The sequence below is a fragment of the Anabaena sp. 4-3 genome, assembly GCF_001597745.1.
Lineage (GTDB): Bacteria > Cyanobacteriota > Cyanobacteriia > Cyanobacteriales > Nostocaceae > Trichormus.
In genome coordinates, this window is the sequence record NZ_LUHJ01000076.1 from 45,732 (window position 1) to 103,402 (window position 57,671).

General features: G+C 40.5%; 37 protein-coding genes and 1 pseudogene (1 of these 38 only partly in view). 5 read left to right on the forward strand and 33 right to left on the reverse strand.

The annotated features are described in order from the left end of the window. Position 1: 1 nt before the first annotated feature. Both A3775_RS22500 and A3775_RS22505 read right to left on the reverse strand, forming a co-directional pair. Positions 2-1,255 (reverse strand): murein transglycosylase A, encoded by a 1,254-nt coding sequence (locus A3775_RS22500; RefSeq protein ID WP_197480221.1) that lies wholly within the window; start codon positions 1,253-1,255, stop codon positions 2-4. Next, a complete protein-coding gene (locus A3775_RS22505; protein WP_066382165.1) occupies positions 1,256-1,510 on the reverse strand; it encodes a hypothetical protein in 255 nt (84 codons plus the stop codon). A gap of 296 nt (positions 1,511-1,806) precedes the next feature. On the opposite strand from A3775_RS22505, the gene A3775_RS22510 reads away from it, so the two are divergent. Beyond that, positions 1,807-3,192: a serine/threonine-protein kinase gene (locus A3775_RS22510; protein ID WP_066426889.1), complete on the forward strand. Its 1,386-nt coding sequence runs from the start codon at positions 1,807-1,809 to the stop codon at positions 3,190-3,192. 106 nt (positions 3,193-3,298) lie between these two features. Here A3775_RS22510 and A3775_RS22515 read toward each other — a convergent pair whose 3' ends face one another. Beyond that, a complete protein-coding gene (locus tag A3775_RS22515) occupies positions 3,299-4,201 on the reverse strand; it encodes a DUF3365 domain-containing protein (RefSeq protein WP_066426891.1) in 903 nt (300 codons plus the stop codon). Between the two features lie 285 nt (positions 4,202-4,486). Between A3775_RS22515 and A3775_RS22520 the strand changes: the two genes are divergently transcribed. Beyond that, complete coding sequence (locus A3775_RS22520) at positions 4,487-5,353, forward strand: phosphate/phosphite/phosphonate ABC transporter substrate-binding protein (RefSeq protein WP_066426893.1); 867 nt, start codon at positions 4,487-4,489, stop codon at positions 5,351-5,353. Positions 5,354-5,433: 80 nt separating this feature from the next. Here A3775_RS22520 and A3775_RS22525 read toward each other — a convergent pair whose 3' ends face one another. The 23 genes from A3775_RS22525 to A3775_RS22635 form a co-directional block, all read right to left on the reverse strand. Beyond that, positions 5,434-7,215: an ABC transporter ATP-binding protein/permease gene (locus A3775_RS22525; RefSeq protein ID WP_066426895.1), complete on the reverse strand. Its 1,782-nt coding sequence runs from the start codon at positions 7,213-7,215 to the stop codon at positions 5,434-5,436. A 185-nt stretch (positions 7,216-7,400) separates the two neighbouring features. Beyond that, positions 7,401-8,786 carry an MFS transporter gene (locus A3775_RS22530; protein ID WP_231867064.1) on the reverse strand — a complete coding sequence of 462 codons (1,386 nt, stop codon included), beginning with the start codon at positions 8,784-8,786 and terminating at the stop codon, positions 7,401-7,403. Between the two features lie 2 nt (positions 8,787-8,788). Beyond that, the gene (locus A3775_RS22535) at positions 8,789-10,060 is read right to left on the reverse strand and encodes a glycosyltransferase family 4 protein (protein WP_066426897.1); all 1,272 of its coding nucleotides are present in this window, start codon (positions 10,058-10,060) and stop codon (positions 8,789-8,791) included. A gap of 254 nt (positions 10,061-10,314) precedes the next feature. Continuing rightward, entirely contained in the window at positions 10,315-11,829 is a 1,515-nt protein-coding gene (locus A3775_RS22540; protein WP_066426900.1) for an MBOAT family protein, read from the reverse strand. 13 nt (positions 11,830-11,842) lie between these two features. Continuing rightward, positions 11,843-12,109 (reverse strand): acyl carrier protein, encoded by a 267-nt coding sequence (locus tag A3775_RS22545; protein WP_066382151.1) that lies wholly within the window; start codon positions 12,107-12,109, stop codon positions 11,843-11,845. Between the two features lie 5 nt (positions 12,110-12,114). Continuing rightward, positions 12,115-13,746 (reverse strand): amino acid adenylation domain-containing protein, encoded by a 1,632-nt coding sequence (locus A3775_RS22550; protein ID WP_066382149.1) that lies wholly within the window; start codon positions 13,744-13,746, stop codon positions 12,115-12,117. 70 nt (positions 13,747-13,816) lie between these two features. After that, the gene (locus A3775_RS22555) at positions 13,817-14,461 is read right to left on the reverse strand and encodes a hypothetical protein (protein ID WP_066382147.1); all 645 of its coding nucleotides are present in this window, start codon (positions 14,459-14,461) and stop codon (positions 13,817-13,819) included. Positions 14,462-14,518: 57 nt separating this feature from the next. After that, the gene (locus A3775_RS22560; RefSeq protein WP_066426902.1) at positions 14,519-15,631 is read right to left on the reverse strand and encodes a hypothetical protein; all 1,113 of its coding nucleotides are present in this window, start codon (positions 15,629-15,631) and stop codon (positions 14,519-14,521) included. Positions 15,632-15,670: 39 nt separating this feature from the next. Further along, entirely contained in the window at positions 15,671-17,473 is a 1,803-nt protein-coding gene (locus A3775_RS22565; RefSeq protein WP_066426904.1) for an ABC transporter substrate-binding protein, read from the reverse strand. A gap of 161 nt (positions 17,474-17,634) precedes the next feature. Further along, a complete protein-coding gene (locus A3775_RS22570) occupies positions 17,635-18,411 on the reverse strand; it encodes an SDR family NAD(P)-dependent oxidoreductase (protein WP_066382142.1) in 777 nt (258 codons plus the stop codon). Positions 18,412-18,542: 131 nt separating this feature from the next. Further along, the gene (locus tag A3775_RS22575) at positions 18,543-23,459 is read right to left on the reverse strand and encodes a non-ribosomal peptide synthetase (RefSeq protein WP_066426911.1); all 4,917 of its coding nucleotides are present in this window, start codon (positions 23,457-23,459) and stop codon (positions 18,543-18,545) included. A gap of 50 nt (positions 23,460-23,509) precedes the next feature. Next, the gene (locus A3775_RS22580) at positions 23,510-24,304 is read right to left on the reverse strand and encodes an SDR family oxidoreductase (RefSeq protein ID WP_066426912.1); all 795 of its coding nucleotides are present in this window, start codon (positions 24,302-24,304) and stop codon (positions 23,510-23,512) included. A 13-nt stretch (positions 24,305-24,317) separates the two neighbouring features. Beyond that, positions 24,318-25,025: a cupin domain-containing protein gene (locus A3775_RS22585; protein ID WP_082803830.1), complete on the reverse strand. Its 708-nt coding sequence runs from the start codon at positions 25,023-25,025 to the stop codon at positions 24,318-24,320. Then, positions 25,025-25,627, reverse strand: a complete 603-nt coding sequence (locus tag A3775_RS22590) for a LysR family transcriptional regulator (RefSeq protein WP_156481712.1) — start codon at positions 25,625-25,627, stop codon at positions 25,025-25,027. Before A3775_RS22590 ends, A3775_RS22585 begins: the two co-directional genes overlap by 1 nt. 52 nt (positions 25,628-25,679) lie before the next feature. After that, positions 25,680-26,585, reverse strand: coding sequence for a DMT family transporter (locus A3775_RS22595; RefSeq protein ID WP_066426913.1), 906 nt, complete (start codon positions 26,583-26,585; stop codon positions 25,680-25,682). Positions 26,586-26,701: 116 nt separating this feature from the next. Then, on the reverse strand, positions 26,702-27,763 hold the full coding sequence (gene fni, locus A3775_RS22600; protein WP_066426915.1) for a type 2 isopentenyl-diphosphate Delta-isomerase: 1,062 nt from the start codon (positions 27,761-27,763) through the stop codon (positions 26,702-26,704). Further along, the gene (locus tag A3775_RS22605) at positions 27,760-29,922 is read right to left on the reverse strand and encodes a Rieske 2Fe-2S domain-containing protein (protein WP_066426917.1); all 2,163 of its coding nucleotides are present in this window, start codon (positions 29,920-29,922) and stop codon (positions 27,760-27,762) included. The genes fni and A3775_RS22605 overlap by 4 nt, the downstream gene beginning before the upstream one ends. A gap of 174 nt (positions 29,923-30,096) precedes the next feature. Next, on the reverse strand, positions 30,097-30,672 hold the full coding sequence (cysC, locus tag A3775_RS22610) for an adenylyl-sulfate kinase (protein WP_066382383.1): 576 nt from the start codon (positions 30,670-30,672) through the stop codon (positions 30,097-30,099). A gap of 21 nt (positions 30,673-30,693) precedes the next feature. Continuing rightward, positions 30,694-31,074 carry a nuclear transport factor 2 family protein gene (locus A3775_RS22615; protein ID WP_066382135.1) on the reverse strand — a complete coding sequence of 127 codons (381 nt, stop codon included), beginning with the start codon at positions 31,072-31,074 and terminating at the stop codon, positions 30,694-30,696. A gap of 114 nt (positions 31,075-31,188) precedes the next feature. Next, positions 31,189-31,851 (reverse strand): hypothetical protein, encoded by a 663-nt coding sequence (locus tag A3775_RS22620; RefSeq protein ID WP_066382133.1) that lies wholly within the window; start codon positions 31,849-31,851, stop codon positions 31,189-31,191. 252 nt (positions 31,852-32,103) lie between these two features. Beyond that, the gene (locus A3775_RS22625; protein ID WP_066426919.1) at positions 32,104-40,728 is read right to left on the reverse strand and encodes a non-ribosomal peptide synthetase; all 8,625 of its coding nucleotides are present in this window, start codon (positions 40,726-40,728) and stop codon (positions 32,104-32,106) included. A 1,455-nt stretch (positions 40,729-42,183) separates the two neighbouring features. Continuing rightward, positions 42,184-44,943, reverse strand: a complete 2,760-nt coding sequence (locus A3775_RS22630; RefSeq protein ID WP_066426920.1) for a GAF domain-containing protein — start codon at positions 44,941-44,943, stop codon at positions 42,184-42,186. A gap of 1,091 nt (positions 44,944-46,034) precedes the next feature. Next, on the reverse strand, positions 46,035-46,526 hold the full coding sequence (locus tag A3775_RS22635; protein ID WP_066426923.1) for an NADAR family protein: 492 nt from the start codon (positions 46,524-46,526) through the stop codon (positions 46,035-46,037). 173 nt (positions 46,527-46,699) lie between these two features. On the opposite strand from A3775_RS22635, the pseudogene A3775_RS25445 reads away from it, so the two are divergent. Then, a pseudogene (locus A3775_RS25445) lies at positions 46,700-46,831 on the forward strand (DUF2243 domain-containing protein); the annotation flags it as partial. 70 nt (positions 46,832-46,901) lie between these two features. On the opposite strand, the gene A3775_RS22640 reads toward A3775_RS25445, so the two are convergent. The 7 genes from A3775_RS22640 to A3775_RS22670 all read right to left on the reverse strand — a co-directional run bounded on the left by A3775_RS22640 (position 46,902) and on the right by A3775_RS22670 (position 55,514). Further along, positions 46,902-47,690 carry an ADP-ribosylglycohydrolase family protein gene (locus tag A3775_RS22640; RefSeq protein WP_066426925.1) on the reverse strand — a complete coding sequence of 263 codons (789 nt, stop codon included), beginning with the start codon at positions 47,688-47,690 and terminating at the stop codon, positions 46,902-46,904. A gap of 366 nt (positions 47,691-48,056) precedes the next feature. Then, positions 48,057-49,412, reverse strand: coding sequence for a (Fe-S)-binding protein (locus A3775_RS22645; protein ID WP_066426928.1), 1,356 nt, complete (start codon positions 49,410-49,412; stop codon positions 48,057-48,059). A 39-nt stretch (positions 49,413-49,451) separates the two neighbouring features. After that, positions 49,452-50,717 carry an FAD-binding oxidoreductase gene (locus tag A3775_RS22650; protein ID WP_066426930.1) on the reverse strand — a complete coding sequence of 422 codons (1,266 nt, stop codon included), beginning with the start codon at positions 50,715-50,717 and terminating at the stop codon, positions 49,452-49,454. A 202-nt stretch (positions 50,718-50,919) separates the two neighbouring features. After that, entirely contained in the window at positions 50,920-51,600 is a 681-nt protein-coding gene (locus A3775_RS22655; RefSeq protein ID WP_197480222.1) for a hypothetical protein, read from the reverse strand. A gap of 29 nt (positions 51,601-51,629) precedes the next feature. Continuing rightward, positions 51,630-52,136, reverse strand: coding sequence for a hypothetical protein (locus A3775_RS22660; protein WP_066426932.1), 507 nt, complete (start codon positions 52,134-52,136; stop codon positions 51,630-51,632). 302 nt (positions 52,137-52,438) lie between these two features. Further along, positions 52,439-53,806 carry an NAD(P)/FAD-dependent oxidoreductase gene (locus tag A3775_RS22665; protein ID WP_066382113.1) on the reverse strand — a complete coding sequence of 456 codons (1,368 nt, stop codon included), beginning with the start codon at positions 53,804-53,806 and terminating at the stop codon, positions 52,439-52,441. A gap of 346 nt (positions 53,807-54,152) precedes the next feature. Next, positions 54,153-55,514, reverse strand: a complete 1,362-nt coding sequence (locus A3775_RS22670; RefSeq protein ID WP_066426934.1) for an NAD(P)/FAD-dependent oxidoreductase — start codon at positions 55,512-55,514, stop codon at positions 54,153-54,155. Between the two features lie 470 nt (positions 55,515-55,984). Here A3775_RS22670 and A3775_RS22675 point away from each other — a divergent pair, with 470 nt between their 5' ends. Beyond that, positions 55,985-56,569, forward strand: a complete 585-nt coding sequence (locus A3775_RS22675; RefSeq protein ID WP_066426936.1) for a TetR/AcrR family transcriptional regulator — start codon at positions 55,985-55,987, stop codon at positions 56,567-56,569. Between the two features lie 123 nt (positions 56,570-56,692). After that, positions 56,693-57,671: the 5' portion of an ABC exporter membrane fusion protein gene (locus tag A3775_RS22680; RefSeq protein WP_066426939.1), read on the forward strand. 314 nt of this gene lie beyond the right edge of the window; only the first 979 of its 1,293 coding nucleotides appear in the window; it begins with the start codon at positions 56,693-56,695; the stop codon falls past the right edge of the window.

Consider the following 57,671-nt stretch of genomic DNA (forward strand, 5'->3'; position numbering starts at 1 on the left):
TTTATTCTTTGAGCAGCAAATAATATAGTGAACCATTGCCGCCTGTAACGCCTGCGCGATCGCCTGCTAGTTTACCAGTTCCCATGAAATAATCAACTCTACCAGGGCCTTTGATCGCACTACCTGTATCTTGATCTAGCACAAACCGATTAACTCGCCGATACTCTAGCCTACCACCGCCTGCCGGATAAGGTAATGAAGTCTCAACTAATGCTAGTGCGCCGGGAGGCATCAGTGACTTGTCTGTGGCAATGGAACGCTCGGCGGTAACTGGTACATTGATACTACCAATAGGTTGTTTATTCTCTCTTTCTTGGAAGAAAATAAACCGTTCCCAACGTGGCAGATAATTATTTAACTCGTGGGGTTGTTGACGGAAAAAACTGATCATCTTGGGCATGGTTAAGCCTGGTAATGGCAGTTTGCCGTCTTTGGCTAATTCTCGCCCGATACTTGTCCAAGGATAATCAGTTGCACCTGCAAAACCAATGGCGGTTCTAGTACCATTAGGTAACTGAATTTGGGCTGAACCTTGAATATGAATCAAGTAAGCATCCAGGCGATCGCGGAACCAGAGCAATTCTAAACCGCGCAGTTTGCTTTTATTCCCCAATAAACCATTTTTGCCCTCTAATTGTAGGCGTGTGGGGTGGGGTTTAGGCCATTTGTCAAAATTAGGCGGTCTTCGGTACACTGGATACTTATATACTGAAGTCCTGACTCGGCTAGCCTGATAAACAGGCTGGTAGTAAGAGGTAAACTTCACAGTACCCTTGCCGTCATTACCTACAGACTGGTAAAAAGCAAACTCTCGCTGTACAGCCGCTTGCAGTTGGGCTGCTGATCTAGAATTGACAACCAATTGCCGAAACCGCAACAAACTGCGACGTACACGATTCAGGGTAATTCCCTGAACAGGATAATTTTGATATATCCGTTTGGCGGTATTTGTTTCTAGATAACGCAGACTGTTATCAATTGATGATAACAACGCCTGGCGATCGCCTCGTTGACTCCCACTACCAAAAATCTGCTCATCCCAACCCAAGCAAGTATTTTGGGCGGTACAATTACCGATATTGACTAATCTCAGTGGTGCTTCAATCTCAGGATTGCTGGGCTTAACTGGCGGCTGTAACTCAGGGCTGGCCGCATTGGGTGGCGGAACATTAATGATTACCTGAGCCGCAGCGATTTGGTTGACAAACGCAATTCCCAGACTCAAGGAAAGCGAAGCAAGGGTTTTTTTCATCATTTAGTTGAATCTTTCAACGCTAGAACTAAACACTGGTTCTACCCGGATAGCAATAATCCGAGATGGACGCACCACCATATACTCCCCTTGAATATTCTTGATCGGTACGCTGATAAAGTCATGAGAAGTAGACTTGGGTACAAGTTCCCCGCTATACCATTTTTGAAAATCTTGAATAGTGGGAAACCTCACTTCTTCACGATGACCACTGTCTAATAATAGGTAGACTGCGTATTCATTCGGAGTTCTAGGCATAAGATTGAATCTGAAAAAAAAACTTCAACCAATTGTTACCCAGGATACCCCAGAATGAAAAGGGTAAGCATACGGGAGCAAGAAAAGCTGTTCGGGAAAGTTCTATATTAATCACTCATGACAGTTGACTCTTAACTGTGGATTTTTACTTTCCCCTTAGACGGTTAATGGCTGCATCAGTTCCCCAGAATTTTTGTAGCACTACACTGGCACTAGATAAATTTTCTTGCTAATTTGTTTTTACCTATCTTGGTGATCATGTCAAGATGAAGATGAGGACTTAGACAAGTCAGACAATGTTAGGAAACTTACTTGCTCGACGTTATCAAATTCTGCAAATCTTAGGAGGAGGAGGATTTGGTCAAACATACATTGCCCTGGACACCCAACGCCCAGGACATCCCAAATGTGTTGTTAAGCAGTTTCGCCCTGTAACTCATAACCCTGGGTTTTTGGAAACTGCCAGAAGGTTATTTACCAGTGAAGCAGAAACTCTCGAAAAACTCGGTCATCACGAGCAAATTCCTCGACTGTTGGCATACTTTGAAGAAAACCAAGATTTCTTTTTGGTGCAAGAGTATATTGAGGGGCATGCTCTCAAGGCGGAAATTTTACCTGATCACAAATGGACAGAAAATCAAGTTATATTCCTATTGCAGCAGATATTAAATATACTCAAATTTATTCACAGTCACAACGTTATTCATCGAGATATTAAGCCTGACAATATTATTCGCCGCATAATTGACAATAAGTTAGTCATGATTGACTTTGGCGCAGTTAAACAAGTCCGCACCCAAATGAATACAAATCCTGAGCAAATAGAGATAACTGTGGCTATTGGTACACCAGGATATACATCTATAGAACAGGGACAGGGTAAACCGCAGGCTAACAGTGATATTTATTCTTTAGGTGTTATTTGTATTCAAGCACTGACAGGAATACATCCCAGGGAATTTGAAGAACATCCTCACACCAGAGAAATTCTTTGGCAACATCGGGCTATGGTGAGTCCGCCGTTGGCATCTATCATCTCGAAAATGGTGCTAATTAATTTCAAGCAGCGTTATCAGTCAGCTAAAGAGGTTTTAGAAGAATTACAGCAAAATTTTCCGTTTATAGTTGAAACTCCATTAACTCAAACACCATCCGTATGGACATCACAGCCGCCAATTTCAGTATCCCCGCAACAGGCAATTGCTGATCAAAGCGGTTCTATTTTGTCGCCAGAAAAGCGCGATCGCCTGGAGAAGATTCTGGTAGAATTAGTTGGCCCTGTAGCCAAGACATTATTACGACGGGCAGCATCAGCACCCAATTACCAACAACTCATCGATAATTTGTGCCTACATCTACCAGAACATCAACGAATTGAGTTTCAAGAAAAAACAATCTTCTTGTTAGAAGAAGAATCTCATACCCAGCGACAGACTTCCTCCCAGGCGGTGCCAAGCAGAACTCCTCCCATAAACAACAACTCAACCATCAGCGACAGTTTTCTCCGTGAATGCGAGCAAGAATTAGTTAATTTAATCGGCCCTATCGCTGTTTTTCTGATTCAAAAAGCTATCAAATCTACTAATGGACAAATTTCTCGTACAGAATTTGTCAAAAGTTTAGCTGCTAGCATTCCAGATACACAAAAATCTTTACAATTTCAACAGCGATTTCTGTCTTGAAAAAGGGACTGGGAACTCTGAAGAAGCAGGGGAGGCAGGGGTAGAAAAATCCAATTCCCAATGACTAATGACTAATGACTAATAACTAATAACTAATAACTAATAACTAATATCCTTGTTGATTGAGCATATCCATCGCTATTTTTAAGCTAGCTTTCATGCGATTGAATGCTGCTGCTAAACCACCAATTTCATCTTTAGAAGTTTCATCAAAATCAGCACTCATATCACCAGTGCTAACTTTTTGAGCAATTTTTTCTATCTTTTTAATTCTCTGAATTACCGTTTTTTTGATTAAAAAGTTAATTAAAAATAAAACAACTGTAAAAATAGCAATTAACAACCCCATAATCAACGACCAACTACTCTGGGCATAATTAAAAATCCGTTGGGAAGGAACAGAAATAATTTGAGCCGCAACAATTTCATTGAGTTGCCATCCAAAACCGTTTTTTGTACCATAGGTGATCAACTGGCTCTTAGGTGCTAATTCTGGTGTAGAATGGCATCGCAGACAAGTCTTTTGCGTAATTGCTAGCGGTCTCGCTATATAAAATACTTCACCTTCAGGTAGTGTACGAAAGCCGACAATTTCTTTAGTCTGCGTTTCTCTGCGAAATCGCTCGACAATTTGAGCCTCGAAGTCATCAGCTTTATCTCTGAGATTAGTAGGATTGAGTGTGGCTTCTTTATAGAGAAAATTTTCATTTCCTTCAGTTTTCCGAAAATTCTCAAATACTTCTGTTGCAGAAAAAGCTGGTACTGTTTCGGGAATAAAGGCTGTTCCTGTTTCTAGTTGTGGTGCTAATAAAGGATTGATTCTGTCTTGCGTATAACTTCTCACGGCATTCATGGTTTTCATCAAAATTAGTGCTTGCGAACTAACTTCATTTTGCGCTCTTTGTTGTAACAAGCTTGATAATATAGCACCACTTAGACAAATACTGATGATGAAAACTAATATTAAAAGCAAGTTGAATTTACTACCAATTTTTAAGTTATTTAACATATTTCCCCGCTTAGTCAGCGTCAATATTGACAATTGTAATTAGTCAAAACCTAGGTATTTTAAAATTTTTAGCTTAGTTGATTTGAGTTACTTAGCGATTTTTTTTAATAAAAACTTAACTTCTTTCAGTTAAAATTAATAAGATATCGTATCATATTTAAGGTGATGAAAACAGGAATAAAAGTAAATAAATATTAATTTATGTTGTCAAAGATTTAAGTATAATTTGAATCAAGCTAAATTTATAAGCAGATATAGAAACAAGTTATTGAACTATAAATAGTGATGGTGTGGCGATTTTCACGGCGGTTATTGCTGTTAAATTTACTGGGGTTAACAGTTGCTAGATGCTCATCAGCACCAACTTATCGAGGTAAATTAACGATTGGTGTGATTAATTATGATGGAGACGCAGAAATCATTAACAAATATGCAAAATTCAATCGTTACTTGGGAGAAAAAACTAAAGCCAGTATTCAATTAGAGCCAACGTTTAATGAGAATAAAGCGATTGAGCGTTTGCAAGCTCAAGCTTGGTCTTTGGTGTTTGCCCCACCAGGGTTAGCAGCGATCGCGATCGCACGCTCTCAATATATTCCGATTTTTCCGTTGGTGGGTGTGAGTAATTTACGCTCAATCATTGTGGTTCGTAAAGATAACCCTATCCGCGAGTTAAAGCAGCTACAAGGTAAAACGGTGGCTTTAGGTCAACCAGGGTCAGCTACAGGATATTATCTACCCTTGTATAATCTTTACGGATTGACACTAGGAGAAATTATGTTTGCTCCCACTCCAAAAACGTTGCTAGAGTGGGTAGCAGATGGAAAAGCTACGGCTGGTGCTGTTTCCCTGGCAGAATTTAATCTCTACAGTTCCCAATTGAGCCAAACCCAGTTCCACATCCTGCACACAGATCCTCACTATGTCCCGCCTGGGGTAGTTTTAATTAGTCCCACTATCAAGAGCGATCGCGTAGAATCGATCCGTAAAGCAATGAGTGAGTTTGCAGGTGTTTCGGCTCAAGAAGTCGGATATGTCCCGAATGGGAAAGTCCCAGATTATCAATACATGATTTCTGTAGTAGAACGTGTGAAATTAATTGCTGATCAACTGCAAAATCAGCCGGTGCAATTATTCAAAAAAACAACATGAACTACCCCACTCCTAAAAAACACAGGGAGTGGGGAATAGGGAGTAGGGAGTGGGGTGTAGGGGTGCTGTTGACAAATCCTCTAGTTGTTAGCTTTTTGATGGTGATAATCTTGCACGCTTAACAGTTGCCAACTAGAATCCGGCGTAAGTTCCAAAACCCATTGATGATAATCAAATAAGCTTTCTCTATGCCCTACACTAATAAATGTTGTGTTTGTCTCTTGTAACTGCTGATATAAATTGCCTTCATTTTGCAAATCTAAAGCACTTGTGGCTTCATCTAAGATGGTAAATCTGGGATGGCTGATTAATAGTCGTGCGAAGGCCAGACGTTGTTGTTCTCCCAACGATAATATATTTTCCCAAGGAACTTCAGTATCAAAGCCATCGACTCGATTTAGCAAGTTTTGCAAGTTAACTTGTTGCAACACTTCTTGAAGTTGTGCATCGGTTATCTGACGATTTGTATAAGGGTAAAGTAACTGCTCGCGCAAAGTTCCTAAAATGATGTAAGGACGTTGGGGAAGAAATAACACTTCTTCTAGAGGAGGTCGCACCAGACGGCCAGTTCCCGAATTCCACAAACCTGCGATCGCTCTCAGTAAAGAACTTTTCCCTCTACCACTCGGCCCAACAATTAATAAACCTTCTCCTGGTTTCACAGAAAGTGATAAATTTTCAACGATTACTTGTTCATAGTTAGGTGTTTGTAAGGTAATATCCTCAAAAGCCAGACGCTTGTCTTCTATGGTTTTAATTGTATTGACATTCTCTGGTTGTTTTGTGACATCTTCTAACACATCTGCAAAATCAGATAACCGCTTAACGTAACTCGAAAATTGCCCAGAAATCCCAAATTCATTAATTAATTCGCCTAAAGCAGTCGCAAACAACGCACAAGCAATAGCAGCTTGACTAATTTCACTAAATTCCATTTTGCCTTGAATGTCTAAAGGCCCAAAGACAATAAATGGAAATATTTGGATTGCTGCTTGATATCCTCTATTGAAAATATCATTATTGCGTTCCCAATTAATTTTACTTTTAGCACTTTTAATCAAATGCAAAAATCTGCGCTTAAGAATATTAAACTCTTGGTTTTCTCCCTGAAAGAAAGCGATAGATTCAGCGTGATTCCGCACATGAGTTAGTGCATAACTGTAGTCTGCTTTTGATTCAAGTTCTTCTTGATTTATCTGATTTAATTCTTGATTTAAGTAGACAGCAATCAAATTACCTATGATTGTATAAGTCACTAGAATGATTGCAGCTTGCTGAGAAATTGACCAAAGAATAATTAAAAAAGCTATCATTTCCAGAACTTTTTCTAACAAAGTAGCTGAAAACTTCAGAGAACTACTGGCAATAGGTTCAAGTTCTTGAGATAGCCGTTGATCTGGATTCTCAATCTCAGAGCTAAAATTGATTTTATAATAAGCTCGACCACTTAAATATTTTGACAAGATATCATTATTAAGCCATTGATACCAATCAAGAGCAATCTGTTTTCTGACGAATTTAGAAAGCCCTACTAAGATTGTTACTAATACAAGTCCAAAGCCATAAAGCCATAAAACATTAAAAAACTTAGATAAATCCTTATCTTTAATGATGGTATCGAGTAAATAACGATTAATAAAACTATTAAAAACGCTGGTTCCTACCATTCCAAAGATTAATAAGACCAACAAAACGAGCATTGCCCAAGACCGAATCACATCTGAAAATGCTCTTTCACCTGGCTTTGTAGGATACCAATAAGGAACTGCAATCACTTGCACATCTTTCCAAAATTGAAAAAAAGATGACAACGGAGAATTACTATCTTTTACAGCTTGATTGTTAATAACTTGAGCTTGCATATTTTATAGTAAACAGGTGGAAAATTTTTTATTACTGTATCATTTAAACAGAGGCAAATATAGTTAAATAAGATGACTAAATAGGCTGTTTATAAACTATAAATTTATCCGCGTACCCTGGGGGTAGGCTTACGCCATCGTAAGAGAAGCAAGCTATATCTGCGTTCATCTGCGTGCATCTGCGTTTAATTCTGACTTCCCACTGTGGGTCTAGCAGAAATACTTACGTCTCGTGTTGCTAAAGTCACATCATGAGGAATATCAGGTAGTTCATCTTCTACAAGTCTCAGACGAGGATAGAAGTAAGCAATACAGGTTGTCGAAATAGTTAAAATTCCCGTGATGACTAACAAAAGTCCCATACCGCGACCTGTACCGACACCAATAACTTGTCCGATACTACCTGCTAACAAACCGTCACTAGACATCAAGGGTTCAAAAACCTTTTCTGCTAGGGGGCCAATGGTAATGTAGCCCAGAGGTAAACCTACAGCTTCGATCGCACCTTTGATCGAAAATACTCTACCCTGTACTAATGGTTCTACCTTCGACTGAAAAATCGCTTGAGTTGAACTAGCAATTATTGGTCGAATCAAAAAGAATAAAAAGATACCCGCAATAAAAACCACAATAGAAGCTTGAAAACCAGCTATCATCAATAACGCACCCGTGAGCAGCATACAGGTGTATATCACATTCATGTTATTTTCCATACCTCCCCAAATACCCATGAGCAAGCCTCCTGCTAAAATGGCTACGCCAAAGAGGGAAATAATAGTTCCCAACACTGTTACAGGCGCAAAAGATAATACTAGGGGTGTAGTGATCACCTGAACAGTTCCGACTAGAAAAAGGCTATAAGCTGAGATGATTAACAATCCTAGTAGTCCTGGTCTAGCTAATAAATAGCTGAAGCCATAAGTTGTTTCTTTAAAAAAAGAACTTTCTTCACTGGCAACAGCAGCGTTGGATTTTGGGAACTGAACCCACAACAGGAAACCAAGACTCAACAAGACAGTGGTGATATGCAGTATAATAATTCCTTGCAGAGAAATCAGACCTAACAGCACACCGCCTAAAGGTGGAGCGATAACCCGCGCTGTACCGTTCATAAAACTGAGCATTCCATTAGCCCTACCGAGGTGTTGTTTTGGAACTAGGAGGGTGATGGAAGCAATGAAAGCTGGCATCTGAAAAGCCATGAACACAGCACTTAACGTATTGGCTAAGTAAATTTGCCACATTTCCAACCGACCGAGGAGCAATAAAACTGCGATCGCCACAGTTGGTAAAATTGCCAGTAAGTCACTGATAATCATTGTCCATTTACGATCCCACCGATCCACAAATAACCCAGCTACGGGCGCAAGTAAAATCAGAGGTAAAGTATTAGCCAGGGAAATCAAAGCAAATTGAGTCACAGAACCAGTTTGTTCATAAACCCAAACATCCAAAGCAAATGCGCTCACGGTGCTACCAATGGATGCTATCAGTTGTCCCACCCAAACAATGATAAACAGTTTCATCTCACGGAAAATAGTCAGTGGCGTTTTTTCCAAACTTGCCAACATGATCAACCCCTCAGTGATGTAGTTACATTTTTCATCATTGTCTGATAGTGGTGTAACAGTTGTTGCGCCTGATCATCCCAATCAAACTTTTCTACTGCTTGCTGCCTTCCTGCTTCACCCATTGCTTGACGCAGATTATCATCTAAAAGCAGTCGCAGCATAGCCTCAGCTAAATCATCTACATCCCCACGTTCCACTAATAACCCTGTTTTTCCATCCTTCACCAGTTCGGGAAAAGCACCCCCACGGGTAGCAATCACAGGTAATCCCATTGACATCGCTTCCACAACAGGCATCCCAAACGGCTCATTCCAGACAGAGGGAAAAACGAATATATCAGCTTGTTGATAATATTCCAATAGTTGGAAATGGGGAATTTTACCCAAGAAATCAACTGAACTAGCGGCGTTATCAGCAATTCGCTTTTGCAATTGCAATTTATAGCTACCTTGATAATAAGGACGCAGATTTTGAGTGTGTGGGTCTTGTTTATCAAGCATATACCACGGTACTAATGCGTTTTCTGCACCAACAAGTTTTAGTTGTACTTGGGGATAACGAGATACTAATTTATTAAAGGCATCAATTAAAATATGTACACCCTTTTCTGGGGAAATTCTGCCGACAAATAGAATTTGTTTAATATCTTTTTTATCTGGTTTTCTATTGTAATTATTTGGGATAGTAAAGTGACGAGTATCTACGCCGTTGTAAAGAGTTTGGCTATTAACTTGAGGTAAGTATTTACGAACTTGATTTATTACGTAATTGCTGCATCCAACTACCAAATCAACTGACTTAAGGTGCTGTTCTACCATGACTGGATCTAGCAACGGCAGAAAATCACTATGTATATGTAAGACTATTTTGGCGTGGGGATTATAAGCACGCATCAGAGGAACAAATTGAGAAACAATGTTGATATGGATAACATCACATTGTTGTGCTTGGATATCCTGAGCAACTTGGCGGTAAAATTCAGGAAAAAACAATTTAGAAGCATAAAAAGGTCGTTGAGAATTGGAGATATTCCAACTATCAACAACACTTAATAAGTCTAAGATTTTATCAAGCCGTGATTCCGGGATGCGGCGATAAATGATGCCATCTTCTTGATATTCCAATTCTTGATAGTGACCTTTTGAACCATAGAATAAAACCTGATGCCCAGCACGAGCTAAACGCAGTGCCAAGGCATAGGATACGAGTCTTACTCCCCCAGTTTTCGGGGGTTCAGCTAGGGTAATTGGATAATCAAAGAAGGCGATTTTCATAATTTTGATGACTTGCTTGAGAATTGGTAAATTCCCTATTTGCTCTCATTGAGAACAGTTAAATTATTTTTTACCAAATCTGCAATTTTCTGCTTGTAATATTCCTTGGTAATAATTAGTTTTCTTGATTAAACGCAGAGGAGCGCATTCGCGTAGCGTCTCGCAGAAAAGTTAGCGCGGAGGTACGCTGAGTTAGGCTAAATTTCATCGGTTACTTAGGAGAAAGACTAATTCTTTAATCCCTGTTTGGCTCACTAAAACTGAAAGTAGACAAAGGGTTGAGGACTGATAGCTATCAGCCTCAGTATGGTTGAAACTAACACCCCATAGAAAACCGCAAAACTCCATTGAGGAATTTTTTCCCACCAATCTTTGAACCAATTTTTATAGGCTGCCCAGTGTATGATAATTAAGGGGATAAAAATTAATCCCATTTGCAGGTCTAGATTTTGCGAGCCTGGAGAATTGAGCAAAACAAAAGATTTGGTAATTTGCAAACCACTGGCTAAATCGTTACTTCGCAAGAAGATTGTTGAGGCACAAACCCAGTAAAATGTTAAAGGGATACCGAGAATTTTTCTTAATGGTAAAAGTTGTTTGTAGGGAGCAATCCACATTGACCATTGCTTGTGAAAAATTAAAGCTATGCCATTCAATCCTCCCCATATTACAAAATGCCAAGCTGCTCCATGCCATAAGCCTGATAGGAGCATTGTAATTAAAATATTGGCGTATGCTAGCAGTTCTATGTGTTGACTTTTGCGGAATTTAATCATCAACGGGAAGTAAACATAGTCTCGCAGCCAACTGTAGAGGGTGATGTGCCAACGTTGCCAAAAATCTGTGATATTGCTGGAAAAGTAGGGAAAATTAAAGTTTAGCGGTAGCTTGTATCCCAGTAACCCTGCACAGGCGATCGCCATATCTGAATAGCCAGAAAAGTCGCAGTATACTTGTATAGCAAAAGCAATCACTGCTAACCAACAACTCAAGGCTGTATAAATTTCTGGATGAGCAAAATACTGATCTGCTAAGGGAGAAAGATTGTCTGCAATACAAGCTTTTTTAAAATATCCCACGAAAAACAGTATTAAATATCCCCTGATATCAACCTCATCTAAGGTTTTTGGTGTTAGCAGTTGCGGTAAAAAGCTCGATGCACGCACAATTGGCCCTGCAACAAGTTGCGGGAAAAAAGATACAAACAGAGCGAAATCAGCAAAATTTCGGGTAGTTTTGAGTTTACCTAAATAGACATCAAAGCAATAACTCAGAATTTGAAAAGTGTAAAAACTAATCCCTACTGGCAAAATGATTTCCAGAGTTTTTACGCTAACAGGTATCCCCAAAAAAGTTAATAAATTTGCGGCTGAGTCAGCAAAAAAATTATAGTATTTAAAAAATCCTAATATTCCCAGATTCCATACTAAACAGAATGCTAACCATGCTTGGCGTTGCTGTTGGTTCAGTGGTTTAGCCAGCAGTGCATCCCAATTCAGAGAAACTAGGTTTATCCATCTATTCTGAGTTTTTCCATTCTCTCCTAATTGGCTCTCTTGCTCCTGTGGTTTAGACAGAATTAAACCGACAAAGTAGCCAATGGCTGTTGAGAGAAATAGTAAAGAAAGAAAACGCCAGTCCCAAGCACCGTAGAAAATATAGCTACAGACTAGCAACCAAAATTTTCGATGATTGTGTTTTTGCAAAGCCCAATAGATGCAAAACACAATCAAAAAGCACAATAAAAACCGAAATTCTGTAAATACCATGTTTATTTAGGGCTTACATTTTTTTGACAACTAAAGACTTGACAGCATTAACTGTTGCAAAGTTATCTGTCACAAATTCGTCAGGATTTAATGTAAATCCAAACTTTTCTTCCAGAAAACCAGCCAGTTTAAAAAGACTCATTGAGTCAATGATTCCTTCGGCAATTAAGGGTAAATCATTGTCCAAGTTAACATGAGGTTGATTGTACATAAACTTTTGTACAATATGGTCTTTAATTATTTGCTCTATTTGTGAATCGGTGTAATTGTTGATTGCCATAATTCTTACTTTCCTTGTCCAACTGTGTTCAACACTTTTGTAGGTTTTTCAATTGCTTCTGTACGCAGTAAATTTCTATCAATTTTACCTGTGATGGTTTTCGGCAAAGAGTTAAGCCGAAATTCAATTTTCTCAGGAATCATGTATTTTGGCAGACGCTCTGCACAAAAATATTGTAAATCATGTTCTTGGAGATTGCTTCCTTGTTTGGTAACAACTACAGCCTCAATGCGATTGTTGATTTGCTCATCAGGAATAGCAATCACTACTGCTTCTTCAATATCGGGATGACTGTAAAGGGTAGTTTCAATTTCTCCTAATTCAATCCGATATCCACGACTCTTGATTTGATGGTCACGACGACCTATATAAATATAGTTGCCATTTGTATCTTGTTGGACAATATCGCCAGTACGAAAGACAATTTCTGCACCTAGATGGGGATTGATGACATAAGGAATTAAAACTTCTTTGGTTTTTTCTGGGTTTTTCCAGTATCCTTTCATCAGTGATGAACCTCGCATACAAAGTTCTCCACTTTCTCCAGGCTGAACAATTTGATTGTTGTCATTCATGACGAATAAATCAATATTAGGAAAGGCTTTCCCAATCGGAATTTTCGTCATGTCTGGGGAAATATTTTCAATGAGATAGCAGGTACGCGGGAATGCCTCGGTTGAACCGTAAAGTTGATAATATTTAGCTTGAGGAATTGACTGCATCAGTTGATGAAGATATTTTTGGGGGAAGGGTTCACCACCAAATATAATGATTCTCAAATCGGGAAATTGATATTGGTCTATATTTCCTCGGAGTACAAGTTGGGTGAGCAATGATGATACTGAAGACCAAATAGTAATTTGCTGATTGACAGTAAATTTGCTTAATTCTACTGGCAAAACGGCGAGTTCTGGGGGAACTAAAACTAGGGTAGCACCTGCCTTAATTGGCAGAAAAATATCAAAAACTGAGCCGATGAAATAGATAGAAAATAACCCGGCTATCCGATCAGTAGGCTGGATATCAAAACCTTGATATAGACAGTTAACAGAAGTCAGCAAAGCTCGATGACTAATCATCACGCCTTTAGGTTGACCTGTTGAGCCGGAAGTGTAGATAATAGTGGCTAAATCTTGGTCTATTAGACCAGTTGGTGATAGGGGAGTGTCAGGCGATCGCAACATTTCCTCCCATGTCACTACTTTGGCTGGGGAAAACTCGCTTGCTATCTTACCTCCATCTTCCAGGATGACGCATTTTAGATGTTGAGACACATCATCTGCTGCATCTTTATAGAGGTTGGTAAGCTTGGTGCTGGTAGTTACTAGAGCTTTTAGCTCACAATCTGTAATCAAAAATTTCAGCCGCTTGACTGGAGCTAATGGATCTATGGGAACATAAGCAGCACCAGATTTTAGTATGCCGTAAATAGTGGCTACTGCTGCAATGGATTTGTTGAGACAAACCCCTACGCGATCGCCTTTACCTATTCCCGCATCATTAAGTACACGCGCTAACTGATTAGAAACTTTATCTAGATTCTGATAAGTAATGCTTTGATTTTTATAAATTACAGCTTCCTTATCTGGATAATGATTTGCACTGATTTCTAAAATCTGTTGCAGTAAATATGCCATGCTTATCTTCCTAAAAGGTAGTTGTTATATGCAGGATTTATTACCAATTTCTCCTTCATACTCTGTAGATTTATCTTGCATAGGTTTGATATTCTAATCTTCTGTATTCACTGTAATTACTAGAGATACCAAATTTTTTCCCTAAATTCAGCATTAAGCAGCGATTAGATGTGACAGCAGAGTGAAACACACCTTGAGGAATCACCAGAATGGGAATATTATTAACATCCAATTCTTGGGGCGCGGCTAATTCAATGATTCTAGTAAATCCAGCTTCTTTAAGTTCTTGGTAACTCTGATAGTTAGTCGCTTGAAGGCTAGCAAGGTTAATAGGCTTGTCTTGGGATTTTAAATACATCACATCTTGGTAGACAGATTTTAAATCAATTTTTGGTAATTCAATTACTTCAACCTTGTGTGTGCCTTGCAATAAAGCTAACCAGTCTTCCTGCAATCCATGCCAATCAAAATCAGCGTTATCTCCTCCAGATATTTGCACCCAATTTTGAATATTTCCGGGATGATTGGCACAAAAAAGCTCCAGTAACAATTCTCCTTTTTCAATTTTAAAATTAGTGCAGTATTCCGCAGGAGTAGTTACGTAAGCTTTCGGAGATACAATTTCTTTCAATAAATACTCATTGAGAATAACTTCACAATCTACTCGGTTTTTATCTTGGTTATATATGCTATTGTTTTTTTCTTCGGTTTTCATAGTTTTTCACTCAAATTACAGAACTACATTTTCAGAATTTGTAAACATCAATTAAAGCTATTGCAGGTGTTGAGCAAACTTTTCAGCCAAAGTCAGCGTAAATTCTTGCGCCCCTTTGTGATTTAGATGTCTACCATCACTGCGGTTATCAAGATTATAGAAATTAGGGAAAGTATTAGGATTATTGAAAGCCAACAGGGTGGGAATATACCCTAAATCGTAAGCTTTCATAATAGCAGCATGATCTACATCGGCCTCTAAAATTGGAGGAATAAAGAAAATAGCCTCAACTTGATTGTTGCTAATCTTCTCAAAGTTCTCAATTCTGTCAACAATATTCTTTATTATTTTGATTCCATAAGAGTCAGGTGTTAATGTATTATTTTGTTCATAATCTCCTAATTTCGCTTGTTCTAATCTCTTTAGATATCCGTCTAAATACTTGGTTTGAAAAGTTTTTTGCCATTTTTCACTATTTTCCATCCAATCCATTGCATAATATCCCTCTTCCTGGAGCATTTTGTCAGTGGATGCTATTTTTTGCAGCCCCTCTGGTAAGTTTTCTTCTTGATGATGTTGCCAAAAGTTATAAAAATAACCAATGCCTAAACATCGATAAATAAAGCTTTTTGAGTTGGCATAAATGCCGCTTATTTTTTCTTTTAAAGAATAGTTAGAACTGAGAATAACTTGAAAATTTTCTATCGTTTGTAAAGGTGTATGCCAATAAACATTTCTAGCGGAAGTGGGAGCAATTAAAATAAAATCATTAACTAAACAGTCTAAAAATATCCATTTTAATTTTGCTGGTTTTAAATCTAAAACTTTTTGCAAATAGAAATCTAATTCGGCTACATTGGCAGCCATGATCCCAAAATTGAATGATTTGATATTCTTACCATTCGCTGTCATTGCTTCATCAAATATTTTGGGGATAACTTCCTGATATGTGGTACTTGCTCCAAAAAAAACGGCATCATAATCATCTTTGTGTTCAGTAAAGTATTGCCATTTAATAGCGATATCTTCAAGATTATGCGGATTGTTATAAGCTTGTGAAACTATATTGATAAATCCAGAAGTAAACATCAAAGTTAGCATAAAGATTATGCTATAAAAAAACATGATGACTGGTTTCGGCAAGACTTTTTTCAAAATATATACATTCATGGTGAATTATCTAAATATTATTAAAGAATCTTATTCTGATTAAGAAGATGCTTTTAAAGAATTGATTTTCAACTCATAAACATTCCAAAATGTTCCTTGTAAAGACGAGTGTTTCACCCCCTGAATGCGATTTTTAACAGACACCATTGATAAAGAGTTCACGAGATAAATAAACGGTAGATATTCCTGACTGAGCTTTTGAGTTTCTGCATAAATTTGTTTTCTTTCTGCTTCATTTGCTGCTGCACCTTGAATATAAAGGTCAGAAATTTTTTGTTCCCAATCTGCTACTTGCTGTCCAGTAATCGGTATTTGTCCCGCTTGGGGTTGACGATTAAAAAAGTGCCAATTTCCTTGAGTAGACCAAAAATTGATGGTTTCGTGGGGTTCTATTGTCATCGGAAAACCATCAAGAAGATGACAATCCCAATTTAAACGATTTGTTAATTTGTCTACAATCAATCCCACTGGAATTAAATTTACATCTACTTGTATCCCTATCTGACGCAAATCTTCTTCAATCAAAAGAGCAATGTTCTGCATAACTTTATTAGCAACATTGGCGGTGAGTGTAAACCGGACGCGATGTCCATCGCTATCGAATAATTCACCTTGATTGTTGTATCGAAAACCTGCTTTGATTAGTAATGCTTTGGCTTTTTGTGGGTTATATTCGTAGACTGGTAAACCTGCTTGTGGAGCAAGATAGTAAGGGCTTTGTGCTGCTATCGGCGAGTTTTGCATGGCTCCCACCCCCGCAAATATGTTGTTAATCATCCGGGGGCGATTGATGCTATATGCAACAGCTTGGCGGAATTCTACTGTATTGAACCAGCGTGATTTAATTGGATCAACTAAAGGCTGACCGTTTCTCACGCCTGTATTCAAATTAAACATCATTGCTGTAGTTCCTAGTTGAGAACCACCGTTATAAATTGTGAATTTACCCCTTTTTTCTTCTCGTTTTAATAAGGAAAAATATCTGGAATTTACATCTATATAATCCAGTCCACCAGAACGAAATTGAATTAATGAAGTATCATTATTATTGACGGTACTGATAATAATGCGTTCAATATAGGGCTGAGATTGATTGTGAATATCTTTACGCCAGTAATAAGGATTTTTACGTACAATTATCCGCTCACCGGGAATATAAGAATCTAATTTATAAGCACCGTTGCTGACAATTTGGTTGGGTGGTGTATTTGTACCCCAAGTTGAGAGAAATAACGGTCTACCTGCGGAGTCTTTTTTGATGATACTATCTCGTAGAATATGAGCAGGTAAAATTTCTAGTTTTGTTGTTCGCAGAAAGGGCGCAAAAGGTTCTGGAAGGTTAAACTCAACGCGCCAATTATCCAGTTTTTTGACGGTGGGAAAACTGCGATTTTTGCCTATTTGTAAAAAATCTTTGGCATAGGAAGGAATAGCAGGGTTAGTGTAAATATCTTTATAAGTAAAGACCACATCATCAGCAGTTAGGGGTTGACCGTCTGACCATTTTAGCCCTTTTCTGAGTGTGAAAGTAATGCGCTTTTGGTCTGCGGAAATGTCCCAAGATTCGGCTAAGGCTGGTTTAATTTCTCCTTGTCCATTTTCCCTAATTAACCCTTCATAGAGTAAATTTAAAATACCAACTCCCTGTTCCATGAGTTGGGGATTAAAAGTGTTAGGTTCAACGGGACTACTGAGAATGATTTGAGAGTCGTTGACTGGTTTGGCTAACAGTTGAGTAGGCACACAACTATTTACTGCGATCGCCACAATTCCCAGGATGAATCCTAGTATAATTGGCAATCGCCAACGGCGATTAGAAGTAAATTTCCTCAATCTTGCCATAGTTGTGTTCCCAAAAATTTCAGTTATGCCAATTTGAGAAAAGAATGCAACAGATACACAGCCCTAACTCCTTGTGATGTTTCGATTTTTTAGAGTAAGTTTTCAGCCATCCTCTTAATTTTGAATTTTGAATTTTGAATTTTGAATTTGTATTACCTGCCCTACATGGCACTGTATCCCCCATCCACCATCAAAATTTCTCCTGTGACATAAGAAGCTGCTTCTGAGGCGAGAAATATGACAGGGCCGATCAGTTCCTCTGGTTTACCTCGTCGCCGCATGGGAATTACCGCATTTAGATGTTGCTGATCTTCTGCTGGTGGACGGCGAAATACTTCTGTACCTTCCATAATGTTGTCGATATAACCGGGAGCAAAAGCATTAACGCGAATATGATGATCTGCCCATTCTAGTGCTAGCGATCGCACTAATAAATTTACACCTCCTTTTGATGCTGTATAAGCCGCCGAGCCACTAATACCCACTACACCACCAATGGAGGAGTTCATAATAATTGAGCCGCCTGTTCCTTGTTCAATCATTTGTTTAGCGGCTAATTGAGCGCAGTGAAAATACCCTTTAAGATTGATGTTAATGATGTTATCCCACTCCAATTCTTCTAACAAAGCTGCGGATTTGATGATATCAATTCCGGCATTACACACCATAATGTCAAGTTGATGATAATTGGCGATAGTTTGCTCAATTAGGTGTACACAATCTTGACGATTTCTGACATCGGTGGGGATAGCGATCGCTTCGCCTCCAGCCTCCTGTATCATTTGGGCTGTTTGTTCGGCTTCTGCTGCTTTAATATCAGCAACTACCACCTTTGTACCTACAGATGCTAATCCTTGTGCGATCGCTCTGCCGATACCTCGTGCAGATCCGGTGATAATGGCTACTTTACCTGTTAGGTCAAAAAGGGAGGGTTTCACGGTTTTTTAGTTTGAATAAGGGTGATTTAAAGATTATTTATCACGCAGAGACGCGGAGGCGCAGAGAGAGTATTAATATTGTGTCAATTCTCAGTTTTCCACTCTTTTTCTTCCCCTCTTGAAATAAATATTTATCCCAAAGGTTCACTATTTAGTAAATGGCTGATGGTTTCTGCTTGTTGAACAATGGTAGGTTTTTCAAATGGGAAAGTTAAGGGTAACTCTATTTGCAAAGCTTGCTGTAATTTATAGATGACTTGTAAAACTAGGGCTGAATGTCCTCCAATTTCAAAAAAGTTATCTTCGGTGCTGATGTGTTCTAATCCTAAAACTTCTTGCCAAATAGTTAATATGACTTCTTCAATTGAGTTACTTGGTTGAGTAAATTCTTTGACAGTTTTGTTGTTAGCTAGTGGTAATTGATGATTTTGAATTGGTAATTTATTACCTTCATTTAAAAAGGGCAGTTCCCCAAGTCGTTGGTTAGGATTAGTAACTATATGTTCTAGCAATTTTTGAAATACTTCTACCATTCTGGTAATAGTAGTATCTGCAAATAAATCGGTTTTGTAGACTAACGCGCCTTCAATTCCCGCAGATGTTTCTTGCAGGGTTAAATTTAAGTCAAATTCGGCTGTGTCTTTGGTATCTGTGGCTATAAACTCCTCTTTTAAAGTTAAATTTGCTAGTTTTAAATCATCTTCTGGAGTGTTTTGGAAGACAAACATCACTTGAGCTAGTAGTGTGTGACTAGCATCTCTGACTGGTTGCATTTCTTCTACTAGCTTGATGAAGGGCATTTCTTGATGTGCATACACTCCTAAAGCTACTTCTCGCACTCGCCGCAGTAGTTCTCTGAAGGTGGGATTTCCTGCTAAATTCGTGCAGAATGGTAGTAAGTGGACAAAGAAACCAATCAATCCTTCTGTTTCTGGGCGGGTACGATTAGCAACTGTGCTACTAACAATGATGTCTGGTTGTCCTGTGTAGCAGAAAAGCAATGTCTTGAGTGCTGCTAATAAGGTCATAAATAGGGTTACGCCTTCCTCCTGACTCACGTTTTTTAATGCTTTGGTTAAGTCGGGAGAAATTACCAAGGGATGACGCGCACCTGTGAAGGTTCTCTGTTGTGGGCGTGGATAGTCTGTTGGTAGCTGTAAGATGGGAGGGGTAACACCTAGATGTTGTCGCCAAAATTGCATTTGTGATTGTAAAATTTCCCCCTGTAATAATTGCCGTTGCCAATGGGCAAAGTCTGCATATTGTATGGGTAACTCTGTAAGTGGGGAAGGTTTACCTTGAGCAAATGCTTCATAAAGGGTTGCCAATTCTTGAGTCAATACACTAAAAGACCAACCATCAGCAACAATATGGTGGGTAGTGACAATCAATAAATGCTCGGTTTCACTTAATCGCCACAGTTTACTCCGCAATAATGACCCTTGTGCTAAATCGAAAGGCTGTTTAATCTCTTTTTCTGCTTGTCGTTTTACTTCGGTTTCGGAAATGGTTTGTGCATCTATAACTGCAAAGTCAAATACAGGTTGAGGGGAAATTGCATAAACCACTTGTCCGTTTGCAACTTTAAAGGTGGTTCGTAATGTTGCGTGTCTTCTGACAATTTCCTTTAAACTCTGCTCTAAAGCTTGCACATCCAGCCTACCTGTGACACGATAAACTAGGGGCAAGTTGTATACAGGATTACCGGGGTAGAATTGCTCGAAAAACCAAAACTCTAACTGAGTTAAGGAAATTGGTAGGATTGTGTCTTCTGTGCGCTCGACTTGCACAGGTACAATTTCCGGCAAAGATTCTTGCTGAATAGCTGTTTCGACGGTTTTGGCTAAGGTGGCGATCGCCGGATATTCAAATAAACTCCTCAGAGGTAATTCTATCTTAAAGGCTTTGCGTGTCAGTGAAATTACTTGAGTAGCTAGTAAAGAATGTCCACCTAAGTTAAAAAAGTTGTCGTAAATACCAACTTGTTCTAACCCTAAAACATCCCGCCAAATACCCGCTAAAATTTCTTCTGTGGGAGTACGGGGTGCAACAAAGGTTTGCGCTAATTCTGGTCTGCTAGCGGTTGGTTCTTTTAAAGCGCGACGATTAACTTTACCATTAGCAGTTAAGGGAAATGACTCTACCTGCACAAAAGCCGATGGAATCATGTAATCTGGTAACTGGTCTTGCAGAAAATCACGCAACTGTTCAACAGTAATTGTCTGTCCTTGAATGGGGACAAAGTAAGCGACTAAATATTTTTCTCTGGCACTTTGTCCGAATACCTTAGCAACGGCTTGGTTGATTTGGGGATGTTTGCTCAATACCGCTTCTACTTCCCCAAGTTCCACCCGAAAACCCCGGACTTTGACTAAATCATCTATCCGTCCCAAAAATTCGATGTTGCCATCTGGTAAATATTTAGCTAAGTCGCCTGTTTTGTATAGTCTTTTGCCTTGGAGGGTGTAGGGGGAAAAACCTTCTGCCTCCTGCCTCCTGCCTTCTGCCTTCTCAAAGGGATTGGGAATAAACTTCTGTTGTGTCAAATCTGGGCGGTTGAGGTAGCCACGGGCTAAACCTTCACCGCTAACGTAGATTTCCCCAGGGACACCAATTGGTAAGGGTTGCAGATTGCGGTCTAATAGATAAACTTGCACGTTAACGGCAGGTTTACCAATGGGGGGATAAATTGGCCATGTTTCTGGTTGCTGGCTGAAGGTATAGGCTGTAACTAAGTCTGCTTCTGTAGGGCCATAGAAGTTGTAGAGTCTACAATCTTCTAAACGTTGAAACAGCTTAATCATGGGTTGGGTGATTTGCAACTGTTCCCCACAGGCGATCGCTTCTCTGATGTGTTTAAATAGATGCTCTTCTTCTCCGTATATTTCCGCTAATTGTTGCCAGAGGGTGACGGGAAGAAACACTTTTGCAATTGGTTCTGTTGCGAGTAAGTTAATTAGTTTATCTAAGTCTTTGCGATCGCTTTCGGGAATCATGTACAGTGTACCGCCCAAACCCCACGCCGCAAACATTTCATGATAGCTAACATCAAAGCTGAGGGAGGCAAACTGAAGCACACCTACGCCTGTTGCCATCTGCGCTTGATGGTGTTCTACTAAATTGGTGAGTGAGCGATGGGGGACAAGAGTACCTTTTGGTGTGCCTGTAGACCCGGAAGTATAGATGATGTAGGCTAAATTATCTGCTTGTGTTTGGGTTTGGGGATTGATATCAGATTCTTTGGCTATCTCCTGCCATTGTTCATCTAACAGAATTAGATGGTGGTGAAAATCCTGCTCCAGCAATGGCTTTAAACTAGCCTGAGTTAAGACAACACTGGCGCGACTATCTGCCAGCATAAATGCTAAACGCTCTGACGGATAGGTAGGGTCAAGGGGAAGGCAAGCACCGCCAGCTTTCAAGGTTGCTAAGATGGCAATTGCGGCTTCTAGAGAACGTTCTAAACAAATCCCTACAGGTGCATCAGGTTTGATACCCAAACTTTTTAGATGGTGGGCGAGTTGGTTGGCGCGTTGGTTTAACTCTTGGTAGGTGAAGCTGTGATTCTCATATACCACCGCTACATCTGCGGGTGTTTTTGCAACTTGCTGCTCAAATACTTGATGAATGCAATCTGTGATCGGATGGGTGGCTGGGGTAGCGTTCCATTCTACTAACAGTAAATTTTGTTCTGCTGGTGTGAGTAGGGGTAGTTCGGCTGCACGACGATGAGGGTTAGTGACAATTCCCTGTAACAGTGTGAGCAAATGACCAATCATCCGATCAATGGTATCTGCATCAAAGCGATTGCAATCATAATTGATTTTGATGGCTAGTTCTTCACCGGGAATTGCAACCACAGTTATAGGATAATTCGTTTCGCCCAAGGCTTGGCGATCGCCTATTCGCAAATTATCAGGAAGTGCTTGCAGTGTGGCGTTAACAGGATAATTTTCAAACACCACAATGCTTTCAAATAAAGGTTGATGGCGAGGAATTGCACTCACACCTTGAATATCTACCAGTGAGGTGTAGGAATACTGCTCCCGTTCTATATGTTCTTGTTGCAACTGCACTAGCCAAGGTAACAAATCATCTGTTTCTGGGATTTTTACCCGCACAGGTAAGGTATTAATAAACAACCCTACCATTGATTCCACACCAGATAAATGATGCGGACGACCGGACACTGTAGCCCCAAATACTACATCAGATTCATCACTGTAGCGACTCAATAACAAAGCCCAAGCAGCCTGTACTAAAGTAGAAACAGTAAGATGATGTTGTTGAGCAAAAGATTTAATTTTTGCAGTTGCTGCTGCTGATAAATTTTGATGTCGAATATAACTATTTTGTGGCTGAGAAACCTGCCCTACAGTTTGTTCCACCACCAAAGGTGTAGGTGTCGTAAAACCTTCCAGAGTCCGCCGCCAAAATTCCTTAGCAATAGACAAGTCTTGTTGCTGCAACCAATTAATATAATCTCGGTAAGGACGAGATGGAGTTAAATATAATTTTTGATGATTAGTGATGCCATCGTAAACAGCAAATATTTCTTTAAACAGAATCGGCCAACTCCAACCATCAAGTAATATATGATGAAAGCTCCAAACAAAATGATAAGTGTCGTCTGCCAACCGAAATAATACAAACCGCATCAAGGGAGCTTTATCAAGTTGAAACCCTTGCTGTTTATCGTTGGTTAAAAAAGCATTAATTTCTGTTTGCTGTTCCTCGTTTGACAGAAAACGTAAATCTTGATTAATCCAAGGTAAACTAACTTGTTTACGTACTATTTGTAATGGCTGTTTACGGTTATTCCAAACAAACAAAGTCCGTAAAGCCGAGTGTCTTTGTACCACCTGTTGCCAAGCTTGCTCAAATGCACCTGGATTTAAATCACCATGCAGCGTAAAGCGAAACTGTTCAAAGTAGATTTTTGATTCTGGCTGATAGAGGGTATGAAATAGCATCCCCTCCTGCATTGGCGAAAGTGGGTAGATGGCTTCAATATCTTTATTTTTATTTTGTTGTTGTATAGCTACCATTGTTATTGGTTTATATTAAATAAATTTACTAAAAATTGTTATTAAACTAATTAAAAAGCTGCCGTTGATAATCCACCATCAACGGGAATAGTTACACCTGTGATATAACTAGCGCGTTCTGAACTGAGAAAAGCCACTAAATCAGCCACCTCCCTAGAAAGTCCACGACGACCTAGAGGAATGCTGTTATCTATTCCCTCTATAATCCTCTCAATATTTCGGTCTTCTTTTTGGGCAAATACTTCTAAATATTCTCGATGTCTGGGTGTATCAATAATACCGGGGTTAACAGCGTTAACTAATACATTCCACTTGGCGACTTGGGTAGCTACAGATTTAGTAAAGTTAATTAATGCTGCATTCGCTACTCCTGATTTAATTAAACGTGGTGAAGGTTCTTTCCCGGATGTACCAATAATGTTGATTATCCGTCCCCATTGTTGATTTTTCATGGTAGATAAAACCAAATTGGTCATACGGATATAGCCCATTAATTTCCCTTCAAATACAGTTGACCAATCCTGCTCAGATATATTTTCAACTGCAACGCTGGCAAATTTAGCTCCATCAGAATTATTGACCAAGATATCGATTTTACCAAATTGATTCAGGGCTAACTCAACTAATTTTTCTGAGTCGGTGGCGTGGTGAACATCAGCACAGCAAGTAATAATTTTGCCGGGAGAATTTACCAATTTTTGATAAGCTTGTTCTAAGCGTTCGGTATTTCTCCCGCAAATTACTAAATGACAGCCTTCTGCTGCTAGTTTTTCAGATATGGCATAACCAATACCAGCACTAGCACCTGTCACTAAAGCTACTTTCCCTGTTAGTCCTAAATCCATGCTTAATAGTCCTCTAGGTTGCAGTTAGCGATCGCGCAGTTATTTTTTTCAAATCAGCTTCTTGTTCCGATAAATCAGCACAAGGTAAAATTGAAATTTTCACCAAGGTTACTGTTTCCTCAGAAGTATTATATCCTCCACAAATCACATTAGCTGGAGCATAATAAATACTACCATATTCTATTAATTCCTGTTCCTCTCCCACAGTCATCATCAATTGACCATTTAGGATAATTCCCATTTCTTCCTTATCAGATTGATGGATGGGTATTTTTCCTGCTGGTGGAATTTTGATGATAACAATTTCAAACCAAGAAGCTACAACATATTCAGAGGGTAAGCCAGTAATTTCATCTTCTTTAGGCGATACCTTCAGAAATACTTCGTCGTTGTTGGCTGATGGCAAAGTATTTATAGTACGTTTGACATCAAACACCAAGGCTGTTTCTGGAAAAATATTCACAGAACCATGAGGTACAAAAGCATTAGCAATGTAAGCTTGTTGTAGTGGTTCAATAATTTCTGTAATGCCATTGACGTTCATTTCTAAACGTCCAGAAATTATCATTCCCATCTGACTTTCAAGATGTTGATGTAGTGGGAAAGTTGCTCCAGGTGCAAGATACACGAGTTGTACAAGGGTATCTTGACAATCGAAGGCGATTAATTCTACATCCGCATTCAGTTGTGTAACTTTGGGTGTGGGAAAAAATTGACTCATTAGTTTATGCTATTTTTTTTATAGAAAATTGACCAACTCATAGGAATTTTGCCATAAGTAGAAATAAACTCTAAATCATAGGCTTCAACCGCATTTTTATTAGTAATCGCTAGAGTCGCTAAACCCTTTTGTACTTGAATAGCTGCATCGCTAGTTGAAGTAGACAAATCAACTTGAATTTCTGATTGATCTTCCGATTCTGGTAAAAGTTGCGATAACAAAGGTAAAGGTGCAGGATGGGTAACAATTCTCGCCCCTTTAAAAGTTACATCTGTATTTTTCTTTTTAGCTAATCCATACACTGGAGTTGGATAGATAAAAATGAAGCCTAAATCAAAACTTGGCTCCATATAAAATTCATTAATCGAGTCGTAAGCATGAGGAACTACAGCCAAATCAATTTGGTTTTGTAGCAAGGCTGTTTTCACATCTGGAAAGCTATCAAATAACTGAATTTCTCCAGTCAAGTTTTCTGCTTCTAATTGTTTGACTATATAACTAGAAGCATAGTCACTACTCGTACCACTAGGGCCTAATGTACCGATAACTAAAGTTTTTTCAGCAGGAGTAGGAGGTCTAAATTCAATGGAAAATTTCAGCATAGTTTTAACCAAAATCTGATATTTGAAGTAAAAAAGTTAAAAATATTAATGTTTAAACATCATCTGCACCCAAGATTAATTTTCGGTCTATATATTCAGACTTACTCTGACTTAAAATCAATGCAGTTAGTACGAGAGCCGTGCCAATTAAACCACGTACTCCAAACTTCTCACCGAGTAGCCAAAAGGAAAAAACAGAGGTAAGTACCGGATCAAGGGTACACATTAGCGCAGCTTCAGAAGCGGAAATCCATTGCTGGCCTATAGTTTCTAACCAGATACAGGCGGCAGTTCCGACTAAAGCCAGGTAAAGAATAATACCATAGTTATGGGTCAGAGTCTCAAATTGTCCAACTATCTCCGGTGCAGCCCAGACTGCACTTAATACTGCTATGAGCCAAAGTTGGATGGCAGTGAGAGATAGGGTTGAGTGCCGTTGTACGCTTCCCTGAAGTACCAGCATATACACCCCGTAAACGAAGGTATCGCCAAATAACAGTAAATCCCCTATGCCTAGTGAACCATTTTCCCAACACATAATGCCGATACCTGTGAGGGCAATACCGGCGGCGAGTAGGGTTTTCAGCAGCAATGACTGACCAAAGAAAGCACCTAGTAAGGGTACGATGATCACATTCAAGCTGAAAATAAATCCTCCTCGGTTAGCATTGGCAGTTTCCAGCCCCAACGCTTGGCAGGTGAAGCAAATAAACAGCAGCAGTCCTAAAACTAGGCCATCGCGTAAGATTTGCGGATTGAGTCCGCGTAGGTATGGGGTAAATATTGCTGCTGCAACGGTGAAACGGCTAGCTGTGAGTACAGCTGGTGAAAAGCTAGTGACTGCATTTTTAGTTAGTGGAAAAGTTGTTGCCCAGATGAGACTAACGAGCGCGATCGCTATTAGTCCCTGAATATGCAGGGCGTTTGGCGTGGGTTGGTTGCAGTCATCTACTTTCATGTTACATTTATCACTCGTTGACAGCAGAAGGCAGGGGAGGAATTAATTCAAAATACTCCTAGGTCGAAGCAAGCTACAAAATTCAAAATTCAAAATTAAGAATTTCTCAGGACTCCTCACTTTTGGACAGGTTGCAATACGCCAGAACTTCTCAGTTCTGACAAGGTGGTATTGCCAGTACAAAATAGTGCTGTTTCCAGTTCAGCAATGAGGATTTCGACCAATTCCTCAACGGCAACTTCTGATTCCACGGCGGCGGCTAAAAAAGGTCGGGCTAATCCGGCTAAGTCTGCTCCTAATGCGATCGCTTTGGCAACATCCAAGCCGTTGCTTAGTCCACCAGACGCAATCAAGGGAATTGTCAGGTTACTAGCCCGGATAGAAGTTATACACTCTGCGGTTGGTAAACCCCAATCGCCAAAAGTTTGTCCTAAACGGCGTTGTTTGTTGTCTTGAGCGCGTTGGCTTTCTACCTTCGCCCAGGAAGTTCCACCAGCCCCAGCCACATCAATCGCTGCTACTCCCGCATCAATTAACTTTTGTGCCATCACCGCAGAAATGCCATTGCCCACTTCTTTGGCAATCACCGGCACGGGTAACTTTTCACAAAGCTGGGCAATTTTACTTAATAAGCCCCGAAAATTTGTATCTCCTTTTGACTGGACACACTCTTGCAAGGGGTTAAGATGTAAAATCAGGGCATCAGCCTCTAGGGAGTTTACCAGATGCAAACACTCATCCAGCCCACAGCCATAATTTAGTTGCACCGCCCCCAAGTTAGCTAACAATAAAATGTCCGGCGCAAAGGAACGCACGGCAAAGGTAGGGGCTAAATGAGGTTGTTCAATCGCAATTCTTTGTGAGCCAACCCCCATTGCTAATCGGTAGCGTTGAGCCACTGTAGCTAAACGAGTGTTAACTAACTTCGCTAACTCTGTCCCCCCAGTCATGGAAGAAATCAACAAAGGCGCACCGAGATGCTTACCTAAAAAGGTTGTTTGCAGGTTAATGTCACTGCGGTTGATTTCCGGCAGACAATGATGAGTAAAGCGATAGCTTTCAAATCCGCTAGTTACTTGCTGAAACTGGACATCTTCTTCTAAGCAGACACGGAGGTGGTCAGCTTTGCGAGTCTCAATTTCTGTTGCAGCATTGACTGATGGTACAGTAGTAGTCATAAGGGTTTCTGGTGATGACTGGTTAATGGCAGCTTCAGGCGGATAGCCTCCTGAAACTTAGCAACATCATACTCGGCAATACTGAATACACCTGTTTTCTCAAACAGCCGTGAGGAAACGCTGTCTTGACAGATATAGTTAACGCGAATGTCCTCATGTAGCGATTCCACCAGTAATTGAATATTCGCTAGTCGCGCTTTTTCAATGGCTTGACTGTGAGGATCGTTAGGGTCAAGGACATGGCCATAACTACGCACGTGAAAACGGCATTCTCTCGGCCCGGCTGGCACTAAGGAAAAAGTTTGTACGTGTTCAGGAAATACGCTCAAGGAAAAAGGCATGGGTATTTCTTCTTGAGCCGACATGGAACAGAAGGCTGAAAAACACAGGGTTTCGGGTAAAGCCTGGTTTTCCGCCGCAAATTCTTGTAATTCCTGCTCACGTTCCCAAGAATGACGAGCGATCGCCTTAGCAGCATCATAATATTGTCGCTCGATGGGGGTTAAACTGGGTGAAGCCGGGTCACGCATGGGAATAATCATACCGTTGATGCCTTCACAATCACTCGACACTCCAAAGCGACGAGTTAAACCTTTGTGCATCATCGGAAAGTGGTAATCTTCTAGGAAGTTCTCCCACAGTAATTTATAATCCACCTCCACATTAATGCAATAGTGACCGATGCTACCAATCGGTTGCATCTTTTCCAGTTGGTAGGGTTCTAATAAGCCGGGTTGATACCAACTTTCGGCTAATCTTGAACCTTCCCAAGTAAAACGAATGAAAATAAAGCCATAAAAAATGTCAATGTCGATGGGTTCTAAACCGTAATTGGGTAAACCAAATTGCGGATAGTTCGCCCGTTGGGTAACATCAGGAAGTTTACCCGCGAAAATTTCACCGCTTGCGGTGCGAATGACGTAGGCACGTTCACCTACAATATCCAACCAAGTAAAGTTACCTGGTTGGGGAATTTCGTTAATATGACAAACAAATTGCCAAGTTGGTTTAATTAAATGCTCCACTTCCAGCGCGAATAACGCTGCATCGCCATAAATCCAAATTGGTAATGCTTGTCTTCTTTCTTCTGCTGCAAAATCTTCTCGATGCTCAGGCTCAACTTTCGGATATTCTCTAGGCTGGCCAATTAACTGCTGTTGCTCATCCAGGCTGTAGATTCGTTGCAGCACTGCATCCAATTCTGTAGTTAAGCCATCACTATCAACGGTGAGGATAGCTTGTTTTAGTTCCCCAATTAATGAATCTAAAATTAATTGCTGGCTAAGGTTGGTTTCTCCTTGGTTGATGTCTGCAATTAGCTGCTGTAATTGTGCTTCTAAATAACCAATTCTCAACCACAGGCGAATTGTTTCTGGAAGTGTGGCTATTTCCCCATCTGCATAACCAGGACTCACAGAATTGAGCAGATTTGTAATTTCTACGCCGATGTTTTGAGGGCTTGGTGGCGGTGTTTCTGCCTGATGCTGATGATTTTGAGCAATTCTGGCAAAAACACGTTGATTGTCAGCAATTTTTGTTTCAAAAACTTGTAAACTATAATTTTTTAGGTCAAAATCTGCTCCAAACTCTCCCCTATTTGCCCCTGGTGCATTCTTGCAATGACCATCTGCGCCAAATGCCCATCCATGATAAGGACAAAGCACTGATTTATCTGCACCTATACAACCTTTACCCTCAAATACTGGTGATTGGCGATGAGTGCAAACGTTGAGGAAAACGCGAATCGTTCCGTCTGATTGACGTACAGCTACCAAAGGTTCTTGAAAAATCTGCACAGTCACAAAATCCCCAGGTTGGGGAATTTCTGTGGTGTGACAAATAAAATACCAGTCTTTTTCTAATTCCGATGGTTCAACAAATATGGAACGCAGAATTTTAGCGACAAAATAATTATAAACAATTTTGATATTGACCTCTGGCTGATGATGTTGATTATATTCATCAACCGCATTTGTTAGATATTTATAGGCTGTTTCCACAGCAGTATCGTGCTTTGCTGCTAGTAGATTAGTAATAAAATTATTCCAGGCTAGTTCATCATTTTTAGCGAAATTATTACCCATAGCAGCAAGGTTATATTGCTGCCTTCCCACTTCCACAAAAAGTTTACATAGTTCCTTTTCTTTCACTAAAACCATCTCATTTATTCCCTGATTTTCATTTTATAACAAACTGGTTTTTTAAAGATGCTTAAAAAGTTTTTTTGTGTTACTTCGCCTACCGCAAGCGGTTCAGCTTGAGTGGATGAGAAAGCTTCAAATTATTTTGTTTGTTAATCACCTAGTGGTAAGGAATAGTGAGAAACTATCGTCTTACACTCGCAATGAGTTGTTATTTAATTGTGGCACTACTAAAGAATCAATGTAACCTAATTGTTCTAACTTGTTTAAAATTTTATTAGCACTTTCGGCAACACTTTCTTGATTAGTTTTGCATTCAATATCTGGTGTGAGAGGTATTTCGTATAAATCATCAATTCCGGTGAAGTTTTTGATTTCCCCGGCTCTAGCTTTTTTATACAAACCTTTCACATCTCGCTGTTCGCAAACTTCTAAGGGTGCATTGACGTATACTTCAATAAAATCACCGATTTTTGCTTTCACTTCTTGGCGAACTGCTCGATATGGTGAGATGGCTGAAACCAGGACAATGACGTTATTTCTAGTTAACAGGTGAGCGACAAAACCAATGCGCCGAATATTTTCGTCCCTATCCTCCTTGCTGAAAGTTAAACCTTTACTTAAGTTTTGTCGGACTACATCGCCATCTAGCACTTCCAGTTTATAACCGTGCGATCGCAGTTCTGTTTCTAAATACTGACTGATGGTAGTTTTACCAGCACCACTCAAACCAGTTAACCAAATTGTCACACCACGTTGTTGTTTCACCACCCCACCTCTACAATTTTCCTAAACGGCTGGTCTAAAAAAGTGTGTTTTGCGAGTTTTAATCTTACCTTTCTCAAAAGAGTAGACATCAGCAAAAAGTTCATCTATTTGACAAGCTTCTTTGCTAACGCCCACAAATCTCCCCCAACAAGCTCCATAACTGCCATCAATTGTAACACGCTCGATGTAATGTTTACCTGATGCAATTACTCTTTCCATTTTATAAAACTTCAGCAAGCGTTCAATGCCAACAAAAGCATTGTAACCCGGACGCTCATAGATGATATTTTTATCAAAAATATTTGTGAGATTTTCCCATTGACAGGCATCAACAGCATGAAATAAATCAATTACTAATTCACTGTAATCTGTGAGGATTTGCGAGTTACCATTGAAATACATAATTACACTCCTGTTATGTATTTTGTTTCGCTGCTTCAATCAGTTGCTAATAACCAATACCGGATATTAATCAATACCTAGCAATTGGCTATTAGCCATAAGCAATATTTGATATTATTCTTCCAGAATTGGTTCAGGAATCACGGGTACTGGATGGTCAAGTCGATAGGCATTCCAAGGTTTGAGAAAAGCTTCTCGTCTCATTCCCGAAAACCTACTGATTTGTTTATGATATAGACTTTCGTAAAAATCTAACTCTTTCTTTAAGTAATAGGGAGCTTTTTCCCCATAAATTTTGACAAACATTCTATAAGTATTATAATGTTTAGCGGCCACATCCTCTGTATAAGACATCAAATCATCCTCGATGTCATTTAAAACTTCTAAAGGCCACATCAGTCTTAGTTCTTCATTTAACTCATCTTCTTGGTAATTTAAACCTAACATTTTCAGCAAAGTACAGTGCAGAATTCGATAGTCAGAAGAACGCAATTCTGCCGCCTGTTTAATCATGCCATGAGTCACATGAGAACTAGATAATAACTTTGTTTCTAATTCAAAATACTCGCCTAGCTTCTCCATATAAAATTCAACTTGGCAATGTTTGAGATTATATTCTTCCAAAACAGCTAGAATCATTTCCTGTTTTGCTTGCCAAGGGGAATTTTGCAGTTTTTCACAACCATCATGTTGGATTCTTTCTACTTCGTCATCAGTTTGATAAACCAGAGCTTCGATAAAACCTAAGATGGGATAAAACCGAAAGAAGTCATTCATTGAGAGATTATAAATTGGAAAATAATAAAGGATAAATTCTCTCAATACTCTGCTAGACCGCCGCATACTTTGATAAGAAATGCAGGAGATTTTGGAAGCGAGTTTATTAACTAAAACTCCTGAATCCCGCGTGGTTGTGAGTGTTGCTTTCGAGATTGTCATAAACAATGAATATTATTGGTATGGAAGAAGGAAAACAAGGGACAAAGTGATGACAAATCTTCTCTTAATAGAGATGAGTTGTGAACTACTTTATTCAATTTCTGCTAGCAGTTCATCCAAGGCTTCTTGACTCAAATTAACTTCGGGAAAATCTGAAGGTGTATAACCTCCTGCTTCTGTTGATAAACAGTGGTCAATAATTGCTTCTAGGGTTTTCACATAGTTGTTAGCCAAGTTTTCTACTGTAGACTGGTGATGGAAAGCCGAGCTATATTTCCACTCCAGTTGCAATCTGCCCTCAATCACTAATCCATTCACATTCAACAAATGGCGGCGTTGTCCTTTGGGAGAGTGAATAGAACCGCTAGATTCTTGAGCATATTTCCAACCCAGAGACGCTAGGTGTGTTTGGTCGAATTGACCTAAGTAGTTGAAGCTGACCTGAGCTTGGGGAAGTAGCCCAAGTTGCTGATTGATGGCTGCATCCCGGCTGAGATACCGCAGGATACCGTAGCCAATACCTCGGTTGGGGATGTGTCGCAGTTGCTCCTTGACTGACTTAAGAGCTTCTCCAGGGTGGTGAAGACCTGCTTTTAAGCAAACGGGAAAGATACTGGTAAACCAGCCGACTGTCCGGGACAAGTCTACATCTGTAAATAAGTCCTCCCGTCCGTGTCCTTCTAATTCAATCAGTAGAGAATCGTAGCCTGTCCATTGGGCAAAACTTTCTACTAATGCGGTCAATAGTACATCGTTAATTTGGGTGTTGTACGCGACCGGGACATCCTGTAGCAGAGCGCGAGTCTGTTCTATACTCAGGGATACAGAAACAGTGCGACTTGAGCCGACAGTGTTGGCTGATGCAGTAGCGGGAAAGTCTAAGGGTAAAGGAGCAACTGCGAACTGCATGGAGTCGAGCCAATAGTCTATTTCCCGGTGCAGTTCTGGATCTGCTGCATAATTCTGCAATCGAATTGCCCAATCTTTAAAGGATGTGGTTTTTGCAGGGAGTTGGATGTGATTTCCACTATCTAATTGTTTGTAGGCTTGAGATAAATCTTCTAGCAATATCCGCCAGGAAATCCCATCTACCGCTAGGTGATGGATGACAATTAGCAGCCGACTAGGAGAAGATTCGCCTAAGTTAAACAGCAGGACTCGCATGAGCGGCCCGTCTGCTAAATTTAGCGATCGCTGGATTTCCTCTGCCTGACTCTCAATAGCTTTTGTTTGTGCTGCTGGAGCAAGATGGGATAAATCAGCGATCGCTAAGGATAGGTCATCGCACACATCACTGTTGTACTGCTGCCATTGCGTTGCTTGCTGCACATACCGCAGTCTTAAAGCATCGTGATGGTATAACAGCTTTTGTAATGCCTGTTCTAATAATTCCGGCTTGATATGGGGCGGAACTTCTAGCAGGACGGATTGGTTAAAGTGATGGGGTTCGGCTAAATTCCGCTCAAAGAACCAATGCTGAATCGGTGTTAAGGGAACATTGCCTGTAACTAAGCCTTGTTCTGCCTTTTGGGTGGTATTTGTCACCGCTACGGCAGCTAACTCAGCGATGGTTTGATGCTGAAATAGCTGTTTTGGAGTTAATTTTAATCCAGCTTGATTGGCTCTGGCGATAATTTGGATACCGATAATGGAATCGCCACCCAACTCAAAGAAGTTGTCATGAATGCAAACTTGTTTCAATAGTAAAACATCTTGCCAAATTTGCAACAGTATTTTTTCGTTATCGGTGCGGGGAGCAACCAAGCTATTGGAGTCATTCAACTCAAACTCTGGTACTGGTAAGGCACGACGGTCTACTTTACCATTGGGGGTAATTGGTAAAGCTGCCATCACTGTGAAGGATGCCGGCACCATATAATCAGGTAGCTTTTGCTTGAGGAAGGCTCGCAACTCGCTACTGGTGGGCTGTGTTCCTTCGGGGATCAAGTATGCTGCTAAACTCTTGCTCCCCGGTTTGTCTTCTCTGGCAATCACCACAGCATCCCGTACTTGGGGATGTTGAGTTAAAACCACCTCAATTTCCGCCAGTTCTATGCGGAAGCCCCGGATTTTTACTTGGTTGTCAATGCGACTGAAAAATTCTATATTCCCGTCGGGTAAATAACGTACTAAATCCCCAGTTTTATACAGGCGATCGCTCTCTGGATGTCCAAAGGGATTAGGTATAAATTTTTGCTGATTAAGTCCGGGACGATTCCAGTAACCCCTAGCTAAACCAGCACCACCCACACACATTTCACCCCAAACCCCGACGGGTACAGGTTGGAGATTCGAGTCTAAAATATATACCTGGGTATTACCAATCACACGCCCAATGGGAATTGACTTCTCAAGTTGAGTATCCGGCGTGACCGGGAAGCAAGTAGTAAATACTGTGTTTTCCGTAGGGCCGTAACCGTTGAGGAATTTACAATTTTTCAGTTCTTGCACAACTTTTTGAACGTGAGCTACAGATAATACATCACCACCGCTCATCAGTTGACGTACAGGTTGTAAATCTGACAACCTTTCATCTACCATCAGATGGAATAAGCTGGCTGTGAGCCATAAAATACTCACCTGATAGCGTTGAATAATTTCCCCTAACTCTTCTAAAGATGGCTTTTGACTTGGCATCAAGACAAGCTTTGCACCATTCAAAAGACAAGGCCAAATTTCTAAGGTGGAAGCATCAAAGGACAGGGGGCCAAGTTGCAAAAAGACTTCTTGGGGTGTTAATGACGCATAGTTTGTTCCCTTAGCCAAGCGGACAACATTTCTATGGATAATGCAAACACCTTTGGGGATGCCTGTAGAACCAGAGGTATACATGATGTGAGTCAGGTTGTCTGGTGTCACATCTGTTTTTAGGTTCTCTGGGCTGTATTGGCTGAAGATTTCCTGATCTGTGTCTAAACAAATCACCTTAGCTGAGTTGGGGGGTAATAATCCTCTCAACTGCTGTTGGATCAGTAGCACTGATACCCCTGTATCTTGGAACATATAAGCCAAGCGTTCTTGGGGATAGGCAGGATCAAAGGGAACATAAGCACCCCCGGCTTTGTTGATGGCTAGGATACCGATGATCATTTCTAGCGATCGCTCAACGCAAATCCCCACCAATACTTCTTTCTCAACTCCCAAGGTTTGTAAATAGTGCGCCAGTTGATTGGCGCGATCGTTCAATTCCCGATATGTTAAACACTCATCTTCATACACCACCGCTACAGCGTCGGGTGTTTGTTCTACCTGTTCCTCAAATAGCTCATGAATACACTTGCTATCAGGATAAGGTATGTGAGTATCATTCCATTCCACCAACAACTGATGAAGTTCACCCTCAGTTAGCAATGGTAAAGTACCTATCGATTGCTGTGGGTTGGCGACAATTCCCGCTAATAATGTTTGGAAATGACCGCTCATTCGAGCAATTCTGTCTTCGTCAAACAAATCGGTGTTGTATTGCCAAAACCCTTGTAAGCAGTTGCCTTGTTCCCACATTTGTAATGTCAGGTCAACCTTGGCATTAACATTATCTAGATGTAGAGGATTAACAGCTAACTCAGGCGTGTCTAACTGTTCCATTGGCGCATTCTGCAATGCAAACATCACCTGGAATAAGGGACTGTGGCTGAGACTGCGCTCTATTTGTAAAGCTTCGACAATCTGCTCAAAGGGTACGTCTTGGTTAGCGTAGGCATCCATAGAGGTAGAACGTACTTGAGTCAGTAGTTCTGAGAAACTGGGATTGCCTTCTAGGCGAGTTCGCATCACCAAGGTATTGACAAAAAAGCCAATTAACCCTTCTATATCTTGTTGATTGCGGCTAGCGATGGGTGTCCCTAACAGTATGTCTGTCTGTCCACTGTAACGGCACAACAGGGTAGCATAAGCCGCCATCAAGGTCATAAATAGGGTAGTTCCTGACTTTTGGCTGAGTTCTTTTAGGGATGCTGTTAGTGTTGCATCTATCTGGAAGGAAAAACACCAACCCCGGAAAGTCTGCACGGAGGGACGCGGCCTGTCTGTCGGTAGTTCTAAAAGTGGTGGTGCGTCGGCTAACTGTTGCTTCCAGTAATTGATTTGGGTTTGTAATGCTTCACCTTGCAACCATTGACGCTGCCAAATCGTAAAGTCGGCGTATTGAATCGGTAACTCTGGCAGGGGAGAAGCATCACCTACTAAGAAACTGCGATACAAACTTGATAGTTCTTTGATGAATACTCCCATTGACCAACCATCACCGATGATGTGGTGCATGGTCAATAATAAAGCATAGGATTCTGGCTCTAGTTGGACTAAGGTAACTCGCAGTAAAAGTCCTTTGGTGAGGTCAAAGGGTTGTAGTTGATCTTGGGTGGCTACCAGTTGCAGTTGTTCTAACTGTGCTTGTCCTGAGAATTTCTGCAAGTCCACTACCGCAAGTTTTATAGTTGCCTGGGGAGCAATTACTTGTGCAGGTGTACCTGCTACAGAACTAAAGGTAGTGCGTAAAATTTCGTGACGGCGGATAATCTCGTTGAGGCTACTTTCTAAAACTGCTATATTTAAGCGTCCATTCAAACGAACCGCTTTAAACATATTGTAGAAAGGGTTGTCAGGCTCTAATTGAGCTAAAACCCATAACCTCTGTTGGGCGAAGGAAAGAGGAAATTCTTGATATTCTGTGGTACTTCCCCGACTGACTGGCGGAATCACAAGGTTATTTCTTTGATTATCTGTTCCCTCTTCCCTTTGATATCCCAAAGACTCTGCTACTTGCCAAGCTATATTACTTAAAAAGTCTGTCTTGTAATACTGCTTCCAACTCTCGGCGGTGTCGGGATTAATGCTTTGATGTTGGTGAAATTTCACATCTCCCACCATTCTCGACTGGGCGTAAATACCATCAGTCATGCGCTGCTTTTTCTCTTTGTATGGTTGCAGCATCTCAGGATGGAAGTCTACCCCTAAAAATTGGCAGAGTCTTTCTACAGTAGTCTGTGGTTGATTAACTATGTCTTCAAATTTGAGTTGATACTGTCTTTCTGGTGGAATTTCTTGCAGGAATTGCAGAATATTTTGATGGCTAATTAACCATACTAATTCAGCGAGTTGTCGTCTATTGAAAGGATGTTGATAGGGAAATGTTTGTTCTACTCTGGCTTCTTCATAAGAGCGCATCGTTGCTAATGGATGGCGCACTAAATGAATGTAGAGTGGGTTTTGGAAGTTGATTTCTGCTCGTTTAAGGGTTTCTAAATCTATGGAATAGGAGGGGGTTTTGTCTACTAAGATTTTCTTGCCTAGCCATTGCTGGATCAGGTGGTAAAATTGCTTGGTGGTGAGATTTTGGGCTTCCAATTCCTCCATTAGTGCGATCGCTTCTTCTGGACTACACCCTTTAATTTGCATGATGGTGCGAATTGTCCCTTCTGCCCAAAAGCTATAACGTCCAGAAAATGCGGCTTTTCTGTCTGCAAGGGTATTAAATGTCAGCAGTTCCAATTCTGGCGGTGCAAACAGTTGCGGATTTCCCCCCAGGATGACGCGCAGTAAGGTTGAGCCGCTACGATGAGGCGAAAGGATAAAGATGGCGGGTGGGTTTTTCTCTGTGTCTTTGTCTATTGGGGGAGCAATGGCGGGTATCAAGGAACGCATTTGTAAAACTTTTGTTTCATCGATGCGTTCTTGTGGTATGTCAATAATTGCTGTGGTTTGTTTACCTAAGAGTTTGGCTGCTGTCTGTGGGTAGTTTTCTTCTATGTATGCTGCTAGATTTGCTACTGTTTTAGTATCAAATAGAACAACGAAGTGAATGATTTCGTTTAATTGGGCTTGCAGTTTATTAATCAGAATCGCTCCCCGAATGGAATCGCCGCCTAGCTCAAAGAAGTTATCATTGATACCTACTTTGTCAAGTTTGAGGATTTCTGCAAAGAGGTTGGCGATCGCTTTTTCTATGGGTGTGCGAGGTGCAATAAATTCTATCTCTAGCTGGGGACGTTGGCGTTGTTGTCGGGATGCTATCTCTTTTTGGATGAGTTCGGGGGTGTAGAGATTTCGGGCTATGCGTTGATAGAAGTCGGAGGGGGGATTTATTTCACGCAGAGGCGCAGAGGCGAGCCAGTGCGTTGGGCGGCTCCGCCGACTTAAAGCAACTGGCGTGCGGAGAGTTTGAGAAGAGTTTGCTGGTTGTTTAACTGGGGTGTTGGTTGTGGGGGTGAAGTTGATTTGAGATGCTGTCTCAGATGGAAACTGGAATAACCAACTATGCTCTTGTTTTTGTTGGAATTCTCTACCAACGCTAGTCAGAAAGTCCCAGGCTGGTTGATTCTTTTGTGTGGGTGTGTATGAAACTTTGAGTTGGCTTAGTCTTTTTTGTTGTGCGAGGTTTCCTAGATAAGCCAGCATTTGATGTTCTACACCACGCCCCAATACTCGACAACTTAGTAAAAATGTGTCTACGACTAGGCTCGTTTCTGCTGTTGCAAATAACATTAAACCTACTAAGCCATAATCACCGAAGCGGTCTTTAACTTTGACTACTCGACAGTCTAAGCTTCCTGATGTCAGTAGTTGTTGAATTTCTGTCTCAGACCGTCTGATTGTTGTCAGGTTAAACTGATTGGTGCGTTGAGTTAGTTGAGCAACCCTTGTCAGTTGCTCGTTTTGCATGGGGGAAATTTCAATTTCTAAGTTGAGTTGGGCAAGGAAATCAGCAAAGGAAAGCGAATCTTGTTGTAAGCGTTGGCGTTGGATGTTTTGTTGATAGAGGTTAGTTCTTTGTTGGTCTTCTTGAGTGGTTTGCAGTTGGTCGAAAGCCCATGTATGTTGTAAGAATTGGGGGATGCGATCGCTTTGTTGGGGAAGTTGTAGAGTCAAGATTTCTGGACAGTTGGCTCTCACTTCTGCACATTCAACTGGGTTGTCATCTATGAAAATGAAGCTGTCTAAACTCAGTTGCAATTCGTTAGCTAAATGTTTCAGATTCTCTGATTTCGATTGCCAATTAATCCGCCAATTCACGAGATGATGGCGTTGCAGTACCATATCTGGATGTTGCTCGAAGACTGCAAAGACATCTTCTTCTTGGTTCTTACTGCACAAACAAATTAGTTTGCCGGTTGCTTGCTGCTCTAGGATAAATTGTTGTAGGTTTCTAAATGGTGGCTCGATTTTTACTCCTGCAACTCCATCTTCTCCACAAACACCACTCCATAAGGTATTGTCACAGTCAAGGGCAATTACTTTGTAGGGACTGCTGTTCAATGCCAATATCTTCCGCGCTAGCATTGTCCCCAAGGCGCAGAAAAAGGTTGGTGTGTAGGGGATGTGTCCGAGTTCGTCGCCGTAGGGATCGTAGTAATTCTCTACTGGGTAAATACTGCTCAATTCTTGACTCTTGATCAGATACATCCCATTCACATCTTTGAGTTCTGCTGCTAACAGTTCTTGCATTCTCTCATATATACTGTTAGTTGCTGCATCATTATTTGCAGATGGAGGACATATACAAATCAAATGGGGAATTGGCGATCGCGTGGCGGCTGTTTTTAATGCGCTACTAAAATCCTCAACGGTTTTCTCTAATTGGGCTGTGTTTTTGGCAACTTGTTGTAATTCTGAGTGCTGGTTTTGGTGGTGGCGTGTCGCATAAATATTAAAGAGTCCCGAACCGTGTAGGAGAGACTCTTCATCAACAACATATTTAAAGCCTTTTTCGGTCAGCAAGTGCAGAACTTGCCGAATGGTGCTACCTTCTTGATCATGCACCTCCATCACAATCTGCTTAATCAAAGGCCAGTGATGCTCTTTTATCCCTTGCAGAATGGCTAACTCGCTTTTCTCTGCATCGAGTTTGAGTAAATCAATCTTGGTAATTTGATACTCTTCAATGATTTCGGAAAGACTCCGCAGTTGAGCCTGATAGGTTTCTCGCTCTAGTCTATCTTGGAGGAATTGATCAGCTAGACGTTCTAATGAGTCTGCATCCAGAGAGTTATCCCGTTGCAGCATATTGATAATGACTGAACGAATAGCTTTTTCATCTTGCTCTGCATCAGCCGCGAAACTGGAGAAGACTGAGGAACGAGGGTAAAATGTGAAGGTTTCTTGTCTAGATTCACCACCTAAGCCGCAGTTAAATAGATGGGCATTTTGACAGTAAAGCTGGGCGTTTGTCTGTAATTTATCAAAAGCGTGGGGTGCAGGTTCAAAGGCGTAAATACTGCCTTTGGGTGCTTTTTGCTGGGCAAATAAGGTAAATAAACCAATGTTTGCACCCACATCAATAATACAGTCGTCTTCATTAAAGACTATGCCATGCTTGAGATAGACGCGATCTACGAAGATTTCTTGGTATAAATATTCGGTTTCGTATTGGTTGAGGTGCGCGATTTCTATGTGATTTGGTAGGGTGTGACGTAGGCGATCGCCCAAAATTTCTGCTTTGAGAGTATCATCAACTACCAGATGTAGACGATATTTATTTGCTTCCCAATCCTCAAACCTCACCAGAACTACATTAATGCCATCATGATTACTAGCCAAGCGACTGGCTGGATTCAGCAGTTCTTGAAATACCTGGTTGTAAGGAGAAAACTCTATGGCATAAGGTAAACCGATTTCTTGGAACCAATAAGCCAAGGAATCTTCAACTAATTCGCTTGTAAATGTCGCTGTGATAACAATTTTCTGGTGATAAATTTGGTTGAATAAATCTAATCCAGACATAAAACTGATTGTTAAAATTTTGTTATGTGCGTATTAAATTCTGCAAGAATCAGCAGACAGAAAATTCAGAAAAGTTGAAATTTAAAGTCGAATAAAGCAATCTATGTCTTGTGATATATGACAGTTTATTTATCCATCTGGTTTGATAGGTAAATACAATAGACAACATCAGGTATTTTCAGGCATTGCCGAAAATACTCGCAGCAGCTTTGGGCTTGACTTTCAACCAAAGTAAGCTGACCAATCACAAAAGTTAATGAAGAAAATTGTGATTCCACAATTTCCAGCTTGCTGGCAGTCTTCACCTCTCAGGTATCAATAGTATCAGATTAGGTTAGTTTTACAGATTTGATTTACTTAATTAAACATTAAATTTTTATACATACTACTATTTGACGCTTATTGAACAAATACATAATCTCAGCTTTGTCAATAAAACGCAATAGCACTTAACTGTACTTTAGCTTCAAGAACAGCGAGAATTAAGGGGCTTGTATCCTTTTTTCGCAGGCTCATTCTTCTCCCTGTACCCTGCCGTTGGCGCAGCCTTTGCTACGCAACGCTACCGCGAACCCGTAGGGTAGGGGTTTAGGGAACACCACATAATAAATTATCCCAATCGACTGTTAGTAGTTAGTAGTAGTTAGTAAGGTGCGTCAGGATAAATATTGTCTTGGTATGGCTAGGGTTTCTCCCACTGACGCACCCTAGTCTTAGTAGTTAGTAGGGTGCGTCAGGATGAATATTGTCTTGGTATGGCTAGGGTTTCTCCTACTGACGCACCCTACATTTTAGATATTTTTTGATCTGGAAGTCCCTGAGAAAACTTCAGGTTGAACCCTGGATTTAAACCTTTGTAACAGGTTATCAAGCGCAAAATAGCTTTATATTATAGTCTAAACGTTGGCTTATGCAAAGTAATTGTAAAGTTTTTAACCTCTAGCGCACCAGACTAATGTCGCAGTTGCCTAAGTTTGAGTAGAACACATAACACAACAACACCCAACATCTACTCGTTGTTTTGATTTCCTCTCCTTGTTCATGTTACTCAGGGATATAATCAGTTTCATTATCTGAAATCAGAATGAAAAACAGTTACATTGCCCTCATTTTTGGCTACTTGAGGAAATATCAACTTTCGCGTTGGGTGTTGTCGGTTGTTGACGAGACAGACATCAAATTAAACAGCGTTTTTTACCTCTTTTACTAACTACACTCTAGCTGTTACATCTGCCAGGGAAGCCTTGTGGCTTCAATTAATAGATTAGCACTTCTAGATTAGTATGGTAGTGTTTGCAAATAAACTTTACTTTGTCATAATGGCAATTTATCTCAAAGCCTGAATATAGCTAAGTTTAAGCCAGAAAAAATATTTCAAACTTAGATAATCAGTTGCAAGTAAACGCTCATATATTTTGAAGTTTTGAAAATTATAGCTATGTGTTGCCTATGGTCTCACGATTTCAGAGCAGGTTTGTTGGCTATGCTGCTGTTATGGGCGTTATCTAGGGGTTTAACAGGGATTTCAATCCAAAATTCTGTACCCTTACCGATTTCTGAGACACACTCTAAAACTCCGCCGTGTTTTTCTACCACAATTTGGTAGCTGATTGCTAAACCTAATCCTGTCCCTTTTCCTACTGACTTAGTAGTGAAAAATGGGTCAAATATGCGCTTTTTCACTTCCGGCGACATTCCTGGGCCATTGTCAGCAATGCGGATCAAAATCCGAGATTGATTTGGATCAAATTGGGTAGTAATGTTAATTTGCGATTTAATAGACTGGTTTTGTGTTGAATGCTCCTCTAGGGCATCAATGGCATTAGCCAGTACATTCATAAATACTTGATTCATCTGTCCGGCATAGCATTCTATCAATGGTAATTCGCCATAATTTTTCATAATTTCAATGCCAGCAAAATGAGCATTTGCTTTGAGTCGATGTTGCAAAATCAATAAAGTGTTATTGATACCTTCATGGATGTCAACATACTTATTTTCTGCTTCATCTAGACGGGAGAAATTGCGTAATGACAAAACTAAAGAACGGATGCGATCTGCACCTACCTGCATAGAAGAGATAATTTTGGGTAAGTCTTCGATGACAAAATCTAAGTCTAATTCTTCTAAGGCTTGGGAAATTTCACGGTGGGGCTGAGGATGGTATTTTTGATAAAGTGTTAAAATTTGCAATAATTCTTGAGTATATTCGCTGGCGTGGCTGAGATTACCATAGATAAAGTTGACAGGGTTGTTAATTTCGTGGGCTATCCCTGCTACTAACTGTCCCAAGCTGGACATTTTTTCATTTTGAATCAATTTGGTTTGGGTGTCTTGCAGTTGTAGCAAAGCTTGTTCTAATTGGGTGGCTTTGGCGGTGGCTTCTGCTTCTGCGCGACAACTGTGTTCATATAGTTGTGCTTGATAAATGGCGATCGCTGCTTGATCTGCTAGTTGTTGTAACAAATCTATCTCCGCATCTTGCCAATGTCTCGGTGCATCGCACTGGTGAGCAATCAGTAAACCCCAGAGTTGCTGACTCATCTTAATGGGTACAATCAAGTTAGCTTGTACTTGTAAGCTCTGTAAAAATTCTTGATGACAAGCACTGATAGAATCAGTAGCTACATTGTCTATGGCTCTGACTCTACCTCGAAAGTAAAGACTGGTGTATTCATCAGGAAAGCATCCCAAAGGCAATTTTAAGCCTAAAACTGACACCCAATTCCCATTTAGCTCTTCGACAACTACCTCACCCTCAGACTCGCTCAAGAGTTGGTAAATCACTACTCTGTCGGAATTTAATAAAGAGCGCACTTCCCTGACAATGGTTTGTAGAGTAGTTGCCAAATCCAAGCTACTACGCATCTGCTCGGTGACTTGCTTGAGTACCTTGGTAATCAGGTAGGATTTTTCTAACTCGGTGGTTTGTTCTTTTACCTGACGTTCTAAGTCAGCGTTGAGTGCTTGGATTTGTTGGTTAGTTTGTCGCTGTTGAATGGCGATCGCAAAATCATATCCTAAAGCTTGCGCTAAAGAAACATCTTCCTGAGTCCATTGGGGTGCTTGTCCTTTTTTCTGTTCGCGCCACACTTCAAAGGAAAGTCGCGGTAGCTGTTGTCGTTGATTTTCCTCACATTTTCCCGCCCAGAGAATTTCTGTGTCAAATTCCGGGCGTAAAATCGTGATCACTCCGATCAACTCTTGGCGATAATGTAGGGGCATCACCAACATTCCCCGAATCCGAGTAGACTGAAACGCAAAAGCTAACACCCGCAACCGAGGTTCTTTGTAAATATCAGCAATTGCCCAAACTTCACCCGGTTTCGATTCAGCCATCCAGTTACGCCATACGGGATGTTCTTCCATCACACTACTTGCTGATGCTTCTGTTATCTGTGGCTGCTCACCCCATGTATACATTTCTTGACTTTTATGCAGATACAGTCTGCCACTGATACCATTTAAAGCTTTAATCGTGACTTCTAAAGCTGGTAGTAATTTGATGTGAGATTGCTTATGCAGCAGGGTTGTGACTTGGTTAATAATCACTTCGCGTTGTTGCTGGGCGCGAGTTGCTGTGAGGAGATTGTTGTGAGTGATTGCGATCGCTAGTTGCTCACTGACTTGTTGAACGATTTTCAGTTCCCGTTTTAAAATCGTGCGTGGTTGACTGTGGTGTGACACCAACAATCCCCATAATTCCGACTGACTTGATGCTTCTGGCAAATCACACAAGACAATCGGCACTACCAACGAAGACTTCACACCCATTGCTTGTAAATATTGCAGATGACAAGCGTCTACTTGTCTATAGTAGATATTGTTATTTAATGAAGGTTGTGCTGTGGTAGGTGATTGTACTGAGGATAGCCCAATTTGTCCACTCGCCACATCCACAATTGAGCGTTGACGCGCCAAGAGAAACATTTCTCTGGCTTCGGCGGGGATATCATCGACGGGAAACCGTAAACCCAATAGCGATGGTAGACGCTGTTGATGAATCGATTCTGCAATTACTTCACCACTACCATCCGTATCAAACCGATACACCATTACTCGGTCTGTGGCTAAAAAGCTGCGGATTTCCGCAACTGTAGCTGTTAAAATATCTGGAAGTTCGAGCGATCGCCTCATCCGATTAGTGATTCGATGCCATAAACTGTCTTGCTCGAAAGCTGGTGGCAAACTACCTGAGTTATCCGTAAATGTCATTACCTAGCACACCTAAACAAGTTTAAATTTTTTCTTTGACCTGATTACTACACAGATAATTTTAAAATTTATTAAGAATTCTTTTAATTTTATCTGCTGCATTATTTATATGAATTCCGTGAAATTATCTAAATTAGATACTTGAAAATATTTCAGCATGAAAGAAAAATCAAGTTATAAGGCTCGCCATTATACCAATTTTCTCAAATCAAGCAACTGATCCAAATCACAACAGCTAAATTACATCTGACTGCCTGAATTGTGAATTTTGAATTGCTATGACTTATCAGTTCTAAAAAATTGACCAATCTTTGATGTAATCTCCTCTAGGCTAGTTCCCAGCTTGAACAAATTTGTATTTTGTCTCAGTATTGATCAAGCTGAAATCAATCTTGAGATAGATTTCATCAAATTAAAAAATGCTGTGAATAGTTGTGGTTAACTATGTACACTAAGCAGATAAAAAAGTTATGCAGGTGAGATGTTAGGGAACTCCAAAAAAATAAATTATCCTGCTGAAAGTTGCTGACAGTTCACTGTTAACTGTTAAATGATGGGAGATTTTTGACTTGGAAGTACCTGGAAATATTTCATACTCCCTATCAAAACATAGTGGGAGTGTGAAAACCCCTACTCTTTAGAGAGGGGATGTAGCTTGCTTCCCCGCAGGGGTAACACGACTCAACAGGTTAAAACCTGTTGTTTTAAGACGAGACTTCTGGTAAATTTTTACTGATGATGTTGGTGAAAAACCCATAACAAAAAGCATCATAAGTTGACCAAAAGTAACCGTACAGCCAAGCAATTGGTCGAGGCGGGTAGGACTGTTTGAGCCAGTCAAAGCCCCTTTGGGGCAGAACAAACATTGCGTAGTCTGCTTATAGCAGGCGTAGCAATATCAGTTCAGAATCCTGGTTTTTCAAAGCCAGGAGAGTTCAATCCCACTGCATCAGCAATCAAACTTATCAGCCTTCAGGTAGGGAACAGGGAACAGGTAACAAATTTACTGTTGTCTGTTAGCTGTTTTGGTGATTAACCAATTGATATGAGTCATCTATATCCAGGGACAATTAGAAAATTAACAACTAACCTTAGCCTTTATTTTCCTGACACTCACAGGAAAATACTGTCAGTTCCTGTAACTTGCGGATATCTTCACGTACACCCATGAGGATTTTACCGAGATGGTTTTGTCCGGTTTGCTCTGCACCACAACCCCAAAAATAATCAGTAGGTGAATTCTCTACTAAAACCTCATCCCCGGTACTCAAAAGAATTTCTTTGATATCAGGATGAGTCATAAACTTTTGCCATACAGCAGTTTGCATAACTGGAATTTTGACTAAATCCCAATCTGCGCGCAGTCGGCGACTGCTACAACGTCCCAAAGCCGCAGCTTCTTCTGGGGTTTTAGCTGCCCGGATTAGGGGTATGATCATAGCATCTGCGCTACCGACAAACTTTTGTGCTTGATAGTAATGCTCTACCGTTGACCAGTAAGTACCCTGAATTTCAATGTGATGGGGGGAAAAATTAGAAAAACAACCGTAAGGCTGCCAAACCTTATAAAAGTAAATGGTCATGTGAAATTTCTCTGTTATATTATATCTCAATTTCCATAATGCCTGTAAATGTCAGTAGTCAGCGATCCACTGAGGATTGAGAACTACTACTGATCTTCAGACAGAAGATATTACTAACAGAATAATTTTATCTTGATGAGGAAACTGTCTGTAGGGTTAATCAACGGTGGAAAATGACAGCTAGTAGTTCGGTTTTGCGTGAACGTCTACCATTGATTACTGGTGGGATTTTTTGAGGTTTAGAGTTGGGTGGCTTTGTAGATGGTATCCTGCTGCATCAAATTCTCCAATGGCATCAGCAGATATTGCCTAGTGTAGCTTTAGCTCACGTAGCAATATCAGTTGGGAATCCTGGTTTTTCAAAGCCAGGAGAGTTCAAGCACAATACCTATACATAAACTTTTCGGTGATTGTGCATAGATGCTCATCCAGATGAGATAAAGTATGATCAGCGATCGCCTTGGGGACACTGCCATAATATGCTTGAGCTATACCCCCAGCAATACAAGCAATAGTGTCACTATCACCACCCAGAGAGACAGCATTACGAATGGCATCCTCAAAGTTAGTTGATTCTAAAAAAGCGATAATTGCTTGAGGAACAGAACCCTGACAGGTAGCATTATATTGATATGTTGGTCGAATGTCGTCTAGAGAGCGTTCCAGGTCATAACCAAAGGTATTCTGAATGTAGGACTGAATTTTTGCCTTATCATAACCTGTACGTGCCAGAAAAATGGCGGTAGCGGTAGCTTGCGCGCCTTTTATCCCTTCAGGATGATTATGAGTCACTTCTGCACTGCGTTGGGCTAATGTTAACACAGTCTCTAAATCATCGAAAGCAAAACCGATGGGACTAACACGCATAGCTGCACCATTGCCAAAACTATTGTATGGTTGACGACTGTGAGATTTAGCCCAATTGCTAAAGTTGCGCCCATACCCAGCATACAAATAGCAACTATAGTACCACTTAAATTGGTCAATGAACTTACCACTTGCGGGCAATGGCTCTGTGTGCAGAATCACATCTGCTACCGCTACTGTTAACACTGTGTCATCAGTAAAACGGCTTTGCCTATCAAACAGGGGGAAATTTTTCGATTTGAGACTTTTACCTTCATAGACTGAACCAATGATGTCACCTGCGATCGCACCCAGCATAATCTTTAATTGTGTTATAATACAAAGTGAGTTTTTCCCAACGGACTACAGCGTTATAGCCTGATACACTGCCAGCGATCGCTTGCTCTTGTCTAGAAGCAAACTACCCGCCTGAATCTGTGTACTATAGATTCCTCCTGGCAACTCACCCAGTTGATAATCAGAATTACTTTATCATCATCTTTTCAGCCTAAAATCGCCCCATCTAGAAGATTTACCTAGGCTTAACAGAAAGCATCCCAATTTTAAACACCAAACACAAAACAAACCTTCAACCTCTGCGAACCTCCGCGTGAACTCTGCGAACCTCTGCGTTAAAAAATCAAACCCCCAAGCTTTCCAACCAGGGGGCTAATATCAACCTATTTACCTCTTCAACCGCAAACCCCGAATCGAATAATCCAACAACTCCATCGGGTGCATTACAGAAACTACCTTACCTTGCAATTGTAAATGCTTAGTAATTTGCAAAGCACAACCAGGATTAGGAGAAGCAATCAACTCAGCACCAGTATTCAGCAAATTCTGTACCTTTTGCCGACCTAATTCTTCAGCCACCTCTGGCTGTAGCATATTATAAACCCCCGCACTACCACAACACAAAGCAGCATCTAAAGGTTCTTTCAAACTCACCCCAGGAATTTGTCTTAATAACTGTCGTGGTTGCACACTAATCTTCTGACCATGCAACAAATGACAAGCATCTTGATAAACTAAATTCACAGGTTTATCAGTCAAAGGTGAAAGTTTAGCCGTTAACCCAACAGTAGCTAAAAACTCCTGAGCATCTTTAACTTTAGCTGCAAAAGCTTCAGCCTTCTCTCGATATTCTGAATCATCTGCTAAGATGTGACCGTATTCTTTCAACGTATGACCACAACCAGCCGCATTGATAACTACATAATCTACACCAGTATCAGCAAAGCTGTCAATCATCTGTCTAGCTAAAGCTTTTGCCTGTTCTGTTTGTCCTTGGTGTTCAGGTAATGCTGCACAACAACCTTGAGATTTAGGGATAACAACTTCACAACCATTCGCCGTGAGAACTCTCACCGTAGCTTCATTGACAGGGGAGAAAAACAAGCGTTGCACACAACCCAAAATTACCCCGACACGATAGCGTTTTTTACCCTGTGCGGGGATGACAGTAGGTAAATTATCTTGAAAAGATTTGATGGTAATTTCTGGGAGAATTGACTCCATTGCTGCCAAACGTGGCGAGATTTTTTTAATTAAACCTGTAGCACGTACAAGTTTAGAAACCCCCGACTTTTGATAAACAAACAACGGAATTAGTAAGATGCGTAAAATATCCGGGTTGGGGAATAAAGAAAATATCAGTTGACGGATTAATTTATCAGAAAAACTGCGGTTATAATTTCGTTCAACTTGGTGACGAGTAGCTGAAATAAGTTTATCATACTGCACACCTGAAGGGCAAGTTGATACACAAGCTAAACAGCCTAAACAAGAGTCAAAATGTTGAACTGTTGCGGTATTTAAAGCAATTTCCCCTTCATTAATTGCATCCATTAAATAGATACGTCCTCTAGGGGAATCCATTTCTTTACCTATTACCCGATAACTGGGACAAGTGGAAAGACAAAACCCACAATGTACACAACTATCAATTAATTTCGGATCTGGGGGATGATTTGGATCAAACCCGGTTAAATTTTTCAAACTGGCAGTATTATTAGTAGAATTATTGGAAACTTGCATTTTTATTCTTCCCCTCTCTGTGTCTTTGTGGTTACTTGTTTAAATCCCACCAACAAACCGACCAGGACTTAAAATATTTTTGCTATCAAACTGTTGTTTAAGGCGACGCATTAATGTTAAAGCATTGCCTGTGTATCCCCACACATCTATTTGTTGTTTCACCGCCACAGGTGCTGTCATTACCGTTAAGAAACCGTGATGAGATTGACAAAGCGATCGCACTTTTAAAACCTGATTTTGATCATCAACCTGCACAACACCCAAACCACTGCTGAGATGCACCAGTCCAATTTCCACTACTTTCAACACCTCCACAGCAGCAGTTGGTAATATTCCTATTTTGCAGGTAATCGCCGACTCTGTGACAGGATGATGTATTTGTTCTGGCAATCTCTGCCATAGATAATCTTCATCTGCACCAGAATAGACTGCTGTTGTTAATCCTAACGTTTCTCCTAATTCTAAAACTCGATGAGATTGTTCTTTAACACTTTCGTTAATACTTTGGAAACGTGCAATTAATCCCAAACCTGCACCCAAACCTAAGCTAGATACTAATTGTCTAGATAATAAATCAGCTTGAGTGGGTGTCAAAGCCGAACCGCGTAAAGTATTAGCTGCTTGAGATATCGTCTCAGCGTCACCAGTTAACACCACAGTTCCCGATGCTTCCTGTTGGGGATACACCCGAAAAGTGACTTGGCTAATCATGCCTAATGTACCATAAGACCCGGTAAACAACTTCATCAAATCATAGCCAGCCACGTTTTTAACTACCCTGCCGCCAGCTTTGGCAATTTCACCATCAGCACGGATAAAGGTGATACCTAAAAGTTGATCGCGCACACTACCATAACGTTGTCGGAGGGAATTAGTATCAGCAGTGGCGACAATACCGCCAATGGTGGCTAAATCTGGTTTTGAGGGGTCTAGAGCCAGAAATTGCCGTGATTGTGCCAAAATCTGTTGAAGATGGGAAAATTTCATACCCGCTTCCACAGTGATAGTCAAATCACCTACAGCGTGTTCAATTAATTGATTGATGCGTTCTGTACTGACGACTACATCAATATCTTGAGGTAAACCACCCCAATTAAGTTTACTGCCACTACCGCAGGGAAGCACACGCCAGTTATGACTATAAGCAGTAGCGATGACTGCGGCTAATTCTGCTTGTGTTTGGGGATAGACAAGACAACTGGGGGGTTTTGTGCCAGTCGCCTGTAGAATATAAGGATTGTCTTGTGGGTGTACGGTATTTTCTGCGCCAACGATAGATGCAAGAGTAGAAGCAATGGCTGTCATCAGTTTATCTTTGAGTCCCTACATCTCATTTTCTGTGATGATGACACAAAATCGCTGCTTAAATATAGTTCTTGTGGTGTGGGCTTCTAGCCCGCACCGGACGGGCTAGAAGCCCATCCCACAAGAGAGCTTTAATGCAACATTTTAGTCTAGACAGTCCACTACCCTATTTTCTTTTTCGGAGATGCTTATTATATAGCTATTAGTGCGGAGACCATGACCAACGATGTTTGCATTTAGGACAACTCAGATTTAATTCTCCCAAATGTTTGGGAACACGTAATTTTTGCGAACAATTCGGACATAAGGTAATTATCTTTTCGGGTTCAGATATTTGGCTATCAGATAAAATTTGTCCCACCAGTTTGTAAGCTTCGCTCAAAGGTATTTGAGAGTTTTCTACAGCTTGCATCAAATGTTGAGCTTCATCAGGACTAATTAAATTATGTTTTAGAGGTTCTTTTAAAAATAAGTGAAATTTTGTTTTGTCATGCTCGTCAAGCTGCGATTGCCTTTCTTTAAGTTCAATTTCTCTTAATCTTTCTCTATATTCTGCCAAAAGTTGTTTTTGTTTACCTTCATGAAACCCACCATCTTTGATCAATCGTGATACCCCATACAAAGCAGCTCCACCAGCTACAGCAGCACCAGCTACAAGAAATGCTGGTGCTGCTACAACCATGCCAATACCTGTTACTGCTGTAATGATTGGTATAGATGCTGTCGTTGTTCCTAATAATGCTGCGGCTGCTCCTGCTCCAGCAGCACCGAACGCAGTAATCCCAATATCAGCAAAAATACCAACTTTGTCATTTGGATTCTTCTCTAATTGGTCAATTACTTTGAGAAGTTCTTCTTTTGTAAGATTTTTTTTGTTAGACATTTTTAACCTCTAGAATTTTCAGCTAGATATCAATGAGTTGCAACGTTGGGAACAATAGTGTTAAATACACTACTGAGGAGTGCAAAAAACTGTTGAGCAATTTCAAAAATATCTTCACCCACACCCTGAAACTGCTTGTCTAGCCTATGTCCAACTACTGCACCAACTCCAGTAATAGTGACTCCCAGCAATGCTGCTATTGGTGCTAGAAGTTGCCCGATAAATGGTATTGAGGTTATTAAACTTGCAATAGCAGCACCTACAACAGCACCTATACCAGCACCCGCTACCAGAAAAGGATGAGCTTTAACAAACTCCAAAATTTTGATAAGTATAATCTTTCCTACAGCAAAGACTTTACCTGCAATTTTCTTTGTAAAAGAAAGCATCTCATGTAAGCGGCTGATAACTTCTGGCGGTAGTCTAAGCTGTTGAAGTTGCGCGTATATTTCACTGCTTTTGATTGATTCAGCTGCCGCATTCCAAAGTGCCAATTTTAGGTTTGCTTGCCCTGCCGAAAATTCCTGATTAACCATAATTGATTAGTGTTTGCTGACATAACTGTTGCTGTTTCAGGTTCAACACACACACCAGGATATAACCTGTAGTAACTGGTTAAAACTGACACAAACTTTAAAAATTAGCTTAATATATGTTTAATTTCCATAAACACAGCAATTATACGTAAAACTAAAATATCTGGTTCAGATTCCTCTATAAACATCTCTGAAGTTGAGTTTAATAATAAAGTTTTACCTATTCATAAACAAGCCAAACAAACACAAAGAAGAAAGGGTGTACGACTGTACACCCCAACAAGGAAATTATGAGCAGAAAACTAAGCATTAACTGTCTGTCTATTGTTGGCTGTTGTATACTGACTTTTACCATTAGTATTTTCAACTTGTGCCAACGCCAAAGATTCTTTACCAGTAATCAATCTCGCGCCACGTTTGCGGGTGACGTAGTTCCACGCCCATTGAATCATTACTAGGAGTTTTTGGTTAAACTCAATCAGGAAGTAGATGTGAATGAATAGCCAGAATAACCAAGCAATGAAGCCTTGCAACTTGACCAAGCCTAAGTCTACAACGGCTAAATTTCGTCCAATCATGGCTAGGTTGCCATAATCAGTATATTTAAATTCGGGCAAAGTTTTACCACGCAGACGTTGTTTCACTAATGCGGCAACGTATTCACCTTCTTGTTTGGCGACTGGTGCAACACCAGGAAGGGGTTTACCGTTTTGGTGGGAGAAGTGAGCTAAATCCCCAACTACGAAAATATTGTTATGTCCCTTAATACTTAAGTCTGGTTCTACAATAACTCTGCCGGAGCGATCGCACTCTACACCAGTACGTTCTGCTAATACTTTACCCATTGGGGAAGCTTGCACACCTGCTGCCCACAATATAGTTTTTGAAGCAATTTCTTTGAATTGATCGTTTTGTTTGAGGGTAACGATATCGTTGTCAATATTGGTTACTCTGGTGTTAGTTTGGATAATTACACCTAATTTTTCCAGAGATGCTGCTGCTGCTTGCGATAACTCTGGTGCTAAAGCTGGGAGGACGCGATCGCCCCCTTGCAATAGTAAAATTCTAGTCTCGGAAGTGTCGATGTCGCGGAAGTCTTCTTTGAGAGTTTTGTATGCTAACTCGGCGATCGCACCCGCTAATTCTACCCCGGTAGGGCCACCGCCCACCACTACAAAAGTTAACAAAGCACGGCGTTTTTCAGGATCAGTTTCTTTTTCTGCTGCTTCAAATGCGCTAAATATCCGCCGACGTATTTCTATCGCATCTTCTACAGTTTTCAAACCCGGAGCAAAATCTTTCCAGCTATCTTTACCAAAATAGGAATGCTTCGCGCCTGTGGCAACGATTAATGTATCATAAGGTACTACTCTATCACCTAAAATAACTTGTTGGGTAGTTGGATCAATATCTTTTACTTCTCCCAACAACACTTTTGTATTCTTGCTTTTGCTGAGTATGGAACGCAATGGTGCGGAAATATCAGCAGGGGATAGCATACCTGTAGCAACTTGATATAAAAGCGGCTGAAATAAATGAAAGTTACGTTTATCAATGAGAGTAACATTCACATTCGCTTGAGCAAGTGCCTTTGCTGCATACAATCCACCAAAGCCACCACCAACGATGACAACCTGATGTGGTGGATTCTTCTTAAGTGAAGCTACCATAACTAATATTTCCTTGTGTTAAGAGGAGTGTAACTATTCTTAATAAATGTGTAACAAACTCGTGATACAAGTTGCCGTTTATGATGAACACTTGACAAAATTCACAATTGTCATTTGAGATACTATTTAGTTATTAGTTATTAGTCATTAGTCATTAGTCATTAGTCATTAGTTATTAGTTTTTCTCCCCTGCTCCCCCTGCTCCCCCTGCTCCTCTGCTCCCTCTGCTCCGAAAGCTGCCCACAAAAAAAATAGTGGAATCAGCATTTTACCTCGATGAAGCAAAATACCTATTCCACAAATTTTCAGCAAATTTTCAGCTAATACTAGCTACATAGCCAAAATTCTAGACGTTGACTGTCAGCCTATTTTCTTTGGGCTGGTAATGACTGCTATTGTTAACATTTTTGACTCCCGCAGCAGCTTCTTGCCCTGTAATTAATCTCGCTCCACGATTACGAGTCAAATAATTCCATGCCCACTGAATCGTAACTACTAACTTATTGTCAAACTCAATGAGGAAGTAGATATGAATTACTAGCCAGAATAACCACGCAAAGAAGCCTTTCAACTTGATAAAGCCTAAGTCTACAACGGCTGCATTCTGCCCAATCATTGCTAAACTACCGTAATCGGTGTATTTGAATGCTGGCAAAGTTTGACCTTGTTGGCGTTTTTGAATTAATGTGGCGACATATTCACCTTCTTGTTTGGCGACTGGTGCAACGCCAGGAAGGGGTTTACCGTTTTGGTGCGAGAAGTGAGCTAAATCCCCAACTACGAAAATATTGTTATGTCCCTTAATACTTAAGTCTGGTTCTACAATAACTCGTCCGGCGCGATCGCATTCTGCACCTGTGCGTTGTGCTAATACTTTACCCATTGGGGAAGCTTGCACACCCGCAGCCCATAATACAGTCTTAGAGGCAATTTCTTTAACTTCATCGCCTTGTTTAAAGGTAACAATATCATTTTCAATATTCGTTACCAAAGTTTTGGTCTTGACATCCACACCTAAATCTTGTAAGGATGCTTGCGCTACTTGTGATAATTCTGGCGCGAAAGGTGGCAGAACTCGATCTAATCCTTCTAGGAGAATAACTTGCGCTTCTTTGGTGTCGATGTTGCGGAAATCTTGTTTCAGGGTTTGGTATGCTAATTCAGCGATCGCACCCGCTAATTCTACCCCGGTAGGGCCACCACCCACAATCAAGAAAGTCAACCAAGCTCGCCGTTTGGCTGGATCTTTTTCCTTCTCTGCCGCTTCAAAGGCTGTAAAAATTCGCCGACGCATTTCAATCGCATCTTCTACAGTCTTCAACCCCGGCGCGTATTCTTCCCAATTATCTTTACCAAAATACGAATGCTTCGCACCAGTGGCCACAATTAAAGTATCGTAAGGAATTTTCTCATCTCCCATGACCACTTGTTGCGCTTCTGGGTCGATATCGTTCACTTCTCCTAACAATACTTTTGTATTCTTGCTCTTGCTCAATACGGCACGCAAAGGCGAGGAAATATCGGCTGGTGATAGCGTTCCGGTGGCGACTTGGTAAAGAAGTGGCTGAAATAGGTGAAAGTTACGTTTGTCAATTAGGGTAACTTCTACCTTCGCTTTAGCAAGTGCTTTTGCCGCATAAAGTCCACCAAAACCACCTCCAACAATCACGACTTGGTGCGGTGGGTTGTTGTCAAGTGCATCTACCATAAGAAAATTTCCTTGTGTTACGGGTGCTGTAACTATTCTTAACAAATTTGTATCAAAATTGTCACAAATTTTTCTGTTCAGTCTGCACAGATGAAAAAATTGTGAAAGTAATTAAAACTACGTTTTATAGGTGATTAACTATACATGAATCATCTGGTTATGTTTCTCTACTATTCATCTGCTAGGGTTTGCGGCTTTATGCAAGTGTAATTAAAAATTTTTACGCACACTACAACATAGAGGCTGAGTATCTATGTTGACAAAGCCAATACTAAATATTACATTAAGAAATGTGAATTTGTAAATTTACAAAAATTTAATTTTTCAGCGATCGCTCAGAGAGAAAGCGATAAATCAGGACAATATCGGCTAAAAGCTTAACCTTGATTCATTTTGCTTATAAGTTCTTGACGAACATCTCAAACTGAGTTTTACTAAAAATAACGAGCGTTCGATATAAAAAAGACATTATGCCCAAAGTTGTTGATCATGAGCAATACCGCAAAGAACTGCTCGGCAAGTGTTTTGATTTATTTGCCTCTAAAAGCTATGGTTCGATTACCATGAGGGAAATTGCTCAAGGCTTAAACGTTTCCACAGGAACGTTATATCATTACTTCCCTAGTAAACAGGCTTTGTTTGAGCAATTAGTAGAAGAAATTAGCCAGCGAGATGTGAGTGCAGCCTTAGCGGAGATGGGCGGTGCAAAAACTGTAGAAGCGGCGATGACAGCCTTGGGCAGATATTTAGTAAAAAACCAAGATTACTTTATTAAGTGGACTTATATTTGGGTTGATTTTTGTCAGCATCAAGACATAGATGAATTACGCAATAATCATGTATTCAAGCGTGCAAATAGAAATTATCAGCAAGCAGTTTGTGAGTTATTAGGTGTACAAGATACAGCCTTAGCTACCTTTGTATTGAGCTTGGTGAATGGCTTAATTTTAGAAAAGTTGTGGTGTAATGAAACGATTGATTTTGTTGAGCAATGTACATTGCTGGGCAAAATGATCACGGCTTATTTAGGGCAGAGGCTAGAGGTTAGAAATTAGAAGCTTTTTGATAAGTTAGGTGATTTCGTGGGCATCATAAAAAATACTCTGTGTCTTGGTGTGGAAAAGTTATTTAGCACAGAGGGATAGAAATACAACAAAATCATGTTTATAGAGGGGAATATGAGTCAAAAAGTGTTATTTAAAGGAACAAATCAAGGGTTAATTGCATTAGTAATGGCAGCTACGGCTGTGACTGGTGGCATGATTTTTTATGTAGTTTCTCAGTTTGGGTACATTGGCAAAACTGCGGCATCAGATACTAATTTCCAAGCGGAAGCTAGCGCACCGAAAGTTACAGCTTTAGGTAGATTAGAACCGGAAACAGAAGTAATTAAACTATCTGCACCCTTAGCTTTAGATGGCGATCGCGTGGCTAAAATTCTTGTAGCAGAAGGTGATACTGTCAACTCTGGAGAAGTCATTGCAATTTTAGATTCTCAAGCCCGTTTGAAAACTGCTGTACTGCAAGCCCAAAAACAGGTAAAAGTCGCCCAAGCTAAACTCAATCAAGTGAAAGCCGGAGCTAAAAGTGGCGATATCTTAGCACAGCAAGCCAGTATAGAACGCTTACAGGCGCAATCGCAAGGAGATATTACAGCACAACAAGAAACCATTGCTCGGATTGAGGCACAATGGCAAGGAGACAGAATCGCCCAAACCGCCACGATTAGAAAGCTAGAAGCAGAATTAAAAAACGCCGAAGCAGAATACAAACGTTATCAACAATTGTATGCAGAAGGGGCGATTTCTAACTCTGCCTTTGATAGTAAACGCTTGAGTGTAGAAACCGCCAAAGAGCAATTAGACGAAGCCAAAGCTATACTTAACCGGATAAACGCCACCGCCAGCAAACAACTAGCAGAAGCGAAAGTTGCACTCAACCGGATAAACGCCACCAGTACAAAGCAAGTCAGGGAAGCGAAAGCCACACTCACCAGTATTGCAGAAGTGCGTCCTGTAGATGTGCAAGCAGCGCAAGCAGAAGTTGAGGAAGCGATCGCCTCACTCAAACGTGCAGAAGCAGACCTAGAAGCAGCTGACATCAAAGCACCAATAGCGGGACAAATTCTCAAAATTCATACAAGAGTCGGCGAAAAAA

Coding starts and splice junctions, on each gene's coding strand:
- A3775_RS22665 (WP_066382113.1), bottom strand. CDS start 53,806: ATGGTAGCTTCACTTAAGAAGAATCCACCACATCAGGTTGTCATCGTT.
- A3775_RS22640 (WP_066426925.1), bottom strand. CDS start 47,690: ATGCTGGGTGCGATCGCAGGTGACATCATTGGTTCAGTCTATGAAGGT.
- A3775_RS22565 (WP_066426904.1), bottom strand. CDS start 17,473: ATGGCAAGATTGAGGAAATTTACTTCTAATCGCCGTTGGCGATTGCCA.
- fni (WP_066426915.1), bottom strand. CDS start 27,763: ATGACTACTACTGTACCATCAGTCAATGCTGCAACAGAAATTGAGACT.
- A3775_RS22530 (WP_231867064.1), bottom strand. CDS start 8,786: ATGTTGGCAAGTTTGGAAAAAACGCCACTGACTATTTTCCGTGAGATG.
- A3775_RS22560 (WP_066426902.1), bottom strand. CDS start 15,631: ATGAATGTATATATTTTGAAAAAAGTCTTGCCGAAACCAGTCATCATG.
- A3775_RS22510 (WP_066426889.1), top strand. CDS start 1,807: ATGTTAGGAAACTTACTTGCTCGACGTTATCAAATTCTGCAAATCTTA.
- A3775_RS22585 (WP_082803830.1), bottom strand. CDS start 25,025: ATGAGTCAATTTTTTCCCACACCCAAAGTTACACAACTGAATGCGGAT.
- A3775_RS22555 (WP_066382147.1), bottom strand. CDS start 14,461: ATGAAAACCGAAGAAAAAAACAATAGCATATATAACCAAGATAAAAAC.
- A3775_RS22595 (WP_066426913.1), bottom strand. CDS start 26,585: ATGAAAGTAGATGACTGCAACCAACCCACGCCAAACGCCCTGCATATT.
- A3775_RS22545 (WP_066382151.1), bottom strand. CDS start 12,109: ATGGCAATCAACAATTACACCGATTCACAAATAGAGCAAATAATTAAA.
- A3775_RS22535 (WP_066426897.1), bottom strand. CDS start 10,060: ATGAAAATCGCCTTCTTTGATTATCCAATTACCCTAGCTGAACCCCCG.
- A3775_RS22550 (WP_066382149.1), bottom strand. CDS start 13,746: ATGGCATATTTACTGCAACAGATTTTAGAAATCAGTGCAAATCATTAT.
- A3775_RS22670 (WP_066426934.1), bottom strand. CDS start 55,514: ATGGTAGATGCACTTGACAACAACCCACCGCACCAAGTCGTGATTGTT.
- A3775_RS22515 (WP_066426891.1), bottom strand. CDS start 4,201: ATGTTAAATAACTTAAAAATTGGTAGTAAATTCAACTTGCTTTTAATA.
- A3775_RS22575 (WP_066426911.1), bottom strand. CDS start 23,459: ATGGTAGCTATACAACAACAAAATAAAAATAAAGATATTGAAGCCATC.
- A3775_RS22630 (WP_066426920.1), bottom strand. CDS start 44,943: ATGACATTTACGGATAACTCAGGTAGTTTGCCACCAGCTTTCGAGCAA.
- A3775_RS22520 (WP_066426893.1), top strand. CDS start 4,487: ATGGTGTGGCGATTTTCACGGCGGTTATTGCTGTTAAATTTACTGGGG.
- A3775_RS22590 (WP_156481712.1), bottom strand. CDS start 25,627: ATGCTGAAATTTTCCATTGAATTTAGACCTCCTACTCCTGCTGAAAAA.
- A3775_RS22675 (WP_066426936.1), top strand. CDS start 55,985: ATGCCCAAAGTTGTTGATCATGAGCAATACCGCAAAGAACTGCTCGGC.
- A3775_RS22660 (WP_066426932.1), bottom strand. CDS start 52,136: ATGGTTAATCAGGAATTTTCGGCAGGGCAAGCAAACCTAAAATTGGCA.
- A3775_RS22540 (WP_066426900.1), bottom strand. CDS start 11,829: ATGGTATTTACAGAATTTCGGTTTTTATTGTGCTTTTTGATTGTGTTT.
- A3775_RS22650 (WP_066426930.1), bottom strand. CDS start 50,717: ATGACAGCCATTGCTTCTACTCTTGCATCTATCGTTGGCGCAGAAAAT.
- A3775_RS22605 (WP_066426917.1), bottom strand. CDS start 29,922: ATGGTTTTAGTGAAAGAAAAGGAACTATGTAAACTTTTTGTGGAAGTG.
- A3775_RS22635 (WP_066426923.1), bottom strand. CDS start 46,526: ATGACCATTTACTTTTATAAGGTTTGGCAGCCTTACGGTTGTTTTTCT.
- A3775_RS22580 (WP_066426912.1), bottom strand. CDS start 24,304: ATGGATTTAGGACTAACAGGGAAAGTAGCTTTAGTGACAGGTGCTAGT.
- A3775_RS22645 (WP_066426928.1), bottom strand. CDS start 49,412: ATGCAAGTTTCCAATAATTCTACTAATAATACTGCCAGTTTGAAAAAT.
- A3775_RS22655 (WP_197480222.1), bottom strand. CDS start 51,600: ATGTCTAACAAAAAAAATCTTACAAAAGAAGAACTTCTCAAAGTAATT.
- A3775_RS22500 (WP_197480221.1), bottom strand. CDS start 1,255: ATGATGAAAAAAACCCTTGCTTCGCTTTCCTTGAGTCTGGGAATTGCG.
- A3775_RS22620 (WP_066382133.1), bottom strand. CDS start 31,851: ATGAATGACTTCTTTCGGTTTTATCCCATCTTAGGTTTTATCGAAGCT.
- A3775_RS22615 (WP_066382135.1), bottom strand. CDS start 31,074: ATGTATTTCAATGGTAACTCGCAAATCCTCACAGATTACAGTGAATTA.
- A3775_RS22625 (WP_066426919.1), bottom strand. CDS start 40,728: ATGTCTGGATTAGATTTATTCAACCAAATTTATCACCAGAAAATTGTT.
- A3775_RS22525 (WP_066426895.1), bottom strand. CDS start 7,215: ATGCAAGCTCAAGTTATTAACAATCAAGCTGTAAAAGATAGTAATTCT.
- A3775_RS22505 (WP_066382165.1), bottom strand. CDS start 1,510: ATGCCTAGAACTCCGAATGAATACGCAGTCTACCTATTATTAGACAGT.